Annotated in this window: 31 protein-coding genes; 13 read left to right on the top strand and 18 right to left on the bottom strand. The window is 69.9% G+C overall.

Going from position 1 to position 42797, the window contains the following annotated elements:
* The first annotated feature begins 109 nt into the window (after nt 1-109).
* The 3 genes from GPY60_RS20580 to GPY60_RS20570 all read left to right on the top strand — a co-directional run bounded on the left by GPY60_RS20580 (nt 110) and on the right by GPY60_RS20570 (nt 6898).
* A complete protein-coding gene (locus GPY60_RS20580) occupies nt 110-871 on the top strand; it encodes a hypothetical protein (RefSeq protein ID WP_231639752.1) in 762 nt (253 codons plus the stop codon).
* An 85-nt stretch (nt 872-956) separates the two neighbouring features.
* Nucleotides 957-4280 carry a transglutaminase family protein gene (locus GPY60_RS20575; protein ID WP_156689546.1) on the top strand — a complete coding sequence of 1108 codons (3324 nt, stop codon included), beginning with the start codon at nt 957-959 and terminating at the stop codon, nt 4278-4280.
* Nucleotides 4280-6898, top strand: a complete 2619-nt coding sequence (locus tag GPY60_RS20570; RefSeq protein ID WP_156689545.1) for a circularly permuted type 2 ATP-grasp protein — start codon at nt 4280-4282, stop codon at nt 6896-6898. The genes GPY60_RS20575 and GPY60_RS20570 overlap by 1 nt, the downstream gene beginning before the upstream one ends.
* On the opposite strand, the gene GPY60_RS20565 is transcribed toward GPY60_RS20570, so the two are convergent.
* From GPY60_RS20565 to GPY60_RS20555, 3 genes are all read right to left on the bottom strand, one after another.
* Nucleotides 6895-7572 (bottom strand): DUF6629 family protein, encoded by a 678-nt coding sequence (locus tag GPY60_RS20565; RefSeq protein WP_156689549.1) that lies wholly within the window; start codon nt 7570-7572, stop codon nt 6895-6897. The two genes, GPY60_RS20570 and GPY60_RS20565, sit on opposite strands and share 4 nt — an antisense overlap.
* A gap of 166 nt (nt 7573-7738) precedes the next feature.
* Nucleotides 7739-8794 (bottom strand): zinc-binding metallopeptidase family protein, encoded by a 1056-nt coding sequence (locus GPY60_RS20560; RefSeq protein WP_156689544.1) that lies wholly within the window; start codon nt 8792-8794, stop codon nt 7739-7741.
* Nucleotides 8787-9728: a transglutaminase family protein gene (locus GPY60_RS20555; protein WP_156689543.1), complete on the bottom strand. Its 942-nt coding sequence runs from the start codon at nt 9726-9728 to the stop codon at nt 8787-8789. Before GPY60_RS20555 ends, GPY60_RS20560 begins: the two co-directional genes overlap by 8 nt.
* A gap of 71 nt (nt 9729-9799) precedes the next feature.
* Between GPY60_RS20555 and GPY60_RS20550 the strand changes: the two genes are divergently transcribed.
* Nucleotides 9800-10186, top strand: a complete 387-nt coding sequence (locus GPY60_RS20550; RefSeq protein ID WP_156689542.1) for an MmcQ/YjbR family DNA-binding protein — start codon at nt 9800-9802, stop codon at nt 10184-10186.
* A gap of 4 nt (nt 10187-10190) precedes the next feature.
* Here GPY60_RS20550 and GPY60_RS20545 read toward each other — a convergent pair whose 3' ends face one another.
* The 3 genes from GPY60_RS20545 to aspS are packed head-to-tail and all read right to left on the bottom strand — an operon-like array spanning nt 10191 to nt 13456.
* Complete coding sequence (locus tag GPY60_RS20545) at nt 10191-11213, bottom strand: FUSC family protein (protein WP_156689541.1); 1023 nt, start codon at nt 11211-11213, stop codon at nt 10191-10193.
* Between the two features lie 39 nt (nt 11214-11252).
* Nucleotides 11253-11684, bottom strand: a complete 432-nt coding sequence (locus GPY60_RS20540; RefSeq protein WP_156689540.1) for a nitroreductase family deazaflavin-dependent oxidoreductase — start codon at nt 11682-11684, stop codon at nt 11253-11255.
* Entirely contained in the window at nt 11681-13456 is a 1776-nt protein-coding gene (gene aspS, locus GPY60_RS20535; RefSeq protein WP_156689539.1) for an aspartate--tRNA ligase, read from the bottom strand. Before aspS ends, GPY60_RS20540 begins: the two co-directional genes overlap by 4 nt.
* 61 nt (nt 13457-13517) lie before the next feature.
* Between aspS and GPY60_RS20530 the strand changes: the two genes are divergently transcribed.
* The 3 genes from GPY60_RS20530 to GPY60_RS20520 are packed head-to-tail and all read left to right on the top strand — an operon-like array spanning nt 13518 to nt 16914.
* Nucleotides 13518-14405, top strand: coding sequence for an oxidoreductase (locus GPY60_RS20530; protein ID WP_197283766.1), 888 nt, complete (start codon nt 13518-13520; stop codon nt 14403-14405).
* A 28-nt stretch (nt 14406-14433) separates the two neighbouring features.
* Nucleotides 14434-15312: a KPN_02809 family neutral zinc metallopeptidase gene (gene ypfJ / locus GPY60_RS20525; protein ID WP_156689538.1), complete on the top strand. Its 879-nt coding sequence runs from the start codon at nt 14434-14436 to the stop codon at nt 15310-15312.
* An 18-nt stretch (nt 15313-15330) separates the two neighbouring features.
* A complete protein-coding gene (locus tag GPY60_RS20520; protein ID WP_156689537.1) occupies nt 15331-16914 on the top strand; it encodes an MFS transporter in 1584 nt (527 codons plus the stop codon).
* An 8-nt stretch (nt 16915-16922) separates the two neighbouring features.
* Here GPY60_RS20520 and GPY60_RS20515 read toward each other — a convergent pair whose 3' ends face one another.
* Nucleotides 16923-17366, bottom strand: a complete 444-nt coding sequence (locus tag GPY60_RS20515; protein WP_156689536.1) for a hypothetical protein — start codon at nt 17364-17366, stop codon at nt 16923-16925.
* Nucleotides 17367-17414: 48 nt separating this feature from the next.
* Between GPY60_RS20515 and GPY60_RS20510 the strand changes: the two genes are divergently transcribed.
* Nucleotides 17415-18992 (top strand): purple acid phosphatase family protein, encoded by a 1578-nt coding sequence (locus GPY60_RS20510; protein ID WP_156689535.1) that lies wholly within the window; start codon nt 17415-17417, stop codon nt 18990-18992.
* Nucleotide 18993: 1 nt separating this feature from the next.
* Here the strand turns inward: GPY60_RS20510 and GPY60_RS20505 are convergent, their stop codons facing one another.
* The 5 genes from GPY60_RS20505 to GPY60_RS20485 all read right to left on the bottom strand — a co-directional run bounded on the left by GPY60_RS20505 (nt 18994) and on the right by GPY60_RS20485 (nt 25086).
* Nucleotides 18994-20016 carry an Rv2578c family radical SAM protein gene (locus GPY60_RS20505; protein WP_156689534.1) on the bottom strand — a complete coding sequence of 341 codons (1023 nt, stop codon included), beginning with the start codon at nt 20014-20016 and terminating at the stop codon, nt 18994-18996.
* 44 nt (nt 20017-20060) lie between these two features.
* Nucleotides 20061-21602 (bottom strand): adenylate/guanylate cyclase domain-containing protein, encoded by a 1542-nt coding sequence (locus tag GPY60_RS20500; protein ID WP_156689533.1) that lies wholly within the window; start codon nt 21600-21602, stop codon nt 20061-20063.
* Nucleotides 21603-21677: 75 nt separating this feature from the next.
* Nucleotides 21678-23111: an HNH endonuclease signature motif containing protein gene (locus tag GPY60_RS20495; RefSeq protein ID WP_156689532.1), complete on the bottom strand. Its 1434-nt coding sequence runs from the start codon at nt 23109-23111 to the stop codon at nt 21678-21680.
* 41 nt (nt 23112-23152) lie between these two features.
* Nucleotides 23153-24415 carry a histidine--tRNA ligase gene (hisS, locus tag GPY60_RS20490; RefSeq protein ID WP_156689531.1) on the bottom strand — a complete coding sequence of 421 codons (1263 nt, stop codon included), beginning with the start codon at nt 24413-24415 and terminating at the stop codon, nt 23153-23155.
* Nucleotides 24412-25086, bottom strand: coding sequence for an MBL fold metallo-hydrolase (locus tag GPY60_RS20485; RefSeq protein WP_156689530.1), 675 nt, complete (start codon nt 25084-25086; stop codon nt 24412-24414). The genes hisS and GPY60_RS20485 overlap by 4 nt, the downstream gene beginning before the upstream one ends.
* Nucleotides 25087-25197: 111 nt before the next feature.
* On the opposite strand from GPY60_RS20485, the gene GPY60_RS20480 reads away from it, so the two are divergent.
* The 3 genes from GPY60_RS20480 to GPY60_RS20470 are packed head-to-tail and all read left to right on the top strand — an operon-like array spanning nt 25198 to nt 30542.
* A complete protein-coding gene (locus tag GPY60_RS20480) occupies nt 25198-26097 on the top strand; it encodes a peptidylprolyl isomerase (RefSeq protein WP_156689529.1) in 900 nt (299 codons plus the stop codon).
* 56 nt (nt 26098-26153) lie between these two features.
* Nucleotides 26154-27893, top strand: a complete 1740-nt coding sequence (locus tag GPY60_RS20475) for a protein kinase domain-containing protein (RefSeq protein WP_156689528.1) — start codon at nt 26154-26156, stop codon at nt 27891-27893.
* A 33-nt stretch (nt 27894-27926) separates the two neighbouring features.
* On the top strand, nt 27927-30542 hold the full coding sequence (locus GPY60_RS20470; RefSeq protein WP_156689527.1) for a LuxR C-terminal-related transcriptional regulator: 2616 nt from the start codon (nt 27927-27929) through the stop codon (nt 30540-30542).
* Between the two features lie 6 nt (nt 30543-30548).
* Here GPY60_RS20470 and GPY60_RS20465 read toward each other — a convergent pair whose 3' ends face one another.
* Nucleotides 30549-31904: a PE domain-containing protein gene (locus GPY60_RS20465; protein ID WP_156689526.1), complete on the bottom strand. Its 1356-nt coding sequence runs from the start codon at nt 31902-31904 to the stop codon at nt 30549-30551.
* A 159-nt stretch (nt 31905-32063) separates the two neighbouring features.
* Here GPY60_RS20465 and GPY60_RS20460 point away from each other — a divergent pair, with 159 nt between their 5' ends.
* Both GPY60_RS20460 and GPY60_RS20455 read left to right on the top strand, forming a co-directional pair.
* Nucleotides 32064-35234 carry an ATP-binding protein gene (locus GPY60_RS20460; RefSeq protein WP_156689525.1) on the top strand — a complete coding sequence of 1057 codons (3171 nt, stop codon included), beginning with the start codon at nt 32064-32066 and terminating at the stop codon, nt 35232-35234.
* Between the two features lie 58 nt (nt 35235-35292).
* The gene (locus GPY60_RS20455) at nt 35293-35661 is read left to right on the top strand and encodes a hypothetical protein (protein ID WP_156689524.1); all 369 of its coding nucleotides are present in this window, start codon (nt 35293-35295) and stop codon (nt 35659-35661) included.
* Here the strand turns inward: GPY60_RS20455 and GPY60_RS20450 are convergent.
* From GPY60_RS20450 to secD, 5 genes are all read right to left on the bottom strand, one after another.
* Nucleotides 35658-38063 carry a RelA/SpoT family protein gene (locus tag GPY60_RS20450; protein WP_156689547.1) on the bottom strand — a complete coding sequence of 802 codons (2406 nt, stop codon included), beginning with the start codon at nt 38061-38063 and terminating at the stop codon, nt 35658-35660. The genes GPY60_RS20455 and GPY60_RS20450 overlap by 4 nt on opposite strands.
* Before the next feature lie 50 nt (nt 38064-38113).
* Nucleotides 38114-38635, bottom strand: a complete 522-nt coding sequence (locus tag GPY60_RS20445) for an adenine phosphoribosyltransferase (protein WP_156689523.1) — start codon at nt 38633-38635, stop codon at nt 38114-38116.
* The gene (locus GPY60_RS20440; RefSeq protein ID WP_156689522.1) at nt 38632-40293 is read right to left on the bottom strand and encodes an ABC transporter substrate-binding protein; all 1662 of its coding nucleotides are present in this window, start codon (nt 40291-40293) and stop codon (nt 38632-38634) included. Before GPY60_RS20440 ends, GPY60_RS20445 begins: the two co-directional genes overlap by 4 nt.
* A 5-nt stretch (nt 40294-40298) precedes the next feature.
* Nucleotides 40299-41564: a protein translocase subunit SecF gene (gene secF, locus GPY60_RS20435; protein WP_156689521.1), complete on the bottom strand. Its 1266-nt coding sequence runs from the start codon at nt 41562-41564 to the stop codon at nt 40299-40301.
* The coding region (gene secD / locus GPY60_RS20430; RefSeq protein WP_156689520.1) for a protein translocase subunit SecD at nt 41564-42797 on the bottom strand (1234 nt) is incomplete at its 5' end. The genes secD and secF, both read right to left, overlap by 1 nt.

The raw sequence follows: 42797 nt of genomic DNA, 5'->3' as shown, positions 1-42797 counted from the left end.
GTAATTGGGCGGGTACACGCCCCCGCCCAATTACGGCGCACCTCCCCCGCCGCCGCAGGGCTACGGCGCGCCCTCCGGCTACGGCGGCCAGCCCACCCCGCAGTTCGACGTGGGTCAGGCGTTCAACTGGTCGTGGAAGACCTTCACGTCCAACGCGACGGCACTGATCGTGCCGACGCTGGTGTATGGCGTGATCGTCTCGATCCTGGCCGCGCTGACCGGGTTCCTTCCCGCGGCGCTCGGCGAGCAGACGAGCACGACGTTCACCGACGACAACGGCCAGACCTTCGGTAGCACCAGCGTCACGCTGGGCCCGGCCTCCGTCGCCGTCATGGTCATCGGCTACGTCCTGATCTTCCTGGCGGCCACCGTGATGCACGCGGGATTGCTCACCGGCTGCCTCGATCTCGCGGACGGCAGGCCGGTCACCATCGGGTCGTTCTTCAAGCCGCGCAACCTGGGCCGGGTGCTGCTGACCGCGCTGCTGATCGCCCTCGGCACGTGGATCGGCATGATCCTGTGCATCATCCCCGGTCTGATCTTCGCGTTCCTGGCCATCTTCGCCATCCCGTACGTCGTCGACCGGTCCCTGACGCCGTTCGAGTCCTTCAAGGCCAGCTTCACGACGGTCCGGTCCAACATCGGCGGCACCCTGCTGTCGTGGCTGGTGCAGATGGCGGCGCTGCTGGTCGGCGAATTGCTCTGCCTCGTCGGGCTGGTCGTGGGATTCCCTGTCGCCCAGCTCATCCTGACCTACACCTACCGCAAGCTCTCCGGCGGCCAGGTGGCCCCCGTCCAGGAGCAGCAACCCGGCTACCAGGCCGGGCCGCCGCCGAGCTACCCGGGGCCGCAGCCGTACAGCACCGGCTAAGCGTCACCGGGCGGCCCGGCCGCGCCCCCACCGCGCAATTGCGCTGCGCTGCAGGCTTGCTCCGCTCGTGATTTGATCAGCGGTTATGAGCATCAAAGTGGCGCTGGAGCACCGCACCAGCTACACCTTTGACCGGCTGGTCGGCGTGTATCCGCACGTCGTCCGGCTGCGCCCGGCGCCGCACTGCCGCACGCCGATCGAGGCCTATTCGCTGCGGGTCGAGCCCGCCGAGCACTTCATCAACTGGCAGCAGGACGCGGTCGGCAATTTCCTTGCGCGCCTGGTGTTTCCGAACCCCATGCGCCAACTGACGATCACGGTCGGGCTGATCGCCGACCTCAAGGTGATCAACCCGTTCGACTTCTTCATCGAGGACTGGGCCGAGACGTGGCGGCCGGGCGGGATGGCCTACCCCAAGGCGCTGGCCGACGACCTCGAGCCCTACCTGCGGCCCGTGGACGACGGGGCCGAGGACGGCGAGGGTTCCGGCCCCGGCGAGCTGACGCGGGCGTGGGTGCGCGCCTTCTCCGTGCCCGACGGCACCCGCACCATCGACATGCTGGTGCGGCTCAACCGCGCGGTCAACGCCGACGTCGCCTACAGCGTGCGGATGGAACCCGGCGTGCAGACGCCCGATTACACGCTGCGCACCGGCGTCGGCTCGTGCCGCGACTCGGCCTGGCTGCTGGTCTCCGTCCTGCGGCAGCTCGGGTTGGCCGCCCGCTTCGTGTCCGGCTACCTGGTGCAACTCGCGTCCGACGTCGAGGCGCTCGACGGGCCGTCGGGACCCGCCGCCGACTTCACCGACCTGCACGCCTGGGCCGAGGTGTACATCCCCGGCGCGGGCTGGATCGGGCTGGACCCGACGTCCGGGCTGTTCGCCGGCGAGGGCCACATCCCGCTGGCGGCCACGCCGCACCCGGCCGGCGCCGCGCCGATCACCGGCGGCACCCAGCCCTGCGAATCGGTGCTCGAGTTCTCCAACACCGTCACCCGCGTCCACGAGGATCCGCGCGTCACGCTGCCCTACACCGACGAAGCCTGGCAGGCGGTCCGCGACGTCGGCCGCGCCGTCGACGAGCGCCTGGCCGCCGCCGACGTCCGGCTCACGATCGGCGGCGAGCCCACGTTCGTGTCGGTGGACGACCAGGTCTCCGAGGAGTGGACGACGGCCGCCGACGGCCCGCTCAAGCGGCGGCGCGCCTCCGAACTGGCCGCCCGCCTCAAGGCGGCGTGGGCGCCCGGCGGGCTGGTCCAGCGCGGGCAGGGCAAGTGGTATCCCGGGGAACCGTTGCCCCGCTGGCAGATCGGGCTGTACTGGCGCACCGACGGGCAACCGGTCTGGACGGACGAGGCGCTGCTCGCCGACCCCTGGGCCGAGGAGCCCGGCGCGCCCGCCCCCGAGGACGCGGCGTGCGAGGTGCTGGCGGGGGTCGCCGACGGTTTCGGCCTGCCGCTCTCGCAGGTGCGGCCGGCCTACGAAGACCCGCTGCACCGGCTGGCGGCCAAGGCGCGCCTGCCGGAGGGCGAGGCCGTCGACCCCGCCGACGACCTCGCCGACGACTCCGCGGCGGCCCGCGCCGCCCTGCTGCGGCGCCTGGACGAATCAACCTCGCGGCCAACCGCTTTCGTGCTGCCGCTGCACCGCCGCGACGACGACCTGGGCTGGGCCAGCGCCGACTGGCGGCTGCGGCGCGGGCGCATCGTCCTGGTTCCCGGCGACTCCCCGGCGGGGCTGCGGTTGCCGCTGGACTCGATCAGCTGGAAGCCGCCCCGGCCGTCGTTCGACGCGGATCCCCTCGCCGCGGACGGCGTTCTGTCGACGGAGTCGACCGACGCCGTCGTCACCGACCCCGACGACGCGCCGCCCACCGCCCTGGTCGCCGAGGTCCGCGACGGGCTGCTGCACGTGTTCCTCCCGCCCACCGAGGCGCTCGAGCACTTCCTCGACCTCGTCGCCCGGGTCGAGACCGCGGTGGCGAAGGCCGACTGCCCGGTGGTGGTCGAGGGCTACGGTCCCCCGCCCGATCCGCGGCTGCGGTCGACGACGATCACCCCCGACCCCGGCGTCATCGAGGTCAACGTCGCACCCTGCGCCGGGTTCGACGAGCAATACGAGCTGCTCGAGACGTTGTACGAGCAGGCCCGGCTGGCGCGACTGTCCACGGAGTGCTTCGACGTCGACGGCACGCACGGCGGCACCGGCGGCGGCAACCACATCACGCTGGGCGGCGCGACGCCCGCGGACTCGCCGCTGCTGCGCCGCCCCGACCTGCTGGTGTCCCTGCTGACCTACTGGCAGCGCCACCCCGCGCTGTCCTACCTGTTCGCCGGGCGGTTCGTCGGCACCACCTCGCAGGCGCCCCGGGTGGACGAGGGGCGCGCCGAGGCGCTGTACGAACTCGAGATCGCGTTCGCCGAGATCGCCCGCCAGTGCGCGGGCGGCGCCCCCAAGCCGTGGGTGGCCGACCGCGCGCTGCGCCACCTGCTCACCGACATCACCGGCAACACCCATCGCGCCGAGTTCTGCATCGACAAGCTCTACAACCCCGACAGCCCGCGCGGCCGGCTGGGCCTGCTGGAGCTTCGTGGCTTCGAGATGCCGCCGCACCTGCGCATGGCGATGGTGCAGTCGCTCCTCGTGCGCTCGCTGGTGGCGTGGTTCGCCGAAGAGCCGCTGCGCGCCCCGCTGATCCGGCACGGAGCCAACCTGCACGGCCGGTACCTGTTGCCGCACTTCGTGATTCACGACATCGCCGAGGTGGCCGCCGACCTGCGCGCGCACGGCATCGCCTTCGAGACCAGCTGGCTGGACCCGTTCACCGAGTTCCGCTTCCCGCGCATCGGCACCGCGGTGTTCGACGGCGTGGAGATCGAGCTGCGCGGCGCGATCGAGCCGTGGAACACCCTCGGCGAGGAGGCCACCGCGACGGGCACCGCCCGCTACGTCGACTCGTCGGTCGAGCGCATCCAGGTCCGCATCATCGGCGCCGACCGGCACCGGTACGTGGTCACGGCCAACGGCTATCCGGTGCCCCTGCTGGCCACCGACAAGCCCGACATCCACGTCGGCGGTGTGCGGTTCAAGGCCTGGCAGCCGCCCAGCGCGCTGCACCCGACCATCTCCACCGACGTGCCCCTGCAGTTCGAGCTGATCGACCTCACCAGCGGCACGTCGCGCGGCGGCTGCACCTACCACGTCGCCCACCCCGGCGGCCGCGCCTACGACGAGCCGCCGGTCAACGCCGTGGAGGCCGAGGCGCGCCGCGCCCGCCGGTTCGAGGCCACCGGCTTCACCCCGGGCAAGCTCGACCTGGCCGGCATCCGGGAGAAACAGGCCAGGATCTTCACCGACGTCGGCGCGCCGGGCATCCTCGACCTGCGGCGCGTGCGTACCGTGCAGACGTAATGGCCCCACCCGAACTGGCCCCCGGACTGGGTTACGACGCCGATCGCCTGCTGGCCGCGTACCGCACCGCACGCGCCCAGGAGACGCTGTTCGACCTGCGTCACGGCCCGGGCATCGGGTACGACGAGTTCGTCGACCGCGACGGGCAGGTGCGGCCGGCCTGGTGGGAGCTCGCCGACACGGTCGCCCAGCGCGGCCGGGCCGGGCTGGACCGGTTGCGGTCGGTGGTGCACGGCCTGATCGACAACGACGGCATCACCTACACCGAGGTCGGCCCCACCGGGCACGGCCTGGAGCCCCGGCCGTGGCGCCTGGACACCCTGCCGATCGTGGTGTCGGCGGCGGACTGGGAGGTGCTCGAGGCCGGGCTCCTGCAGCGCTCGCGCCTGCTCGACGCCGTGCTGTCCGACCTGTACGGGCCGCGGACCATGATCACCGAGGGCGTGCTGCCGCCGGAGCTGCTGTTCGGCCATCCGGGCTACGTGCGCGCGGCCATCGGGATCGAGGTGCCCGGCCGGCACCAGCTGTTCATGCACGCCTGCGACCTCAGCCGGCTCCCCGACGGGAGCTTCCGGGTCAATGCCGACTGGACGCAGGCGCCGTCGGGCGCCGGCTACGCGCTGGCCGACCGCCGCGTCGTCGCGCACGCGATCCCGGACCTCTACGAGCGGATCGCGCCGCGGCCGACCACCCCGTTCGCGCAGGCGCTGCGGCTGGCGCTGATCGACGCCGCGCCCGACGTGGCCCAGGACCCGGTGGTCGTGGTGCTCACGCCCGGCATCTACTCGGAGACCGCCTTCGACCAGGCCTACCTCGCCACCCAGCTGGGCTTCCCGCTGGTGGAGAGCGCCGACCTGGTGGTGCGCGACGGCAAGCTGTGGATGCGCTCGCTGGGCACGCTCAAACGCGTCGACGTGGTGCTGCGCCGGGTCGACGCCGAATACGTCGATCCCCTTGACCTGCGCGCGGATTCGATGCTCGGCGTGGTGGGTCTGGTGGAGGCCCAGCGGCGCGGGACGGTGACCGTCGTCAACACGCTCGGCAGCGGCATCCTGGAAAGCCCGGGCTTGCTGCGCTTCCTGCCCGAGCTGGCCAAGCGGCTGCTGTCCGAAGCCCCGCTGCTGCAGACGGCGCCGGTGTACTGGGGCGGCATCTCCAGCGAGCGCTCGCACTTGCTGGCCAACCTCCCGTCGCTGTTGGTGAAGTCCACCGTGGGCGCGGAAACCCTTGTCGGCCCGGCGCTTTCGTCGCGTCGGCTGGCGGCGCTGGCGGCGCGGATCGAGGCGGCGCCGTGGCAGTGGGTGGGCCAGGAACTGCCGCAGTTCTCGTCGGCGCCCACCGACCACGCCGGCGCGCTGTCGTCCGCGGGCGTCGGCATGCGGCTGTTCACCGTCGCCCAGCGCAGCGGGTACGCGCCGATGATCGGCGGGGTCGGGTACGTGCTGGCGCCCGGGCCCGAGGCCTACACGCTGAAAACCGTTGCCGCCAAAGATGTCTGGGTGCGGCCGACGGAGCGGGCGCGCACCGAGACCGTCAGCCTCTCGATCGAGCCGCCGGCCAAGACAGCCGCGGGCACCTGGGGCGTCAGCTCGCCGCGCGTGCTGTCCGACCTGTTCTGGATCGGGCGCTACGGCGAGCGGGCCGAGAACATGGCCCGGTTGCTGATCGTGACCCGCGACCGCTACCACGTCTACCGCCACCACCAGGACAGCGAGGAAAGCGACTGCGTACCGGTCCTGCTGGCCGCGCTGGGCGACATCACCGGCACCGACACCGGGACCGGCGCCGACCACGCGGAGATGATCGCGGTCGCGCCCTCGACGCTGTGGTCGCTGACCGTGGACCCCGAACGGCCGGGATCGCTCGTGCAGTCCGTGGAGGGGCTCGCCCTGGCCGCGCGCGCCGTGCGCGACCAGCTGTCCAACGACACCTGGATGGTGCTGGCCGGGGTCGAGCGGGCGATCGCGCAGCCGGCCGAGCCGCCCGACTCGCTGACCGAGGCCGACGCGCTGCTGGCCTCCGCCCAGACGCAGACGCTGGCCGGGATGCTGACGCTGGCCGGGGTGGCCGGCGAGTCGATGGTGCGCGACGCCGGCTGGACGATGATGGACATCGGCAAGCGCATCGAGCGCGGCCTGTGGCTCACCGCGCTGCTGCGCGCCACCCTGACGACGGTTCGCGGCGCCGCCGCCGAGCAGACGATCATCGAGTCGGCGCTTGTCGCGTGCGAGTCGTCGGTCATCTACCGGCGACGCACCGTCGGCAACGTCAGCGTCGCCGCCGTGTCCGACCTGATGCTGTTCGACGCCCAGAACCCGCGGTCGCTGCAGTACCAGGTCGAGCGGCTGCGCAGCGCGCTCAAGGACCTGCCCGGCGCGTCGGGGTCGTCGCGGCCGGAACGGCTGGTGGACGAGATCGCCACCCTGTTGCGCAGGTCGCACCCCGACGAGCTCGACGAGGTCGCCGACGGCCGGCGTGGAGACCTGGCCGAACTGCTCGGCGCCGTGCACGCGCAGCTGCGCGATCTGGCCGAGGTCATCACCACCACGCAGCTCGCGCTGCCCGGCGGCATGCAGCCGCTGTGGGGCCCCGACGAACGCCGGATGATGCCGGCCTAGATCGATGCCGCCTCGTCCATGGCGACGCCGCGGTAGCGGTGTGGATCGGGCAGCCGCCGACGACGCCGCATGTGCACCAGCACCAAGACCGACACCACAGCGGCATAGATACACCAGAATGACGCGAACGCTTCGAAGTAAAGGAGGGCCACCGCAACCAGGCCCACCAGGTTTGCCAAGCCGAACGCCACGATGGAGCGGTAGCCAGACAGCAATGCCGGCCCGATGACGGCGACGATGTAGAGCGTTGCCCACACGTAGCTTTCGCGAGCGGCGGTCTGGTATTCCAGCGCGTGGGGGCACCTCTTGACGCCGATTGGTTCGGCGAGGACCACGAAAGCCAGATAGGCCGAAACGACGGCGCCGAGAACCGCGAACGGCGCCACCCGCAGTCGCGCGCCGCGCGGTTCGAGCATCAAGATCCCCACTGGGACCAACGCCGGAAGCAGCGGCAGCGCGATGAATATGTAAGCCCGCACGGCGAACTCTGCCATCCCGGCGGAGACGACGCCGTTGGGCCACACGGCCGCCTCGAGGAACTGATGGACCGAGAACACCGCGGGTAGCAGAGCGAATGGAATCTCACGCCACAGCTTGACTTCGCGCAGGGTCGCGATCGCTACCGGCACCAGGGCGGTGCCCACCACCAGATCGGCCGCTATCGAGAAGCACACCGCCCCATTGTGCACGGTTCAAGGGGCGGCCAATCGAGCTTGCCTGGAGGCGCCAGGCTCGCCCGAGTGTGAAGCCATGGCTTTCACAGTGAACTGGTGGCGGCCCGACCCGGCGTGTCGCATCCCAGGATTCACGCTCAACGCCGTGGACGCACAGTCGATTCTGCTAGCCCGCGATTGCCGCCGGCCCCCGCTCGTCCGAGGTCACCTCGTCGATCACGGTGTGAATGAACTGCATCTTCTCCAGCACCTTCGTCGGCAGCACGAACGGGTAGAGGTCGTCGTGGCCCATCGACCGGTTCACCATGTTCAGCGACCACGACAGCGGCAGCCACGTGTCGATGATCGTCTGAAAAGCGCTGGGGCCCAACAGGGGCCGGTCGAAGGTCGCCGACGCCGGCGCCAGGCCGCACCAGGCGGCGGTGTCTAGCGTGTCGCGGATGTGCAGGTAGTGGGCGAACGTCTCGGCCCAGTCCTCGGCGGCGTGCATGGTCGCGTAGGACGACACGAAGTTCTCCTCCCAGCCGTCGGGCGCGCCGTCGCGATAGTGCCGGTCCAGCGCCTCCTGATAGTCGGCGTCGGGGTCCCCGAACAGCTCGTTGAACCGGGCGAGGTAGTCGCCGGACGGGGCGACCAGCCGGTAGAAGTAGTAGTGGCCGACCTCGTGGCGGAAGTGCCCCAGCAGCGTGCGGTACGGCTCTTCCATCTCGACCCGCAGCTGTTCGCGATGGACGTCGTCGCCCTCGGCCAAATCCAGTGTGATGAGCCCGTTTTCGTGCCCGGTGAACACCTTCTCGTGCGCGCTGGACAACAGCCGGAAGCCCAGCCCGTAGTCGGGGTCCCGGTCGCGACCGATGATCGGCAGCCGCAGCTCGTGCAACTCGGCGATCAGCCGGCGCTTGGCCGCCTCGGCGCGGGCGAAGGCCGCCAGCCCGTCGGTGTCGGCGTCGTTCGGCCGCTCCAGCGTGAGCGCGCACGACACGCACAGATGGCCGCGGTCGCTCTTGGGAACCAGCCAATTGCATTCGGCCAGATAAAGATTCGCGCACAGTTGGTAGTCGTCTGCGTCCACGGCGCCGGCATGATCACCCTGGTCGCCCTTGGCGATCACCAGCAACGCCATCTGCTCGAGCGAGAAGCCGAGCGCGCTGTGGCACGACAGGCACTCGGAATTCTCGAACGCCAGGCGCTGGCCGCAGTTGGGGCAGTGGAAGTCACGCATCGAAGGGGTCGCCTTCGAGCGAGTCCGACCACGGGACGACGTCGACGGCGACGTCGATCTTGCTGTGTTCGGAGTTGGTGTAGATGATGCCGCGCAGCGGCGGCACATCCGCGTAGTCGCGGCCGCGGCCGACGATGATGTACCGCTCGTCGGCCAGCTGGTCGTTGGTGGGATCGAGCCCAAGCCACTCGAACCGACCGGGCTCCTGCGGGGTCCACACCCCGGCCCAGGCGTGGGTGGCGTCGATGCCGATCATGCGATCCTTTCCGGGGGGCGGGTCGGTGGCCAGGTACCCCGAGACGTAGCTGGCCGCAAGACCGTTGGCGCGCAGGCAGGCGATCGCCAGCCTGGCAAAGTCTTGACATACCCCTTCCCGGGCCGCCAGAACCTCCTTGACCCCGGTGGAAATCGTCGTCGACCCCGAACGGTAGGTGAAGTCGCGGAAGATTCGCGACGCGAGGTCGCGCAGCACGTCGACCAGCGGCCGGTCCGGCTCGAAGCTGGGCGCGGCGTAGTCGCGCACCTCGTCGGTGATCTCCGGCGGGTTCAGGTCCAGGGTGAACTCGGCGGCGAGCGCTCCCCGGCGGCCGGCGGGCCGGGAGAACTCCCACGGCTGCACGGCCGGCCCGCTGGTGTACCGCTCGGGCGGCGGCGGATACACGTCGACGATGCTGTCGCTGGTGATCGTCAGCGCGCGGTGCGGCTCGGTGACATGGAAATAAGAGCTGATGTTGCCGTAGCAGTCGAGGCTGGTGGAACGGTCGGCCGGCGCCGGATCGACGATCAGCCGGTGGGCGACGCAGCGCTGGCGCAGCGAGTCGCGCGGCGTGAGGAACCCGCGGCCGTACGAGCTCGTCACCACGTCGGAGTAGCGGTACTCCGTGCGGTGCGTGACGCGATGGCGGCGCGCGACCCCGGATTCGTCGTCACCCACGATGCTGATCCCACCACAGACCGTTTGCCAATCGCGAGCCAACCGCAACAAAGCGGGAGGACAATCGAGAGGTGGCCACGTGGGACGACGTCGCCCGCATCGTGGGCGGGCTGGCCCTCACCTCGGAGCCGTCACCGCACGACTGGCGGGTCGGCAAGAAGTTGCTGGCGTGGGAGCGGCCCCTCCGCCCATCGGACCGCGCGGCGCTGTCGCGGGCCGGGGTCCAGGCGCCCGAGGGCGACATCCTCGGTGTGCGGGTGTCCGACGAGGGCGTCAAGTTCGCGCTGATCGCCGACGAGCCGTCGATCTACTTCACGACGCCGCACTTCGACGGCTACCCGGCGGTGCTGGTGCGGCTCTCCGAGGCCTCGGTCCGCGCGCTCGAGGAGCTGATCACCGAGGCCTGGCTGACCCAGGCGCCCAAGAAGCTCGTCCAGGAGTTCCTCGCCGCGATGTAGGCGCTCACACCCGCCGCAGGTCGATGACCCGCTGCAGGTCGTCGACGCAGGCCGAGACGACGTCGGCCAGCACCACGTCGTCCTTCTCGCGGGCGTCGGTCAGCAGCGATGAGGCGCAGTGGCGCGCGGCGGCGATGTACGCCGACGCCCCGGCCGGATCGGTTTCCACCAGCGCGGCGGCCGCCGCAAGTTCGACCAGCACGGTGTGGACCGTGCCCGACGCGGGAGCGTCGACCAGGCGCGCCAGTTGCAGCACCGAGCCGGCCAGCAGGGCGACGTGGACGGCCTGGTGGTCGGCGGCGTAGACGGCGGCCCGCATGCGCCACCGCGGCGGCGAGATCCGCACGGCCTGACGGGCGGTGGTCCGCGCCTCGATCAGCCCGCCGATTTGTTCGTGCACCCGGTCGACGGCCGACAGCGGCCAGTCCCCCGGAACCGCCCGCCGTCCCGCGGCGACGTCGGCGCTGCGCGCCAGGACGTTGTGCAGGACGCCGAGCACGCCGGCGCGCGCCCGCCGCAGCACCTTCATCGGGTCGGCCGGGAACAGCAGCACGGCGAACACGATCGCCAAGACGCCGCCGACCAGGGAGTCGAGGACACGCTCCAGGCCGACACCGCTGCGGTAGAGGGCGATCACCAGGATCGACGAGACGACGGTCTGGTTGGCGAACATCATGCCCTGGCCGATGAAGCCCGTCCCGATCACCATCGCCACGACCAACGCGAACAGGGCGGCGACGCCGATGGCGACGGCGCCCGGCCCGAGCACCCACTGGACCAGCGTCCCCAGCCCGATGCCGAGCGTCACCCCGATCATCATCTGGACGGCGCGCTGTGCGCGCAGGACGTTGCTGATCGACAGGCACACCGCGGCGGCGATCGGCGCGAAGAACGGCTGCGGGTGGTGCAGCAGGTCGTGGGTGAGGAACCAGGCCAACCCCGCGGCGACCGCCGTCTGCACGAGGTTGAACCACCGGTCGCGCAGCCGCCTGAGGCCGGCGCGCGCCGCGGCGCGCAACGATTTCACGTTGCCTGCTTACCGCACCGCCGGCGCGGGAGGCGAGCGTCAGGTTCGCCGCAACTCGAACAGCGGTATGACCCTGCTCGTCTTGGACTGGTACTCGGCGAAGCCCGGCGCGGCGGCGGAGATCTTGTCGAACAGCGCGTCGCGCTCGGTGCGGGGCAGCTCGTGGGCGGTAACGTCGAACTGCTCGGTGCCAACCTCTACGCGGGCGGCGGGATTGGCGCGCAGGTTGTGGACCCATGCCGGGCTGACGGGGGCCCCGGCGAACGAGCCGATGATGATCAGCTTGCCGTCGATGTCGAAGTACGCCAGCGGCGAAACCCGCGGCTCGCCCGACTTGGCGCCGGTGGTGTGCAGCAGGAGCAACGTGGCGCCCTCGAACTGGCCGCCGACCTTGCCGCCGTTGGATCGGAACTCGTCGATGATGCTCTGGTTGAACGAGTTGATGGTCTGGGTGTCGGGCATTTCGCTCATGCCCGGTCAACTTCCCTGGGCTTGGCGTCTATTCCGGACTCCTTGCGCTGCTGCGGCGTGATCGGTGCCGGCGCGTTGGTCAGCGGGTCGACGCCGCCGCCCGTCTTGGGGAACGCGATCACCTCGCGGATCGAGTCCACCCCGGACAGCAGCGCGTTGATCCGGTCCCACCCGAACGCGATCCCCCCGTGCGGCGGCGCGCCAAAGGTGAACGCCTCCAACAGGAATCCGAACTTCTCCTCGGCCTCGGCCTTGTCCAGGCCCATCACGGCGAACACCCGCTCCTGGATGTCGCGGCGGTGGATACGGATCGACCCGCCGCCGATCTCGTTGCCGTTACAGACGATGTCGTAGGCGTCGGCCAGCACGTTGCCCGGATCGGTGTCGACCACGTCCTCGAACTCGGGCTTCGGCGACGTGAACGCGTGGTGCACGGCGGTCCACGCCCCGGACCCGACGGCGACGTCACCGGCGGCCGTGGCATCGTCGGCCGGCTCGAACAGCGGCGGGTCGACCACCCAGACGAACGCCCACGCGTCCGGGTCGATCAGGCCCAGGCGGTGGGCGATCTCGCCGCGGGCGGCGCCCAGCAGCGCCCGCGACGGCTTGGGCGGGCCGGCCGAGAAGAAGATGCAGTCGCCGGGCTTGGCGCCGACGTGCGCGGCCAGGCCGTCGCGCTCGGCGTCGGACAGGTTCTTGGCCACCGGGCCGCCCAGCGTCCCGTCCTCGCCGACGAGCACGTAGGCCAGCCCGCGGTGCCCGCGCTGCTTGGCCCACTCCTGCCAGCCGTCGAGGGTGCGCCGAGGCTGCGACGCCCCGCCCGGCATCACGACCGCGCCGACGTAGGGCGCCTGGAACACGCGAAAGGTGGTGTCTTTGAAGAACTCCGTGCACTCGACGAGCTCGAGGCCGAAGCGCAGGTCGGGCTTGTCGGAGCCGAACCGCCGCATGGCCTCGGCGTAGCTGATCCGCGGGATCGGCTTCGGGATCTCATAGCCGATCAGCGCCCACAGCGCGGTCAGGATCTCCTCCGAGATCGCGATGATGTCCTCGGCGTCGACGAAGCTCATCTCCATGTCGAGCTGGGTGAACTCGGGCTGCCGGTCGGCGCGGAAGTCCTCGTCGCGGTAGCAGCGCGCGATCTGGTAGTAGCGCTCCATCCCGGCCACCATCAACAGCTGCTTGAACAGCTGCGGGCTCTGCGGCAGGGCGTAGAACGAACCCGGGTGCAGGCGGGCCGGCACCAGGAAGTCGCGCGCGCCCTCCGGCGTCGAACGCGTGATCGTCGGCGTCTCGACCTCGACGAAGTCGTGCCCCGCCAGCACGGCGCGCGCGGCGGCATTCACCTTGCTGCGCAGGCGCATCGCCGCCGCCGGGCCATCGCGGCGCAGGTCGAGGTAGCGGTACTTCAGGCGCAGTTCCTCGCCGGCGGGCTCGTCGAGCTGGAACGGCAGCGGCGCGCTCTCACCCAGCACGGTCAACGACGTCGCGTTCACCTCGATCTCGCCGGTGGCGATCTCCGGGTTGGCGTTGCCCTCGGGCCGGACCTCGACGACGCCGGTGACCGCCACGCAGAACTCGGCGCGCAGCCGGTGGGCCTGGGCCAGCACGTCCTGGGCGCGAAAGACGACCTGGGCGACGCCCGAGGCGTCGCGCAGGTCGATGAAGATCACGCCGCCGTGGTCGCGGCGGCGGGCCACCCAGCCGGCCAACGTCACCTGCTGCCCGGCGTCGCTACTTCTCAGCGAACCAGCGGCGTGGCTGCGCAGCACAAAACTCCCCTTCGACCAGTTGGAACGAGTGCCCAGTCTAGAGGCAGGTAATTTCTGTCCTATCGCCACCAGAATCGCACTCGTCGGTCCGGGCGCCGTCGGCACGACGGTCGCCGCGCTGCTGCACCGGGCCGGGCACCCGGTGCTGGTGTGCGGGCGCACCCCCCGCGACACCATCGAACTGCGGCCCGACGGCTCCGACCCGATCGTGGTTCCCGGCCCGGTGCTCACCGATCCCGGCGCGGTCACCGGCACGGTCGACGTCGTCGTCCTCGCGGTCAAGGCGACCCAGAACCCACAGGCCGGGGCCTGGCTGACGCGCCTCTGCGACGAACACACGACGGTCGCCGTGCTGCAGAACGGTGTCGAGCAGGTCGAGCAGGTGAAGCCGCACTGCCCGTCCTCGCCGGTGGTGCCCGGGATCGTCTGGTACTCGGCCGAAACCCAGCCCGCGGGCTGGGTGCGGCTGCGCAGTGAGGCGGCGCTGGTGCTGCCCAGCGGCCCCGCGGCGGAGGAGCTCGCCGAACTGCTGCGCGGCGCCGGCTGCCGCGTCGACTGCGACCCCGACATCATCACGGCCGCCTGGCGCAAGTTGCTGACCAATGCACTGGCCGGGTTCATGGCGCTGTCGGGGCGCCGGTCGGGGATGTTCCGCCGCGACGACGTGGCCGCGCTGTCGCGCGCCTACGTCGCGGAGTGCCTGGCCGTCGCGCGGGCCGAGGGCGCCCGGCTGGACGACGCGGTGGCCGACGAGCTGGTCGAGCTGTTCCGCCGCGCCCCGGAGGACATGGGGACGTCGATCCTGGCTGATCGCGAGCAGCACCGGCCGATGGAGTGGGACATCCGTAACGGGGTGATCGTCCGCAAGGCGCGGGCCCACGGGCTGCGCACCCCGATCAGCGACGTGGTGGTCCCGCTGTTGGCGGCGGCGAGCGACGGCCCGGGATAGACCCGCCACAACCGGATAGATTAGTGCGATGTTCAACGACGGAATGCAGATCGACACCAGCACCGCGTCGAGCTCCGGCGGGGGCGGCATGCGCATGGCCCTCGGGGGCGGCGCCGGCGGGCTGCTGATCATCTTTCTCGCGTTGTTTTTCGGCGTCGACCCCGGCGGCGTGCTGAGCCAGCAGCCCATGGACACCCAATACGACTCGGCGCCCGGGTTCGACCTCAGCCAGTGCAAGACGGGCGCCGACGCCAACAAGTACGTGCAGTGCCGGGTGGTGGCCACCGGCAACTCCGTGGACGCCGTCTGGCACCAGCTGATGCCCCGCAAGTACACCCGGCCCCATCTGCGGCTGTTCACCGGCTCTGTCGACACCGGCTGCGGGCCCGCCACGACGGCCGTCGGGCCGTTCTACTGCCCGGTGGACCAGACGGCGTACTTCGACACCGAGTTCTTCCAGGAGCTGGTCGACAAGTTCGGTTCCAGCGGTGGGCCGTTCGCGCAGGAGTACGTCGTCGCCCACGAGTACGGGCACCACGTCCAGCAGCTGCAGGGCGTCCTGGGCCGCTCGCAGCAGGGCGCGCAGGGCGCCGGCGGCAACGGCGTGCGCACCGAGCTACAGGCCGACTGCTACGCCGGCATCTGGGCGCACTACGCGTCGACGGTCAAGCAGGAGAGCACCGGCGTGCCCTACCTGCAGCCGCTGAGCGACAAGGACATCGCCGACGCGCTGTCGGCGGCGGCCTCGGTCGGCGATGACCGCATCCAGAAGGAAGCCACCGGGCGCGTCAACCCCGAGTCGTGGACGCACGGCTCGTCGGCGCAGCGCCAGCACTGGTTCACCGTCGGTTACCAGAGCGGTGACCCGAACCAGTGCGACACGTTCTCGGCGCCGAACCTCGGCTAGCAGCCGGCAGCCCACGCCATGGAGCAGCCGTCGACACTGGCACCGTTGCGCCACCGTGTGTTTCGCAGCCTGTTCGTCGCGCAATTCGTCTCCAACCTCGGCACGTGGATGCAGGGCGTGGCGGCGCAGTGGTTCCTGGTCGAGCAGCACAGTAGCGCCACCATCGTGGCGCTGGTCCAGACGGCGAGCCTCGGGCCGACGCTGGTTCTGGCCTTGTTCGCCGGTGTGATTGCCGACCTGTTCGACCGGCGGCGGTTGCTGCTGTTCCTGCAGTCCTATGCGGTGGTGGTGACGCTCGCCCTGGCGTTGCTGACCTACCTCGGCGGCCTCACCCCGGCGCTACTGCTGGCGTTCACCGCGGCCGTCGGCCTCGCCTCAGCTCTGACCGCACCGGCCTGGCAGGCGATCCAACCCGAGGTCGTCCCGCGCGAAGAGATCCCGGCCGCCGCCACCCTGGCCAGCGTCTCGGTCAACATCGCCCGGGCGATCGGACCGGCGATCGGCGGCCTGGTCGTCGCCTTGGCCGGTGCCGCAGCCGTTTTCGCGCTCAACGCCATCTCGTTCACGGGAATCATGATCGCCCTGTGGGCCTGGCAACGACCCAAGCAGATGGCGCCCATCGAACGGGAACGCATCGGTCAGGCCATCGCCAACGGACTGCACTACGTGGTCAACGGTCCGATCTTCCGCCGGATCCTTTTGCGCGCAGCGCTTTTCGTGTTCCCCGCCTCGGCCCTGCTGGCCCTGTTGCCGGTGGCCGCCGCCCGCAGCTGGCACCTCGGGGCCGGTGGCTACGGCGTGGCGCTGGGCACCATAGGTTTTGGCGCGGTGCTGGCGGTCGCGGTTCCCGCGCCCCTGCGCGAAAGGATTTCACCGAACGCCCTGCTGGCGGCCTGCGCCGCCGGATACGGCCTGGCGACAATTGCGGTGGCCTGGCTGCCCTTCGCCGCTGCGATACCCTTCCTGGCACTGTCGGGGATGACCTGGCTGATCACGTTGACGACGCTGAACGCGGCGGCGCAGCTCCAATTGCCGCGCTGGGTCCGGGCCCGCGGGTTGTCGATGTATCTGCTGGTGTTTACGGGATCCCAGGCACTCGGGGCATATCTCTGGGGTGTCGTCGCCACGCACGCCGGGCTTGGCATCGCGCTGCTGTGCTCGGCGGCGTTACTCGGCTTCGCCGCCCTGAGCGTCGCCGTGCTCCCGCTGCGACCGGCGACCGGGAAGCTGAGCCGCGACATCTCGAGGGCATGGCCGTCGCCGCTGCTGTTGTTCGAGCCACACCCCAACGACGGGCCGGTCCTGGTGACCGTTTGGTACCGGGTGCCGGAAGGCGAGCTCTCCTGTTTCGTCGACGCGATGAGCGCGGTGCGGCGCTCTCGCCTGCGGACGGGTGGCCACAGTTGGCGGCTCTACCGCAGCCTCGAACAGCCCGACACCGTCCTGGAACGGTTCACCGTGCCGTCGTGGACGGAATTCCAGCGCCAGCACACCGAGCGCTGGCTGCTGTCGGACGACGACGGCGTGGCCACGGCGCTGGGCTTCACCGTCGACAGCGCCCGGCGGCTGGAGTACTACCTAGCCGTCCCCATGCGCCGATGATCCGCCGGCTACCAGCGCCGCGTCGAGCAGGTGACACCCGTCGTCGCGCTCTGGGTCACCACCACCTGGCCGTCGACCGCGATCTGGCATTGAATCTGGGGCACGTTCGACGAGTCGCAGTCCGGCCAGTGGCAGCCGCCGCTGGCGGTGACGATCGCCCACTGGTTGGGGTCCGCCAGGGTGGCCGTGTAGGTCAGCGGCTGACCGGCGGTGAACGTCGCGGGCACGGAGCTCATGAACTGCGACGAGTTGGCGTCATAAGCCGCCTGGCTGGGCGGATCGGTGTTCATGTAGCGGACGTTGCCGGTCAGGTTGCCGGTCGAGGTGACGGTGTAGGTCACCTGGTGGCCGGCCGGGTCGGCCGATGAGATTGCCGGCGTGACGGCGAGTCCCAGGGCCGCGGCAAACGCGGCGCACCCGGCCGCCAAAGTCGCTCTTCGCACGCTGGTCATATCGCCAACGCTACCGGATTCTTTACCTGGCTCCGGTATGAAGCAGGCATGAGCGACGAACCCCGCACCGGCATCACCCGGCGCCGTCTGTTGACGACGGGCGCGGCGTCGGCGGCCCTCGGCGCGGGGATCGGCGGTGGGGCCGTGGCGCTGTGGTCGTTGTCGCACCCCCACGCGCCGGCGCTGTGGTACCAGCCCGACCGCACCGGGGCGCCGCCGGTCGCCGGCCTGCACCTGCAGTTCGGCAAGGACGCTTCCCGCGAGGTCGTGGTGTCCTGGCACACCGTCGACGCCGTCCGCAACCCCCGCGTCATGCTCGGCACACCCGCTTCCGGTTTCGGCCGCACCGTTTCGGCCGAGACCCGCACGTACCGGGATGCCAAGTCGGGCATCGAGGTTCGCGTGTATCACGCGCGCCTCACCGGGCTGGCTGCCGACACCGACTACGTCTACGCGGCGGTGCACGACGGCGCCGAGCCCGAGACGGGGACGGTGCGCACCGCGCCGTCGGGCCGAAAGCCGTTGCGATTCACCAGCTTCGGCGACCAGTCGACCCCGGCCCTGGAGAAGCTGCCCGACGGGACGTACGGCACCGACAACATCGGGTCACCGGCCGCGGCCGACACCACGCTGGCGATCGAACGACTCGCCCCGCTGTTCAACCTCGTCAACGGCGACCTGTGCTACGCCAACCTCGCCCAGGACCGGATCCGCACGTGGTCGAACTGGTTCGAGAACAACACGCGCTCGGCACGGCACCGACCGTGGATGCCGGCGGCGGGCAACCACGAGAACGAGCTCGGCAACGGCCCCGTCGGGTTCGGTGCCTACCAGACGTACTTCGCCGTGCCAGACTCGGGCGCCGGTGAGGAATTGCGCGGCCTCTGGTACTCGTTCACGGCGGGCTCGGTGCGGGTGATCAGCCTGAACAACGACGACGTGGCGTTCCAGGACGGCGGCAACTTCTACGTGCACGGCTACTCGGGCGGCGAACAGAAACGTTGGCTCGCAAGCGAATTGGACGCCGCCCGCCGGGATCCGGGCATCGACTGGGTGGTGGTGTGCATGCACCAGACGGCGATCTCGACCGCCGACAAGGCCAACGGGGCCGACCTGGGCATCCGCGAGGAATGGCTGCCGTTGTTCGACCAGTACAAGGTGGACCTCGTGGTGTGCGGGCACGAGCACCACTACGAGCGGTCGCACCCGCTGCGCGGGACGCTGGGGACCGACACCCGCACGCCGATTCCCGTCGACACCCGGGGCGACCTGATCGACGCGACCCGCGGAACGGTGCACCTGGTCATCGGCGGCGGCGGAACGTCGCTGCCCAGCAACGGGTTCTTCTTCCCCCAGCCCCGCTGCCGCGTGCTGATGGGCGTCGGCGCGTTCGATCCCGCGATCGGTCGCAAGGCGCCCATCTATGTCATGGAGGACGCGCCGTGGTCGGCGTTCCGCGACCGCGACAACCCTTACGGCTTCGCATCTTTCGACGTCGATCCTGGTCAGCCCGGCGGCAACACCTCCATCAAGGCGACGCACTACGCGCTGACCGGGCCGCTGGGGGCCGTCAGCGTGGTCGACCAGTTCACCCTGGCCAAGCCGCGCGGTGACAACCCGCGGTAGCTCAAAACAGCGTCGGCTGAACGGGTTCCGCGGCGGTGGTCGCACCTTTCGGGAACGCGCGATGGTCACCGGCCAGCCGGTGCCTGGCGATCAGCGGCGCGGCCCGCTCGCGTAGGGCCTCGCGGTAGGCCGGCGGCAGGTAGGCGCCGCGTCGGTACAGCTCGCGGTAGCGGCCGACGAGTTCGGGGTGGGAGCGGGCCAGCCACGCCATGAACCAGCCGCGGGTGGAGCTTCGCAGATGCAGCCCGAAGACCGTCACGCCCGTGGCGCCGGCCGCCTTGATCTGGGAGAGCAGGTGGTCGAGGTGCTCCGTGGAGTCGGTGAGGTGCGGCAGCACCGGCGCGACCATGACGTGGCAGTCGAGGCCGGCCTCGCGGATGGCGGAGATCAGCGCCAGGCGCGCCTGCGGGGTGGGCGTGCCGGGCTCGACATCCCTGTGCAGCTCCGGGTCGCCGACCGCCAGCGACACCGCCACCGACAGTGGAACCTGTTGCGCCGCTTGGGCGATCAGCGGAAGGTCGCGGCGGAGCAGCGTGCCCTTGGTCAGGATCGACAGCGGCGTGCCGGAACGAGCGAGGGCGTCGATGATGCCCGGCATCAGCGCGTAGCGGCCCTCGGCACGTTGGTAGGGATCGGTGTTGGTGCCGAGGGCGACGGTGTCGCGCCGCCACGACGGCCGCCCGAGTTCCCTGCGCAGCACCTCGACGACGTTGGTCTTGACGATGACCTGGGTGTCGAAGTCGGTGCCGCTGTCGAAGTCGAGGTATTCGTGGGTGGGCCGGGCGAAGCAATAGCGGCAGGCGTGCGAGCAGCCGCGGTAACCGTTGACGGTGTAGGTGAACGGCAGCGCCGCCGCATTGGGCACCTTGTTCAGCGCCGACTTGCACAACACCTCGTGGAACGTGATGCCCTCGAACTGCGGCGCTCGCACGCTTCGGACGAAGCCGATCCGCTGCAGTCCCGGCAGCGCCCCGTCCTCGACGGGCTTGCCGTTGACGGCGACGGCTTGGTTGGCCCAGCGCATCGCTCTATTCGAACAATAGTTCGATACGGAGTCAAGTGGCGCGGTCAGCGCCCGCCGGTGGCCGGAAGCACGCGAGCTATTCCGCGCAGGATCCATGGAGTGCGCTTGGCCATCGCGGCGACGGCCCGGTCCGAGCGCCGCATGGCGACCTGAGGGCCGGGGGTCGGAGAAGATGCCAGATTCGCCTCGGCCGATCCCGCCCGTGGTCCACGGCGATCAACCACCAGAAGTTGCCAGGTGCCGGGCACTCCGCGCAGCTCGACGCTTCCTCGGTCCTCGAATCCGATGCCCGAGCCGATCACCAGGTCACGGACGGTGCGCGAGACGAGGATCTCCCCCGCGCCGGCCTCGCCCAGGATTCGCGCCGCGATGTGAACGGCGATGCCGGCGATGCGGTCGTCCCGCAGTTCGCACTCACCCGTGTGGATGCCGGCCCGGATCTCGATACCCAATGTCTCGGCGTCAGCGCGCAGGGCCTCGGCGCAACGAATGGCCGGCGTAGGGCCGTCGAAAGTGACGAGGTGACCGTCGCCCGTGCTTTCCACGACTGTGCCACCGAAGCGTTGCGCAAGCTCCGCGGTGATCTCGGCGAACCTGTGCAACACAGCCCGCCACCGCTCATCGCCGGTCGCCGCGGCGTGTTCAGTCGAGGCGACCATATCGGTGAACAACACGGTGCGCAGCGCGCGACGCGACAACGATGGCGCCCCCTGGCCGCCGGTGAGGAACTCCTCGACGGCTGTCAGGATCCTGTCGGGATCCGCCAGCCACGGCGAGTGGTCCTTGCCCTCGACTTCGAGTAACCGCGCGCCTGGGATGTGATCGGCGATGTAGCGGCCCTCCTGCACTGGAATGACCTCGTCACGGGCATGGATAACCAGGGTGGGTGCGCTGATCGTCGGCAGGATCGACCGCACGTCGATCCGGAACGCCGCCTCCAGCGCCGCGCGTGCCATCCCCGGGCTGGCACTCATGCGCTCCACCATTGCGAGCGCACGCATCGACCGCACCGACGGCAGGAGCGCTTTGGTTGTCTCGCCATTCCCCCACGTCGAGCGCGCGGCGCGGCACCAGGCCTGCCAGCGCGCGACCTGCTGCACCGAGGGGGTGTACTGCTCACCCAGCTCGCGAAGCAGGCGCGTCCGGAGCTCTTCCGGATCGAGGTCCAAGTCATCCCAGCCGCCGAAGCCGAAGTACGCGAAGCTGCCGGAAAGGATCAACGCCCGCGTTCTCTCCGGTCGGCTTGCGGCGAAAAAGATTTCGGCCGGCCCGCTCTCGCTACCGCCGAAAAGTACCGCCCTTTCGAAGCCGACGGCGTCCATGACGGCCTCGATCTCGGCCGCCCGATCGTCCAGTGTGCGAACCTTCGGCACGGGATCCGACAGACCCACCCCGGCCTTATCGAACAGGAGGACGCGACAGAACGTGGATATGCGCTCGAAGAAGGCCGCGCACTCGGGAACCGTCCAGCAAAGCTCGACGTGGCTGACGAACGATCCGACGAAGACCATCTCAATCGGTCCGTCCCCGAACAGCTGATAAGCCAGGCTCAGATCGCCGCACGATGCGTACAACGTCTCGGGCACGGTCTGCAGCGTAATGCGGCCGGGCGATGCGAGTTAGTGGATTGGCTTGTCAGACCGGGTGCGCGCTGCGCGACCTCAGAAGGGTGGCGGCTCGTCGTCTGGCGGGGCGGGCCCGGCGCGCTGGGCGAGGCGGGTCTCGCGGTTGTGGCGGCGTTCGGTGGCCACCCGGTAGGCGCGGTCCTGTGCGCGGCTGCGGCGGCGGGTGGGCATCATCGCGGTGCGCTCGACGCAGTAATCCTGCGACGGCGGTTCGGCTTCGGGGGTGGGCATGCCGCCGACCGCGTAGGCCAGGCTGGGGAACAGCAGCGCGCTGCCCGGGGTGGTGACGTAGGTGCTCCCAGCGGGGGAGGTGAGGATCAGGGTGCCGTCGGGCAGCTGCTTTTCGGCCCACTCCCCGAAGGTCTTGATCAGGTGGTGAGTGCGGCAGTAGCACTTGATGTTTCCCGCATGGGTGGTCCCACCCAGGGCGTACGGGATGGTGTGGTCGAGGTCGCAGCGGATGGCGGGCACGTCGCAGCCCGGCCAGCGGCACGTCAGATCCCGGCAGCGCACGAAATCGGCCAACGCCTTGGACGGCACGTACGCCTGCTCGGGTGGGGCATCGGCGGGATGCACGAGAGGGACCAGCTTCGCCGACCGTGCCAGTTCGGCCACCAGCTCGGGGCTGATCAGCCCGTCGGCGCAGAGTTCGGAGGCCGGGGCGGTGCCGGTGCCGGCGAGGGTGGCCTGTTCGGCGATCACATGGATCACCACCGGCGAGGCCGGCCGGCGTGCCCCGGCCGCACAGTCCGGGCGCCCACACCGACAGCCCAGCCGGTCGGCCCCGACCGCCAGAGCGCCCAGCGCGTCGGCGCGGCGCTGCGCCGCGGTGCGCGGATCGTGGTCGCACACGGTGGCCGCCAGCGCATCCAGCCTCCGGTCCAGCGCGTGGGCGTCGGGGGTGAAGACGCAGCCTTGGATCATCGACATGCCTCCGACCACCTCGCCGAAGACCACCTCCCGATCCGAGTGCCGCTCGCGGTGCTGGCGCACCGCATCGGCGTCGGCGCGCGCCACGATCGCATCGACCTGCCCGGCCAGCCGTGAGCGCGTCATCGACGGCCAGCGCGCCACATTGGCCGCCAACCGGGCATCGACCGCAGCCAGCACGTCAGCGTCCTCGATCAGATCGGTGCGATACACGATCGTGGCGAAGAACCGAAAATCGATGTCTCCGGCTTTGAAGACCTCCCCGACCTTCGGCAGCCGCTCACGCATCGCCCGCGCGTACCGCACCCGCGAGGCGGCCAGCGCCTGCGAGATCCGCAGCTCGGCGGCCACCTCCGCGGCCACGGACTCCGTGGTGTCGATCGCCCAGTCTTCGGGCTGGGCACAGTGCGAGTGCCGGTGCGCGAACAGCTCCCCGATGGCGTCCAACTGCGCGGCGGCCGCCCGATTCTCGGCCCGCGCCGACCCGCCGATGCGTTGCAGCAAGACCGCGGGGGTGGAATGCGACGGTTCGTCGAACATGTGTTCGAGTATGCCACGACCCTACGACAAGTTCGCGAGCCTCAGCGGCCCAGCCGGGCAAGCACCTCCGCGACGACGGACTCCGTCGGCACCGCCACCTGCTCCCCGGTCGACAGGTCCTTGACCCCGATCGTCCCGGCCTCCAGGTCCCGGTCCCCCGCGACCAGAGCGAAACGCGCCCCGGACCGGTCGGCGGCGCGCATGGCACCCTTGAGCCCGCGATCGCCGTAGGCCATGTCGACGCGGACGCCGGAGCCGCGCAGCCGCGCGCCGAGCACCGCCAGCCGCAGCTTGGCGGGCTCACTCAGCGCCACCCCGAACACGTCGCAACGCGCGGTCTCCCCCACGCTCTTGCCCTCGGCACGCAACGCCAGGAGGGTCCGGTCGACGCCGAGCCCGAAGCCGATGCCGGAGAGGTCCTGTCCGCCGAGCTGGTGCATCAACCCGTCGTAGCGCCCGCCACCGCCGATGCCGGACTGCGCGCCCAGCCCGTCGTGCACGAACTCGAAGGTGGTCTTGGTGTAGTAGTCGAGCCCGCGGACCATGCGCGGGTTGATGACGTACGGCACACCGAGCGCGTCGAGGTGCGAAAGCACGGTGTCGAAGTGCTGCTTGGCGACGTCGGACAGGTGGTCGAGAAGCACGGGCGCGTCGGCCGTCATCTCCCGCACCGCCGGGCGTTTGTCGTCGAGCACGCGCAGCGGGTTGATCTCGGCGCGCCGCCGCGTCTCCTCGTCCAGGTCGAGCCCAAAGAGGAACTCCTGCAACAGTTCCCGGTACTGCGGGCGGCAGGTGTCGTCGCCCAGGGAGGTGATCTCGAGCCGGAACCCCTCGAGCCCGAGCGATCGGAAGCCCGCGTCGGCCACCGCGATCACCTCGGCGTCCAGTGCCGGGTCGTCGACGCCGATCGCTTCCACGCCCACCTGCTGCAGCTGCCGATAACGGCCGGCCTGCGGGCGTTCGTAACGGAAAAACGGTCCGGCATAACACAATTTGACCGGCAGCGCGCCGCGGTCCAGGCCGTGCTCGATCACCGCCCGCACCACCCCGGCAGTGCCCTCGGGCCGCAACGTCACCGAGCGGTCACCGCGGTCGGCGAACGTGTACATCTCCTTGGACACGACGTCCGTCGACTCGCCGACGCCGCGGGCGAAGAGCGCGGTGTCCTCGAAGATGGGCAGCTCGATGTAGCCGTAACCGGCGCGCCGGGCGGCGTCGAGCAACCCGTCGCGCACCGCCACGAACCCGGCGGAATCGGGCGGCACGTAGTCGGGCACTCCCTTCGGAGCGACGAACTCCGTCACGGGCTCAGCCCTTCGAGGAACGGGTTGAACCGGCGCTCGGCGCCGATCGTCGTGGCGTTGCCGTGCCCCGGGAGCACCACCGTGGCGTCGTCGAGCACCAGGAGCTTCTCGACGATCGAGGTGAGCAGGTCGCGTCCGCTGCCGCCGTGCAGGTCGGTGCGGCCGATCGAGCGCTCGAACAGCGTGTCACCGGTCAGCACCACGTCGGCGCCCGTCCTGGCCGCCTGGGTGATCCGGAAGGTCACCGACCCCCGGGTGTGTCCGGGCGTGTGGTCGACGTTGACGCTCACGCTGCCCAGGTCGATCTTGTCGCCGTCGCGGTCCAGCTCCACCACCTGCCTGGGCTCGCGGAAGAAGGCCCCCGCCACCAGCTGGGCCACCCGCGGGCCCAGTCCGTAGATGGGGTCGGTGAGCATGAACCGGTCCTCGGGGTGGATGTAGGTGGGGCAACCGAAGGTGTCGGACACTTTCTGCGCCGACCACATGTGGTCGATGTGGCCGTGGGTGAGCAGAACGGCGGCCGGGGTGAGCCGGTTCTCGTCGAGGATGCGCCGCAGGGCGCCCATCGCGCGCTGACCGGGGTCGACGACGATGGCGTCGGCACCCTGCCGCTCGGCCAGCACGTAACAGTTGCACTGCAACATGCCGGCGGGGAATCCGGTGATCAACACGAATCCCAGTTTCCCATCTCCGGCAGGCCCGCTTGACACGGGTCGCGGCGCCCGCACTAGCCTGAGCGGCGGACTTGGGCTCGACTCATCGACCTGGAGGGCATATCGGCCGTGCCGACGAACGAACAGCGACGCGCCAACGCCAAGCGCAAACTCGAACGTCAGCTCGAGCGGCGCCAGAAGCAGGCCAAGCGGCGCCGCATCATCGTCATCGCCGCCGGCTCGGCCCTGGCGCTGGCCGTGATCGTCGTGGCCGTGATCGCGGTCGTCAACACCAAGCACGAGCACAAGACCAATACCGCGTCGACCACCACCCCGAGCAGCAGCGCGCCCGCGTCCACCAGCGAAACCCCGCCCCAGACGGGATCGACCCCGCCTCTGCCGCCGTTCAAGCCGTCGGCCAACCTCGGCGCCAACTGCCAGTACCAGGCGACGCCTCAGGAACCGGCGGCAAAGCCGGTCAAGCCGCCGCGGACCGGCAAGATCCCCACCGACCCGGCCCAGGTGAGCGCGAGCATGGCGACCAGCCAGGGCAACCTCGGGCTGATGCTGGCCAACAACGAATCACCTTGCACCGTCAATAGTTTCGCGAGCCTGATCGGCCAGAAGTACTTCGACAACACCAAGTGCCACCGGTTGACCACCTCCGCGAATTTGGGCGTCCTGCAGTGCGGCGACCCCAAGGGTGATGGGACGGGCGGTCCCGGCTATCAGTTCGCCAACGAGTACCCGACCGACCAGTACCCGCCGAACGACCCGAAGGCGCAGGAGCCGGTGCTGTACCCGCGCGGAACGCTGGCCATGGCCAACGCCGGGCCCGGCACCAATGGCAGCCAGTTCTTCATGGTGTACAAGGATTCTCAGTTGCCGCCGCAGTACACGGTGTTCGGCACGATCCAGCCCGACGGGCTCGCCGTTCTTGACAAGATCGCCAAGGCCGGCGTCGCCGGCGGCGGCGAGGACGGGCCGCCGGCCGTCGACGTCACCATCAAGTCGATACTGCTCGACTGACCCTTCGAGCGGTGCGAATCACCGTTTCCGGGCCGTGATTCGTTATCGTCGTTCAGATGAGTATCGATCCGGAAACGTTCGGGCACTACCAGATACAGGGGTTGCTCGGGCGCGGCGGCATGGGGCGCGTGTACCGCGCCTACGACGCCACGACGGATCGGGTGGTGGCGCTCAAAGTCCTCCCTCCACATCTGGCTGAAGACGACGATTTTCAGCGCCGGTTCCGGCGGGAGGCGCGCATTGCCGCGGGTCTCAACGATCCCCACATCGTGCCCATCCACGGTTACGGCGAACTCGACGGCCGGCTGTACGTCGACATGCGGCTGATCGAGGGACGCGACCTGGCCGAGTACATCGTCGAGAACGGCGGACGGTTGAGCCCCGAACGCACCGTCGCCATCATCGAACAGGTTGCGGCGGCGCTGGATAGCGCCCACCGGGTGGGGCTGGTCCACCGTGACATCAAACCGAAGAACATCCTGGTGACCACCGCGCGGGACTTCGTCTACCTGATCGACTTCGGCCTGGCACGATCGATGAACGACACCGCGCTCACGCAGACCGGGGCCACCATGGGCACTGTCGCCTACCTGGCGCCCGAGCGGTTCAGGGGCACAACCGATCACCGCGCCGACGTCTACTCCCTGGCCTGCGTGCTGTACGAATGCCTCACCGGCAAGCGGCCTTTCACCGGCGACAACCTCGAGGAGCAGCTCAACGCGCACCTGAACACGCCACCGCCGCGACCGTCGGCGAGCGCGCCCGACATCCCACCGGCCTTCGACGAGGTGGTCGCCCGCGGGATGGCCAAGGACGTCGACGAGCGCTACCAGACGGCCATCGAGCTCGCCGAGGCCGCCCGGGCGGCGCTGACGGGCGCGCCCGCACCCCAGGCGCCCGGGCCGATGCCGCCCGGGCCCATGCCGCCGCCGATCACCCCTCCACCGCCTGCGGCCGCCACCTCCAACCGGCGGCTCATCGTCGGCATCGTCGGCGGGTCACTGGTCGCGCTGGCCGCGGTGGTGGCGCTGGTGGTCTCGCTGGTGACCCACAGCCACGACAACGCGAGCAGCACGGCCTCGCCGTCGCCGACGCGCGGCAAGGCGCCCGCGCGGCCCGGATCCGCGCCCGGGTCGACCGCCCAGGCCGCCGGGACCGTGCCGCCGCTGCCCGCGTTCGCGCCCCCCACCCAGCCCGGCGCCGACTGCCAGTACCCGCCCGCACCGGACCCGTCCACCAAGCCGGTGAACCCGCCGCCGTCGGGCCCGGTGTCGACCGAACCCGCGCAGATCCACGCGACCATCTCCACCAACTTCGGTGACATCGGCATCCAGCTCGCCAACTCCGAATCCCCTTGCGCGGTCAACAGCTTCGTCAGCCTGGCCAGACAGCAGTTCTTCGACAACACCGAGTGTGGCCGGCTGGTCGACGCGAAAGAGGAGGGAACGCTGATGTGCGGCGGCCCCGACAACGAGGGCAGCGGCGGCCCGGGATACGAATACGCCGACGAGTACCCCACCAATCAGTACAAGGCGGACGACCCCGCGCTCAAGGCGACGGTGCTGTACCCGCGCGGGACCGTCGCCATGGCCACCGCCGGGCCCAACACCAACGAGAGCCAGTTCTTCATGGTCTACCGCGACGCCGAAATCAACCCGGAGTCAACGGTATTCGGCACGGTCGACGAGGCGGGGCTGGCGACCCTCGACAAGATCGCCAAGCTGGGTGTGGCCGGCAACCGGGAGAGCGGCATGCCGTCGTCCACGGTCACGATCAAATCGGTGACGGTGGGCTAGCGCCGGGGGCACCGACGCTTCTAAGCTCTGGCCGTGCGCCTGACGTGGCCGTTGATCGGTCGCTCCGAGGAGATGGCAGCCGTGCGGGCCGCCATCTCGGCGCCGGATGCTTCGGGAATCCTCATCTGTGGGGCGGCGGGTGTGGGCAAGAGCCGGGTCGCCCGTGAGGCCCTCTCCGCCGCGCGGTCCCGCGGCTGGGAATGCCGGTGGGTGGTCGGCACGTCGTTGTCGCGAACCATTCCGCTGGGTGCCTTCACGGCCTGGGCGCCGTCGGGGGTCACCGACACGGTTCAACTGCTGAGCGGGGTGATCGATTCGCTGACGCCGGCATCGACGGCCGCGCCGGTGGTGATCTGCGTCGACGACGTGCCGTTGCTCGACGATCTGTCGATCTTCGTCGTGCACCAACTCGTCCAACGTGGCCAGGCGAAGCTGATTCTCACCATTCGCGACGGTGAACCGGTCCCCGACGCTGTGCGAGAAATATGGGCGCTCAGCCATTTCGACCGGCTCGACCTGCAGCCGTTGTCAGCGGACGAAACCGCCAAACTCTTGTCGGACGCCTTGGGTGGACCGATGGATCCGGTTGCCTCACAACGGTTGTGGAAGCTGACCCGCGGCAACGTTCTCTACCTGCGCAACATCGTCGAGCAGGAGGTCGCCGACGGCCGAATCGTGCAGGAGCAGGGGTACTGGCGGTGGCTTGGCGATCCCGTCATGCCACCGGGCCTGGTCGAGCTCATCGAATCGCGCATCGGGGCACTTCCCGAGCGTGTCAGCGATGTGATCGACGTGGTGGCCGTCGGGGAGCCGATCGAACTGGCGTGCCTCACCCGTATCACCGATCGGGCCGCGGTCGAGGAGGCCGAAACCCGCGGCCTCATCTCAGTCGAGCCCGTCGCCGGCGGCATGGAAGTGCGTGTGGCGCATCCCATGTACGGCGAGGTGCGCCGCAGAAGCGCCGCGGCGACCCGCCTGCGACGCTTGCGCGGTCAGGTCGCCTGCGAACTCGCCGAAGCCGATGACCACGACGACATTCAGGTCGTCGTGCGGCGCGCCGCGTTGAGCCTCGACTCCGACCTCACACCGGACGCCCACCTGCTGGTGAAGGCCGCCCATGGCGCCGTGTGGCTGGCCGATCTGCCCCTCGCCGATCGACTCGCGGAGGCGGCCATGCGCGCGGGAGGCGGCCCAGAACCGAATTTTGTTCGGGGTCATGCGCTTTCGTGGATGGGCCGGGCCGAGGAGGCCGAGGCGGTGCTGGGCGGCGTCGATGCCGACCAGTTGAGCGATGCCGAGCGTGCCAGACTTGCGTTCCTGCGGGCCAGCAACATGCTGTGGGCGCTGGGCGACCCGGCACGGGCGAAAGAACTCATCGACGCGGCCGCACCGGCCACCTCACCACAAGCCCGCAGCTATATCGATGCCTTTCTCACCGTCTACTGGTTTGCGGTTGACGAGCCGGAAGCGGCGATCCGCGCGTCGCAGCACCTTGCGTTGGACGAGTTGCCGGCCGTCGTGGGCGCCGAAATCGCCTTTGCCCTGACCGCGATCCCGGCCGATGCGGGTCGCGTGAGCGAAGCCGTGGCCGCCGCCGAGACCGGGTATGCCGCCGCGGCGCGGTCCTTCGACGCTCCGCACATGAGGTTCAACATCGCCGACGCACACGTGAGCGCGCTGCTGCTGGCCGGCCGGATCGCCGACGCGCTCGAGCTGGCCGAGCAGGTGCACCGGCAGGCGGCCGACCTGCCGGGTGCGGCCCAATTGTTGGGTCCCGCGGTGGCGGGTCGGGCCGCACTCGGCGCCGGATGCCTGGATTCGGCGGCCGCGCTGCTCGACCAGGCCGCAGTGGGCCTCTCCGCCACGCACGCGCTGGGCTGGGGATTTCGCTATCACGTGCCGCGTGCCACCACCCTCGCCATGCGCGGTCGGACGGCCGAGGCAGCCGCCACCCTTGACACGCTCGACGAGCAACGGCGTCCCTTCCGGCTGCTGGATTATGAACGGAGCCTGGCCCGGGCATGGGTGGCGGCCGGTCAAGGCGCCGCCACCGAGGCGATCGCCCTCGCGCGGTCGGCGGCCGACAGGGCCGCGGCCAAGGGTCAGCTCGCGGCCGAGGTGTTCTGTCTGCAGACCGCCGCGCAGTTCGGTGACCGCTCGGGCTCAGCACGGTTGCGTGACCTCAAAACGGTCGTTGAGGGACCACGTGCCGGCACCGCCGCGCGGTTCTCGGCCGCCTTGCGCGACGGCAATGCCGCTGAATTAGGTGAGGTGTCAGAGGAATTCGAGCGGATGGGCGACATGGTTGCCGCCATCGACGCAGCCGCCTACGCCGCCCTGGCGTATCGCGGCCAGGGGCTCCGGGGGTCGGCTCTGGCATGCGCGGCGCGCGCTGAGGCGCTGGCCGAACGATGCGGGGGCGCATGGACTCCCGCGCTTCGACAGGCCAACGAACCCGTCCCGTTCACCGAACGCGAACGTGAGATCGTGACGCTGATCGGCGAGGGATGCTCCAACCGCGCCATCGCCGAACGCCTTGTGCTCTCGGTGCGCACCGTCGAGAGCCACATCTACCGGGCGATGGCGAAGACCGGCACCGCGAGCCGCGACGAACTCGGCGCCCTGATACCGCGGCCGCAAACGAATTAGGCGCCTCTACGCGATACCGAGTTCCTGGTCGATCTGCGGCCAGTAACGGACCCCGTCCAGGGTGACCAGAACCCAGTCGTGGATTCCGCCGGTGGCGTAGACGAAGCTCATCGGTGCCCCTTGCAATGCTGCTTCTTGCTGGAGGACAAGGGTGTTTGGCGTGTTGGAATCCAGTGAGCCCGCGTAGACAGTCGTCGGAGGAAGACCCTTGAGTGACCCGTAGAGCGGGCTCGCGAGAGGGTCGTCCAAGGGAAGATTGCCCGCCCACGCCCTGCCGAGCTCTTGACCGAATTCGACGGGCGGGAGGAAGGGATCGCGCACGAGCGGGATGTTGGGATTGCTGACGGTTGCGTCCAGCCATGGCGCCAGCAAAACCATTGAGGACGGGACGGCTTGGTTGTGGGCCACCAGGTATTCGGCGGCGGCCAGGGCAATGCTGCCGCCCGCGGAGTCACCCTGCACGCTGACGTGCGACGCCCCGTGTGCCGCAATTTGGGCGGAGATGAAACCGGCGACGTTCGGCACCACCGTCCCGGCGGTGCCTCCCTGCTGAAGCAAGGGGTAGATCGGCACTTCGATGGTCGCGCCGGTCTGGTAGGCCATCACCGTGTAGTCCACCCAATGCAGGATCAATGGCGGGAGGATGAAGCCACCGCCGTGCAGCGCAACCACGTAGTTGCCGGACGGGTGGGCCGGCGTGATTTGCACGACGCTCATCCCGTTGTAGCTGGTGTACTGCACCGTCTCTCCCAGCAACATGGGCAAGAGCGGCGGAGGCGAGTTGCCCATCAACCAGCCCATCAGCGGGTTGTCGCCCGTGAACAGCGACAACACGGGAGAACTGGGCGTCGCAAGCTGCTGGTAGACGGCGGGTATGCTCCACAGCTGCTTCAGCGGCCACAACAGCACGTTGTTCTCGAATTTGGTTGCCAGCGACACCGCGCCGGTGAAGGTCGCCGGCTGATTTGCCGGGATCGGCGGACCGGCCGGGGAGCCGAAGATTTCGGTGACGACCGCGTTGATCACACCCTGCAGGTCCTGTTCCACGGTCTGCAGGGGACTCGCCGCCGCGGCGACGACATTGGCGGCCTCCGCCGCCGCATACTGGCCCGCCGCCGCGCTCAGCGTCCCCACCAATTGGTCATGGAACGCCGCCGCCTGGGCACCGAGCGCCCGGAAGGTTTGACCGTGAGCGGAGAACAGCTCCGCAATCGCCGCCGACACCTCGTCCTCGGCGGCGGCCAGCACCGCCGTGGTCCGGGTGGCCGCCGCCGCGTGGGCTGCGTTGAGATCGACACCGATGGAAACCAAATCCTCTGCCGCTGAGCTCATCAGCTCCGGTGCGGTGAATACAAACGACATGTCCGCCTGCCTCCTCGTAGGCCCACCGGTTGACGCCCATCGTCCGGCGGCGCAGCCCCAGGGAATTCAGTAGCGGAGTACTGCACTTCTTCAACCTGCCGCTGGTCAGCGCCCTATGCTGGTGGACCTGAAGCTTGGGGGGCCGAGCGCGGAGGTCGGATGACCGCAGCGGCCGCCTGCCACTTATGCGGCACGAGGGCGCGCGATGGTGCGCGCTTCTGCGACCGATGCGGTGCACCCATCGCCGAACACCATGCTTCCGCCGAGTACAAGCAGGTGACGGTGTTATTCGCCGACGTCGTCCATTGGATGGACCTCGCCGCAGTGGTCGGCGCGGAGCGACTTCGGGAGATCATGGCCGACCTCACCGATCGCTGCGCGACGGCGGTGCGGCGGTACGGCTGCACGGTCACACAATTCACCGGTGACGGGATCATGGCGGTGTTCGGCGCGCCGGTCGCTCTGGAGGACCACGCCGTCCGCGCCTGCCTCGCCGCGCTGGGCATTCAGGAGGAGGCGAAACGGCTCGCGGACGCGATCGCGGAGCGGGACGGCGTGGAACTGCGATTGCGGGTGGGGCTCAACTCCGGCCAGGTGACGGCCGGCGGCTTGGGTTCGGGCCATTTCGGTTACGCCGCCGTGGGCGAACAGGTCGGCATGGCCCAGCGAATGGAATCGGTGGCGCCGCCGGGCGGGGTCATGCTCAGCGCGTCGACCGCGCGACTTGTTGAGGGCGCCGCCAACCTGTGCGAGGCCGAAATCGTTCACATCAAGGGGGCGGACGAGCCGGTCGCGGCGTATCGCCTCCTGAGTGCGGGCGACGGGCGTCGCATTACCGCGCGCTCCGAGTCGAAACTGGTCGGCCGTCAGTGGGAGCTGACAACCGTCGAGCACCTGCTGAACCGCGCCATCACCGGCCACGGCGCCATCGTCGGCGTCGTGGGGTCGCCCGGCATCGGCAAGAGCCGTCTGGTGCGGGAGGTCGCCGCGCTGGCCCGCCGCCAAAATGCCGAGGTGTTCACCACCTCCTGCGAATCGCACGCCGCTGATATCGCGTTCCACGTCGTGGCCCGATTGTTACGCACGAACACCGGCGTCGACGGTCTCGATCCACAGGCGGCTCGCGCCCGCCTCCGCGCCAGAGTCCGCGGCGCCGACCCCGAGGACATGGCACTCTTGGATGACCTCTTGGGTATCGCAGATCCCGACGCTGCGCTGCCCAAGATCGACCCGGACGCCCGCCGGCGGCGTTTGACGTCATTGGTGAATGCGGCATCCCTGGCCCGCAACACGCCAACGGTTTACGTCATCGAGGACGTCCACTGGATCGACGCGGCCAGCGAATCGATGCTGATCGCGTTCCTCGAGGTAATCCCCCGGACTCCGTCGCTGGTGCTGATCACCTACCGGCCCGAGTATCGGGGCGCGCTCAGCCGCGTGGCGGGCGCCCACACCATTTGCCTTGCGCCGCTGAGTGATTCGGAAATGACGGCACTCGTCCGCGAGTTGATCGGTGAGGACCCCTCGGTCGGAAACCTCGGCCCGAGGATCGTCGAAAGGGCCGCGGGCAACCCGTATTTCGCCGAGGAGATGGTGCGCGAACTCGCCGAGCGCGGGGTGCTTCAGGGCCAGGCCGGAGCCTACGTGTCGGCCGCGGATACGAATGATGCCACCGTGCCGGCCACCTTGCAGGCGACTATCGGGGCCCGCATCGATCGACTCGAGCCAGCCGCCAAGCGCACGCTCAACGCGGCGGCGGTGATCGGCTCGCGGTTCAGCCTCGGACTTCTTCGGAGGCTCGGCGTCGAACCGGTGACCGACGACTTGGTCGCGGCCCAGCTCATTGATCAGGTCGGCTTGGCCCCCCAACCCGACTACGTCTTTCATCACCCGCTGATCCGCGCGGTGGCCTACGAGGCGCAGCTCAAGTCGGACCGCGCCGAATTGCACCGGCGCGTGGCGAATGTACTCGAGTCAGGTGACCCCGCTACCGAGGAGAACGCGGCGCTGATAGCCCGGCATCTGGATGCTGCCGGCGATCCGCGCAGCGCCTACGGCTGGCACATGCGCGCGGCGACCTGGGCCACCAACCGCGACATCGCTGCCGCGGAATTCAGCTGGCAACGAGCGGTAGAAATCGCCGACGCTTTACCCGCCGAGGACCCTGACCGGGCAGCCATGCGCATTGCTCCTCGCACCATGCTGTGCGGCACTGCCTATCGAGTCCAGGTTGATGTCGCCGGAGACCGCTTTGAGGAATTGCAGCAGTTGTGTACTGACGAAGGGGATAAGGCGTCGCTGGCCATCGGCATGGCGGGGCTGGTGACGGTTCACGCTTGGCGAGCCCGGATCCGCGAGGCGTCGCGGTTGGCGTCGGAATCGTGGGCCCTCGTTGAGTCACTTGGCGACCCAACGTTGACGGTGGGCCTGTCCTTTGGGCCGATCTACGCCAAGTTTGAGAGCGGCGAGTGGAGTGACGTGCTGCGGTGGTCACAGCGCGTCATCGACCTGGCCGACCGCGACCCTGCCAAAGGCAACTTGCTTATTGGGTCTCCATTAGCGCTCGCGTTCGCGACGCGCGCATTTGCCAGGTATTGCTTGGGTCATCCCGGGTGGCGCGACGACCTGCGTGACGGCCTGGCGATGGCCCGCAGCGCGGACTCGTTGTCGTACGCCGCGGGCGTCGGTTACGTGTACTGGCCGGGCATACCGCTTGGCGTGCTCCGGCCCGACGATTCAGCGATGCGCGAGATCGAGGATGCGCTACGGATTGCCGAACGATCCGCGGACGACCTGGCGCTGGACCTCGCCCGGGCGACTTTGGGCCTTGCGTTGGTTCACCGTCAGAAGGATGCGGAGCGTTCCAGCGGACAGACGCTGCTCGACGAGGCCGGCGAAGCGTGTCTACACCGAAAACACAACATGTTCGATGTGCCTCTGTTCAAAGTCTATTCGGCACGCGAGAGGGCTCGATGCGGCGAACGCGATGAGGCGATTCCGCTCATGCGGTCAGTCGTGGACGACCTAGTCCGGGAGGGACAACAGCCGGTGTGGAGCGTCTGCACAGCCGGTGTGCTGGTGGAGACGTTGCTCGAGCGGGGCGCGGAGTGTGACATCGCCGAGGCCGAGGTCGCGATCGAGCGCTTGGCAGCCGCGGCCGCCGATGAAGCCCTGGTCATGCGCGACATCTGGCTGCTGCGTCTGCGGGCGCTGCTGGCGCGGGCCCGCGGTGACGAAGTCGCGTACGTAAGCTTCCGCGACCGCTACCGCGACATGGCGAATTCGCTTGGCTTCGAGGGACATATCGATTGGGCCCGGGCAATGGTCTAGGCCGGGCGATTGCGGGTACCCCTGGCTGCCTGAAGAGAAGTCAGCCGAAGGAGTCCTCATGGCAACCAACAGTGCGGTCGAGATCCGGTTCGGAGCGCCGGAAAACGTTCTGGAAATTCAACTGGGCAGTATCGAAGTGGACGTGCCCAGGTCGATCGGGTATTTCGGTGGCCTGGTGGCCGCCACCGGCCTGGGGCTGATCGAACCGCCGCTGGCCCTGTTCATCGCGGCGGTTCCCCTGTTCAAGGTGCTGACCAACACCGCGTTCCCAAGTTCGGTACGGGTTGTCGGCGAGGTGCTGGAGGGTGCGGCCAAACCGGTCGGCAGTGACGCGGAGGGCGTCATCGTTCTGGAGGACCAGCACGAGTCCGACACCAAGGTCGTGAAGGTGCCGCTGGAGCGCCGGCGGCCGGCGAAGCGCCGTTAAGCGGCGGACGTCACCCGGTAGACGTCGAACACGCCCTCGACGTTGCGCACGACGTTGAGCAGGTGACCGAGGTGCTTGGGGTCGCCCATCTCGAAGGTGAAGCGGCTGATCGCCACCCTGTCACCGGAGGTGGTGACCGAGGCCGACAGGATGTTCACCTTCTCGTCGGCCAGCACGCGGGTGATGTCGGACAGCAGCCGGTGCCGGTCGAGCGCCTCGACCTGGATCGCGACGAGGAACACCGACGAAGCCGAGGGCGCCCAGTGCACTTCGATGATGCGCTCCGACTGTTGTTGCAGGGAGGCCGCATTGGTGCAGTCGGTGCGGTGCACGCTCACTCCCCCGCCGCGGGTGACGAAGCCCATGATCTGGTCGCCCGGAACCGGGGTGCAGCACTTGGCCAGCTTGGTCAAGACGCCGGGCGCCCCCGGTACGGAAACACCCACGTCGTCGCTGCTGCGCGGGCGGCGCAGCATGGTCGTCGGCGTGGACCGCTCGGCCAGCTCCTCCTCCGCCTGGTCGATGCCGCCGAGTTCGGCCAGCAGCCGCTGCACGGCGTGCTTGGCCGATACGTGGCCCTCCCCGATCGCCGTGTACAGCGCGGACACGTCGGCGTAGTGCAGCTCCCGCGCGACCGCCGCCATCGACTCGGCATTGACCAAGCGCTGCAACGGGAGTCCGCCGCGCCGCACCTCGCGGGCCATCGCCTCCTTGCCCGCCTCGAGCGCCTCCTCGCGGCGCTCCTTGGCGAACCACTGCCGGATCTTGGTCTTGGCGCGCGGCGACACCACGAACTGCTGCCAGTCCCGCGACGGCCCCGCGTTGGTCGCCTTGGACGTGAAAACCTCGACCACTTCGCCGTTTTCGAGCTTGCGCTCCAGCGCCACCAGCCGCCCGTTGACCCGGGCGCCGATGCAGCGGTGACCGACCTCGGTGTGCACGGCGTAGGCGAAGTCCACCGGCGTCGAACCGTTGGGCAGCGTGATGACGTCGCCCTTCGGGGTGAACACGAAGATCTCTTGCACCGCAAGGTCGTAACGCAGCGACTCCAGGAACTCGCCCGGGTCGGCGGCCTCCCGCTGCCAGTCGAGCAATTGGCGCATCCACGCCATGTCGTCGATCTCGGCGGCGGCGTGCGGGTGCGGAACGCCGTTGCGCCCCTTGGCTTCCTTGTAGCGCCAGTGCGCGGCGATGCCGTACTCGGCGGTGCGGTGCATGTCGCGGGTGCGGATCTGCACCTCCAGCGGCTTGCCCTCCGGCCCGACGACCGTGGTGTGCAACGACTGGTACACGCCGTAGCGCGGCTGCGCGATGTAGTCCTTGAACCGCCCGGCCATCGGCTGCCACAGCGAGTGCACCACGCCGACGGCGGCGTAGCAGTCCCGGATCTCGTCGCACAAGATGCGGATGCCGACCAGGTCGTGGATGTCGTCGAAGTCGCGGCCCTTGACGATCATCTTCTGGTAGATCGACCAGTAGTGCTTCGGGCGGCCCTCGACGGTGGCCTTGATCTTCGACGCGCCCAGCGTGTTGGTGATCTCGGCGCGGACCTTGGCCAGATACGTGTCGCGCGACGGCGCGCGGCCGGCGACCAGCCGGACGATCTCGTCGTACTTCTTGGGATGCAGGATCGCGAACGACAGGTCCTCGAGCTCCCACTTGACGCTGGCCATACCCAGCCGATGGGCAAGGGGCGCAATCACTTCCAGGGTCTCGCGGGCCTTGCGCGCCTGCTTCTCGGGCGGCAGGAAGCGCATGGTGCGCATGTTGTGCAGCCGGTCGGCGACCTTGATCACCAGCACCCGCGGGTCGCGGGCCATCGCGGTGATCATCTTGCGGATCGTCTCGCCCTCGGCGGCGCTGCCCAGCACCACCCGGTCCAGCTTGGTCACGCCGTCGACCAGGTGGGCCACCTCGTCGCCGAACTCCTCGGACATCTGCTCGATCGTGTAGCCGGTGTCCTCGACCGTGTCGTGCAGCAGCGCGGCCACCAACGTGGTGGTGTCCATGCCCAGCTCGGCGAGGATGTTGGCGACGGCGAGCGGGTGGGTGATGTAGGGATCGCCGGAGTGGCGCAGCTGGGTGGCGTGACGCTGGTCGGCGACCTCGAAGGCCCGCTGCAGCAGCTGCACGTTCGCCTTTGGATAGATCTCCCGGTGGACCGCGACCAGCGGTTCGAGCACCGGGTTGAGCTGGCTGCGCTGGGCGGTCATCCGGCGGGCCAGGCGGGCCCGGACCCGGCGCGACGCGCTGCTCGAGGTCTTCAGGGTCTCGGTCGGCTGCTCGGACGCCTCGGCGACGGGCAGGGGCGCGGTGGGCGGTCCCGAGGCCGGCTCGGGCGACACGGGCGGGGACTCGGCGGGCCCGTCGAGAGCCTGCGTTGCGCTCTGGTCGTTTGCCACGTCGGTCACCTCCTCCAACATCTCTCGAGGATATCGCCTCCCCGGGCCCCCTAGGCGCTGCTTAGGCTGTGGACCGGCAGCGGCGCGACGGCCCGGCGGCCGCCCAGCGCGGTCAGCTCGATGACGACGGCGGCCGCGATCACGTCGGCCCCGCCCCGCCGCAGCAGGCGCGTCGCCGCGCCCAGCGTGCCGCCGGTGGCCAGCACGTCGTCGATGATGACGACCCGGCGGCCGCGCAGATCGATCCCGTCGGCGGGGATTTCCAGCGTCGCTTTGCCGTACTCCAGGTCGTAGGACTCGGCATGCACGGGCGGGGGCAGTTTGCCCGCCTTGCGGATGGCCAGCACGCCGGTGCCGAGCCGGCCCGCCACCGCCGCCGCGACCAGGAAGCCGCGGGAGTCGATGCCCGCCACCAGGTCGGCCCCGGACGCGACCGGAACCAGGGCGTCGACGATCGCCGTCATCGCGGCGCGGTCGGCGAACACCGGGGTGAGGTCCTTGAACTGGACCCCGGGCTCGGGAAAGTCGGCGACCTCGCGGGTCAGCGAAGCGATCGCGTCGGCCGCGTTCATTCCACCAGCGCCCAGCGGTCCATGTTCCAGCCGGCGCCCCACCGGGTCGGATTCTTCGTCACGGCATACATCTTCTTCGACAGCAACAACGTGCGCTGCTGCCGGTACAACGGCAACGTGGGCATGTCGGCCCACAGCGCCGGGGCGGCCTCGGCCAGCAGCCTGGCCCGCTCGCCGGGGTCCGCCGACACCGCCAACCCGGAGATGGCCCCGTCGACCTGCGGATTCGAGTAGCCGGACAGGTTGTTGCCGTTGCCGGTGTGCAGGTCGTAGGCGTCCATCGCCGACGAGCCGGTGGAACCGCTGCCCGCCGCCCCGCCGGTGCTGGCCAGCAACATGTCGATCTTGCCCTCGCGCAGCGCGCGCGGGCCCGGCGAGTCCAAGGGGGCGTCGGTGACGGCGATGCCGGCGGCCCCGCACGACTTGGCGATGGCCCCCACGGTCACCGCCAGCCGCGCGTTGGGCCCCTGGTAGCCGACCCGCACCGACAGCGGCGCACCGCCGAGCGCGTCGCGGGCGGCCGCGGGGTCGGCCTTGCCGAACGGGGCCGACTCGGCGGCCCCCTCACCGGCGGCGACGGCGTCGTCGGTGGCCGGGTTCAGGCGCGAGTTGGCGACGGGCACCCCGGCGTCGTGGGCGATCGTGTCGCGCGGCGTGCAGAGCGCGACCGCGCGCCTCGCCTTGGGCTGGGCCAGCGGCCCCTGCGGCGCGAAGATCAGCTGCTCGATGCCGCCCGAGGGCGACTCGCTGCGCTCGTAGTTGTCGGGCGTGGCGAGCGCCCCCGACGACCCGGCGGCGACGTCGACCACGTCGACGCTGCGGCTGTTCACCCGGTCCTGGATGTCGGGCGCCTGCGGCCACACCGTGATGCGCTTGGTGATCGCCTTCGGGCCCCACCACCGGTCGTTGGCGACGAGCACCACCCCGCCGCGATCCAGGATCGACTCGATCCGGTACGGCCCGGACGAGGGGAACAGCTTGAGGTCCACGCCCGGCTTGAGATCCCAGATGGTGTTCCACAGCTTGGCGATCTGCGCCACCTGCTGCCCGTTTCGGCTCAGCAGCGCCGCGGTCACGTCCGCGCCGAGCCGGTCGGCGATGACGTGCGACGGCATCAGCGAGGTCGCCGGAAACAGTTGCGAGTAGTCCACGACGCTGCGGTCCGGCGCGAAGGACACCCGGGCCTTCTTCTGGCCCGGGGTGCACTCGACGTTCGCGATGTCGGCGTAGCCGGCCTGGCTGGCGGCGTCGAACTCGGGGAACTTGCCCGATTGAGCGGCCCAGGTCAGCACCAGGTCGTCGCACGTCACGGGCTTGCCGTCGGAGTAGACGGCGTTGTCGGCGATCTGGTAGTCGAGCACCAGCGGCGCCCCGCCCACCACCGAGACGCTGCCGAAGTCGCGATCGGGAACGACCTGCCCGTCCGGCCCGTGGTAGACGAAGCCGGCCAGCGTGCGGGCGAACGCCTGCGCCCCGCCCGACGCGGCGCCCACCACGGTGTTGGTGTTGTAGGTGGACAGCGGCCCGTCGACCACGTAATCGATCTGCGACGCGGCGCTGCCGGAGCACGCGGCCAGGACGCCGGCGGCCACCAGCACCCCCACCACGCCAACGCTTACCCACCCCGCCACGCCCCGCCGGCCGGTCCGGATGGACATCGGGCCTACCGCCGGCCGGCGTTTCGCTTGCCGGTCGGGCGGCGGGTCCCCGTGGGCCGCGCCGGGCGCGCGCCCGGCGCCGGCTTGCTCGCCGTCCGGGCCGGCGCGGCTTCCGAAGCCGCCTCCGAGGCCGGCTCGGCAGGCGTCTCGCCGGTCGTCTCGGTGCCCGGATCCGTGGTGTCGGCCTCGCTGTCGGCCTTGGCGCCCGAGGAGCGCCGCCGCAGGACCCGCCGGGTGTGCGTGCGCACCAGCTCGGTGCGTTCGCGCAGCGTGACCAGCAACGGGGTGGCGAAGAAGATCGACGAATACGTGCCGACCAGAATGCCCACGAGCTGCACCAGCGCCAGGTCCTTCAGCGTGCCCACGCCCAGCAGCCACACCGCCACGACCATGAGGGCCAGGATCGGCAGCACGGAGATCAGGCTGGTGTTGATCGAGCGCATGAACGTCTGGTTGATCGCCAGGTTGGCCTGCTCGGCGAAGGTCCGCCGGGTGGTGTGCTGGAAGCCCTGCGTGTTCTCCTCGACCTTGTCGAAGACGATGACGGTGTCGTACAGGGAGAAACCGAGGATCGTCAGCAGGCCGATGACCGTGGCCGGGCTGACCTCGAAGCCGACCAGGGAGTAGACACCGGCGGTGACGGTCAGGTCGAAACACATGGTCGTCAGCGCCGAGATGGCCATGAAGCGTTCGTAGCGCACGGTGATGTAGAGGCCGACCAGCGCCAGGAACACCACCAGCGCGATGAGCGCCTTGGTGGTGATCTGGCCGCCCCACGTCGACGACACCGCCGAGTCGCTGATGACCTGCTTGCTGGGCTTGCCGTCGAGCCCCTTCGGCTGGAACGCGTCATACAGGGCGGTGCGCAGCTTGGCCGTCTGGTCGTTGGTCAGCGTCTCCGAGCGGATCTGCACCGTCGCCGAGCCGCCGCTGCCGACCACCACGACCGACTCCGCGTCCTTGCCGATGGTCTTGCGGAACACGTCCGACACCTGCGTCGTCTGGACCGTGCCGGCCGCGCCCGCGGCGGGCATCGACACCGTCGTGCCGCCCTTGAAGTCGATCCCGAATACGAAGCCGCGCAACAGGATGCTGACGATGGCGACCGCGACGATCGCCCCGCTGATGGCGTACCAGAGCCGGCGGCGCCCGATCACCTCGAAGGCGCCGGTGCCGGTGTAGAGGCGGGAGAGGAAGCTGTGCCGCGGCTGGTCGGCGGCGCTCCCGGTCGGCTCCACCGCTCCAGCGGCTTCAGTGGCTTCGGTGGCCATTACGATCCCCGTCCCGTCTTGACGACCGACGAAGCCCGGCGTTCGCGGGCGACCTGCTGGACCGCGCCCAGGCCGTTGTACGCCGGCTTGGCCAGCGTCGGGGACTTGGACGCCAGGTAGATCAGTGGCCAGGTCACCAGGAACACGACCACGGTGTCGAGCAGCGTGGTGAGGCCGAGGGTGAAGGCGAAGCCCTTCACCTGGCCGATCGCCAGGGCGTAGAGCACCGCGGCGGCCAGGAAGGTGACCGCGTTGCCCGACAGGATCGTCTTGCGCGCCCGCACCCAGCCCCTCGGCACCGCCGACCGGAACGAACGGCCTTCGCGGATCTCGTCTTTGATGCGTTCGAAGAACACCACGAAGGAGTCCGCGGTGGTCCCGATACCGATGATCAGACCGGCGATACCGGCGAGGTCGAGGGTGTAGTTGATCTGCCGGCCCAGGATCACCAGGATCGCGAAAATCATTGCGCCGGAGGCGGCGAGCGACAGGGCCGTCAGCAGCCCGAGCAGGCGGTAGTACAGCAGGGAGTACAACAGCACCAGCAGCAGCCCGATGGCGCCCGCGATCAGGCCCGCGTGCAGCGACGTCAATCCCAGTGTCGCCGAGACGGTTTGGGCCTCGGACGATTCGAACGACAGCGGCAGCGAGCCGTATTTCAGGACGTTGGCCAGCTGCTTGGCGGTCGCGGCGGTGAACGGCGGGTCGCCGCCGCTGATCTGGGTGCGGCCGCCGGGGATCGCCTCGTTGATCCGCGGGGCGCTGACGACCTGCGAGTCCAGGGTGAAGGCGGTCTGCTCGCCGACGTGCGCGGCCGTGAAGTCCGCCCAGACGTTCGCGGCGGCGGGCTTGAACTGCAGGTCGACGACGTACCCGATGCCGCGCTGGTTCATCGAGGCGGTGGCGTCCTCGATCTGGTCGCCGCTGATGATCGACGGCGCCAGCAGGTAGGCCGCCTTGTGGTCGGTGGAGCAGGTCACCAGGGGCAGCGCGGGGTCGTCGTTGCCGGCCAGAACGTCGGTCTTGTCGCACTGGGTCGCCATGAACTGCAGGGCGAGGTACTGGATGCCCTGACGGGTGCTCTGGCGCAGGTTCTTCTCCTCCGCGATGCGCTCGGCGAGCTCCTTGCGCGGGTCCGGCGGCTGGATGGGCGGCGGCGTCTCACCCGCGGGGGCCCCGGGCGCGGGCGCCGGTGCGGGGCCGGGCGCCGGTCCGGGGCCGGGCGCCGGAGAG

The organism is Mycobacterium sp. Marseille-P9652, from assembly GCF_902652685.1.
Taxonomy (GTDB): domain Bacteria; phylum Actinomycetota; class Actinomycetes; order Mycobacteriales; family Mycobacteriaceae; genus Mycobacterium.
This window is presented reverse-complemented; position numbering and strand designations above follow the sequence as displayed.

What these genes read in the sequence shown, in the direction of transcription:
- GPY60_RS20540 (WP_156689540.1), bottom strand. Translation starts at nt 11,684, where the DNA reads ATGAGCGAAATGCCCGACACCCAGACCATCAACTCGTTCAACCAGAGC.
- GPY60_RS20515 (WP_156689536.1), bottom strand. Translation starts at nt 17,366, where the DNA reads ATGACCAGCGTGCGAAGAGCGACTTTGGCGGCCGGGTGCGCCGCGTTT.
- GPY60_RS20505 (WP_156689534.1), bottom strand. Translation starts at nt 20,016, where the DNA reads ATGCGCTGGGCCAACCAAGCCGTCGCCGTCAACGGCAAGCCCGTCGAG.
- GPY60_RS20475 (WP_156689528.1), top strand. Translation starts at nt 26,154, where the DNA reads ATGAGTATCGATCCGGAAACGTTCGGGCACTACCAGATACAGGGGTTG.
- GPY60_RS20520 (WP_156689537.1), top strand. Translation starts at nt 15,331, where the DNA reads ATGGAGCAGCCGTCGACACTGGCACCGTTGCGCCACCGTGTGTTTCGC.
- GPY60_RS20445 (WP_156689523.1), bottom strand. Translation starts at nt 38,635, where the DNA reads ATGAACGCGGCCGACGCGATCGCTTCGCTGACCCGCGAGGTCGCCGAC.
- secF (WP_156689521.1), bottom strand. Translation starts at nt 41,564, where the DNA reads ATGGCCACCGAAGCCACTGAAGCCGCTGGAGCGGTGGAGCCGACCGGG.
- GPY60_RS20575 (WP_156689546.1), top strand. Translation starts at nt 957, where the DNA reads ATGAGCATCAAAGTGGCGCTGGAGCACCGCACCAGCTACACCTTTGAC.
- GPY60_RS20510 (WP_156689535.1), top strand. Translation starts at nt 17,415, where the DNA reads ATGAGCGACGAACCCCGCACCGGCATCACCCGGCGCCGTCTGTTGACG.
- GPY60_RS20440 (WP_156689522.1), bottom strand. Translation starts at nt 40,293, where the DNA reads ATGTCCATCCGGACCGGCCGGCGGGGCGTGGCGGGGTGGGTAAGCGTT.
- GPY60_RS20560 (WP_156689544.1), bottom strand. Translation starts at nt 8,794, where the DNA reads ATGCGTGACTTCCACTGCCCCAACTGCGGCCAGCGCCTGGCGTTCGAG.
- GPY60_RS20495 (WP_156689532.1), bottom strand. Translation starts at nt 23,111, where the DNA reads ATGTTCGACGAACCGTCGCATTCCACCCCCGCGGTCTTGCTGCAACGC.
- GPY60_RS20460 (WP_156689525.1), top strand. Translation starts at nt 32,064, where the DNA reads ATGACCGCAGCGGCCGCCTGCCACTTATGCGGCACGAGGGCGCGCGAT.
- ypfJ (WP_156689538.1), top strand. Translation starts at nt 14,434, where the DNA reads ATGTTCAACGACGGAATGCAGATCGACACCAGCACCGCGTCGAGCTCC.
- GPY60_RS20455 (WP_156689524.1), top strand. Translation starts at nt 35,293, where the DNA reads ATGGCAACCAACAGTGCGGTCGAGATCCGGTTCGGAGCGCCGGAAAAC.
- GPY60_RS20465 (WP_156689526.1), bottom strand. Translation starts at nt 31,904, where the DNA reads ATGTCGTTTGTATTCACCGCACCGGAGCTGATGAGCTCAGCGGCAGAG.
- GPY60_RS20570 (WP_156689545.1), top strand. Translation starts at nt 4,280, where the DNA reads ATGGCCCCACCCGAACTGGCCCCCGGACTGGGTTACGACGCCGATCGC.